At 69.6% G+C, this 44,679-nt stretch carries 38 protein-coding genes, 1 pseudogene and 1 riboswitch (1 of these 40 only partly in view); of the genes and pseudogenes, 24 read left to right on the forward strand and 15 right to left on the reverse strand.

Going from position 1 to position 44,679, the window contains the following annotated elements; translation table 11 throughout:
• The 7 genes from WA640_RS18780 to WA640_RS18810 form a co-directional block, all read right to left on the reverse strand.
• Window positions 1–1,238, reverse strand: partial view of a (Fe-S)-binding protein gene (locus WA640_RS18780; RefSeq protein WP_335989601.1) — the 5' portion only. 916 nt of this gene lie to the left of the window's left edge; only the first 1,238 of its 2,154 coding nucleotides appear in the window; the start codon lies at window positions 1,236–1,238; its stop codon lies off the left edge, out of view.
• Window positions 1,239–1,578: 340 nt separating this feature from the next.
• Window positions 1,579–2,736 carry a pentapeptide repeat-containing protein gene (locus tag WA640_RS18785; RefSeq protein ID WP_335989603.1) on the reverse strand — a complete coding sequence of 386 codons (1,158 nt, stop codon included), beginning with the start codon at window positions 2,734–2,736 and terminating at the stop codon, window positions 1,579–1,581.
• Between the two features lie 50 nt (window positions 2,737–2,786).
• Window positions 2,787–3,863: a LacI family DNA-binding transcriptional regulator gene (locus WA640_RS18790; protein WP_106364308.1), complete on the reverse strand. Its 1,077-nt coding sequence runs from the start codon at window positions 3,861–3,863 to the stop codon at window positions 2,787–2,789.
• A gap of 31 nt (window positions 3,864–3,894) precedes the next feature.
• Entirely contained in the window at window positions 3,895–5,319 is a 1,425-nt protein-coding gene (locus WA640_RS18795; protein ID WP_106364307.1) for a GH1 family beta-glucosidase, read from the reverse strand.
• 2 nt (window positions 5,320–5,321) lie between these two features.
• Complete coding sequence (locus WA640_RS18800) at window positions 5,322–6,254, reverse strand: carbohydrate ABC transporter permease (RefSeq protein ID WP_335989606.1); 933 nt, start codon at window positions 6,252–6,254, stop codon at window positions 5,322–5,324.
• A complete protein-coding gene (locus WA640_RS18805) occupies window positions 6,251–7,186 on the reverse strand; it encodes a carbohydrate ABC transporter permease (protein WP_106364305.1) in 936 nt (311 codons plus the stop codon). Before WA640_RS18805 ends, WA640_RS18800 begins: the two co-directional genes overlap by 4 nt.
• 282 nt (window positions 7,187–7,468) lie before the next feature.
• Window positions 7,469–8,812, reverse strand: coding sequence for an extracellular solute-binding protein (locus tag WA640_RS18810; protein ID WP_335989608.1), 1,344 nt, complete (start codon window positions 8,810–8,812; stop codon window positions 7,469–7,471).
• 522 nt (window positions 8,813–9,334) lie between these two features.
• Here WA640_RS18810 and WA640_RS18815 point away from each other — a divergent pair.
• Entirely contained in the window at window positions 9,335–11,950 is a 2,616-nt protein-coding gene (locus tag WA640_RS18815) for a glycoside hydrolase family 48 protein (protein WP_335989610.1), read from the forward strand.
• Between the two features lie 192 nt (window positions 11,951–12,142).
• Here the strand turns inward: WA640_RS18815 and WA640_RS18820 are convergent, their stop codons facing one another.
• Complete coding sequence (locus WA640_RS18820) at window positions 12,143–12,622, reverse strand: DUF1349 domain-containing protein (protein ID WP_335989613.1); 480 nt, start codon at window positions 12,620–12,622, stop codon at window positions 12,143–12,145.
• Window positions 12,623–13,164: 542 nt separating this feature from the next.
• On the opposite strand from WA640_RS18820, the gene WA640_RS18825 reads away from it, so the two are divergent.
• The 9 genes from WA640_RS18825 to WA640_RS18865 all read left to right on the forward strand — a co-directional run bounded on the left by WA640_RS18825 (window position 13,165) and on the right by WA640_RS18865 (window position 24,006).
• Entirely contained in the window at window positions 13,165–13,596 is a 432-nt protein-coding gene (locus WA640_RS18825) for a hypothetical protein (protein WP_335989615.1), read from the forward strand.
• A 189-nt stretch (window positions 13,597–13,785) separates the two neighbouring features.
• On the forward strand, window positions 13,786–15,624 hold the full coding sequence (dnaK, locus tag WA640_RS18830) for a molecular chaperone DnaK (protein ID WP_335989616.1): 1,839 nt from the start codon (window positions 13,786–13,788) through the stop codon (window positions 15,622–15,624).
• On the forward strand, window positions 15,624–16,415 hold the full coding sequence (gene grpE, locus WA640_RS18835; RefSeq protein WP_335989618.1) for a nucleotide exchange factor GrpE: 792 nt from the start codon (window positions 15,624–15,626) through the stop codon (window positions 16,413–16,415). The genes dnaK and grpE overlap by 1 nt, the downstream gene beginning before the upstream one ends.
• Before the next feature lie 34 nt (window positions 16,416–16,449).
• Window positions 16,450–17,577 (forward strand): molecular chaperone DnaJ, encoded by a 1,128-nt coding sequence (dnaJ, locus tag WA640_RS18840; protein WP_106364299.1) that lies wholly within the window; start codon window positions 16,450–16,452, stop codon window positions 17,575–17,577.
• Between the two features lie 274 nt (window positions 17,578–17,851).
• Entirely contained in the window at window positions 17,852–18,172 is a 321-nt protein-coding gene (locus WA640_RS18845; RefSeq protein ID WP_219926748.1) for a heat shock protein transcriptional repressor HspR, read from the forward strand.
• A 128-nt stretch (window positions 18,173–18,300) separates the two neighbouring features.
• Entirely contained in the window at window positions 18,301–19,683 is a 1,383-nt protein-coding gene (locus tag WA640_RS18850) for a hemolysin family protein (protein ID WP_335989621.1), read from the forward strand.
• On the forward strand, window positions 19,680–20,699 hold the full coding sequence (locus WA640_RS18855) for a hemolysin family protein (RefSeq protein WP_335989623.1): 1,020 nt from the start codon (window positions 19,680–19,682) through the stop codon (window positions 20,697–20,699). Before WA640_RS18850 ends, WA640_RS18855 begins: the two co-directional genes overlap by 4 nt.
• Before the next feature lie 164 nt (window positions 20,700–20,863).
• Window positions 20,864–22,153, forward strand: a complete 1,290-nt coding sequence (locus tag WA640_RS18860) for a hypothetical protein (protein WP_335989624.1) — start codon at window positions 20,864–20,866, stop codon at window positions 22,151–22,153.
• A 233-nt stretch (window positions 22,154–22,386) separates the two neighbouring features.
• Window positions 22,387–24,006 (forward strand): beta-N-acetylhexosaminidase, encoded by a 1,620-nt coding sequence (locus WA640_RS18865; protein WP_335989625.1) that lies wholly within the window; start codon window positions 22,387–22,389, stop codon window positions 24,004–24,006.
• Between the two features lie 193 nt (window positions 24,007–24,199).
• On the opposite strand, the gene WA640_RS18870 is transcribed toward WA640_RS18865, so the two are convergent.
• Complete coding sequence (locus tag WA640_RS18870; RefSeq protein WP_335989627.1) at window positions 24,200–25,138, reverse strand: C40 family peptidase; 939 nt, start codon at window positions 25,136–25,138, stop codon at window positions 24,200–24,202.
• A 9-nt stretch (window positions 25,139–25,147) separates the two neighbouring features.
• Window positions 25,148–25,293, reverse strand: a riboswitch (cyclic di-AMP (ydaO/yuaA leader).
• Between the two features lie 209 nt (window positions 25,294–25,502).
• Between WA640_RS18870 and WA640_RS18875 the strand changes: the two genes are divergently transcribed.
• The 8 genes from WA640_RS18875 (at window position 25,503) to WA640_RS18910 (ending at window position 30,231) form a co-directional block, all read left to right on the forward strand.
• Window positions 25,503–25,847: a metal-sensitive transcriptional regulator gene (locus tag WA640_RS18875; RefSeq protein WP_106364293.1), complete on the forward strand. Its 345-nt coding sequence runs from the start codon at window positions 25,503–25,505 to the stop codon at window positions 25,845–25,847.
• Window positions 25,848–25,859: 12 nt separating this feature from the next.
• Window positions 25,860–26,072: a heavy-metal-associated domain-containing protein gene (locus WA640_RS18880; protein WP_335989628.1), complete on the forward strand. Its 213-nt coding sequence runs from the start codon at window positions 25,860–25,862 to the stop codon at window positions 26,070–26,072.
• Between the two features lie 92 nt (window positions 26,073–26,164).
• Window positions 26,165–26,347 carry a hypothetical protein gene (locus WA640_RS18885; RefSeq protein ID WP_106364291.1) on the forward strand — a complete coding sequence of 61 codons (183 nt, stop codon included), beginning with the start codon at window positions 26,165–26,167 and terminating at the stop codon, window positions 26,345–26,347.
• Between the two features lie 14 nt (window positions 26,348–26,361).
• Window positions 26,362–26,757 carry a hypothetical protein gene (locus WA640_RS18890; protein WP_335989629.1) on the forward strand — a complete coding sequence of 132 codons (396 nt, stop codon included), beginning with the start codon at window positions 26,362–26,364 and terminating at the stop codon, window positions 26,755–26,757.
• Window positions 26,758–26,927: 170 nt separating this feature from the next.
• Window positions 26,928–27,302 carry a hypothetical protein gene (locus tag WA640_RS18895; RefSeq protein WP_335989631.1) on the forward strand — a complete coding sequence of 125 codons (375 nt, stop codon included), beginning with the start codon at window positions 26,928–26,930 and terminating at the stop codon, window positions 27,300–27,302.
• Window positions 27,303–27,317: 15 nt separating this feature from the next.
• A complete protein-coding gene (locus tag WA640_RS18900; protein WP_335989632.1) occupies window positions 27,318–29,111 on the forward strand; it encodes an alpha/beta hydrolase in 1,794 nt (597 codons plus the stop codon).
• Window positions 29,112–29,221: 110 nt separating this feature from the next.
• Window positions 29,222–29,833: a hypothetical protein gene (locus WA640_RS18905; RefSeq protein ID WP_335989633.1), complete on the forward strand. Its 612-nt coding sequence runs from the start codon at window positions 29,222–29,224 to the stop codon at window positions 29,831–29,833.
• A complete protein-coding gene (locus tag WA640_RS18910; RefSeq protein WP_335989635.1) occupies window positions 29,830–30,231 on the forward strand; it encodes a hypothetical protein in 402 nt (133 codons plus the stop codon). Before WA640_RS18905 ends, WA640_RS18910 begins: the two co-directional genes overlap by 4 nt.
• A gap of 85 nt (window positions 30,232–30,316) precedes the next feature.
• Here the strand turns inward: WA640_RS18910 and WA640_RS18915 are convergent, their stop codons facing one another.
• The 3 genes from WA640_RS18915 to WA640_RS18925 are packed head-to-tail and all read right to left on the reverse strand — an operon-like array spanning window position 30,317 to window position 34,010.
• Window positions 30,317–31,195, reverse strand: coding sequence for a sugar ABC transporter permease (locus WA640_RS18915; protein ID WP_106364289.1), 879 nt, complete (start codon window positions 31,193–31,195; stop codon window positions 30,317–30,319).
• Window positions 31,195–32,739, reverse strand: a complete 1,545-nt coding sequence (locus tag WA640_RS18920; protein ID WP_335989637.1) for an ABC transporter permease subunit — start codon at window positions 32,737–32,739, stop codon at window positions 31,195–31,197. Before WA640_RS18920 ends, WA640_RS18915 begins: the two co-directional genes overlap by 1 nt.
• A 38-nt stretch (window positions 32,740–32,777) precedes the next feature.
• Window positions 32,778–34,010 (reverse strand): sugar ABC transporter substrate-binding protein, encoded by a 1,233-nt coding sequence (locus WA640_RS18925; protein ID WP_335989639.1) that lies wholly within the window; start codon window positions 34,008–34,010, stop codon window positions 32,778–32,780.
• A gap of 153 nt (window positions 34,011–34,163) precedes the next feature.
• Between WA640_RS18925 and WA640_RS18930 the strand changes: the two genes are divergently transcribed.
• Entirely contained in the window at window positions 34,164–35,165 is a 1,002-nt protein-coding gene (locus WA640_RS18930; protein ID WP_106364286.1) for a LacI family DNA-binding transcriptional regulator, read from the forward strand.
• Window positions 35,166–35,180: 15 nt separating this feature from the next.
• The gene (locus WA640_RS18935) at window positions 35,181–36,728 is read left to right on the forward strand and encodes a glycoside hydrolase family 13 protein (protein ID WP_335989641.1); all 1,548 of its coding nucleotides are present in this window, start codon (window positions 35,181–35,183) and stop codon (window positions 36,726–36,728) included.
• A 101-nt stretch (window positions 36,729–36,829) separates the two neighbouring features.
• Here the strand turns inward: WA640_RS18935 and fbaA are convergent, their stop codons facing one another.
• Window positions 36,830–37,852 (reverse strand): class II fructose-bisphosphate aldolase, encoded by a 1,023-nt coding sequence (gene fbaA / locus WA640_RS18940; protein ID WP_335989642.1) that lies wholly within the window; start codon window positions 37,850–37,852, stop codon window positions 36,830–36,832.
• Between the two features lie 184 nt (window positions 37,853–38,036).
• Here fbaA and WA640_RS18945 point away from each other — a divergent pair, with 184 nt between their 5' ends.
• Entirely contained in the window at window positions 38,037–38,240 is a 204-nt protein-coding gene (locus WA640_RS18945; protein ID WP_106364282.1) for a hypothetical protein, read from the forward strand.
• A 64-nt stretch (window positions 38,241–38,304) separates the two neighbouring features.
• Here the strand turns inward: WA640_RS18945 and WA640_RS18950 are convergent, their stop codons facing one another.
• Window positions 38,305–40,383, reverse strand: coding sequence for a S9 family peptidase (locus WA640_RS18950; protein WP_335989643.1), 2,079 nt, complete (start codon window positions 40,381–40,383; stop codon window positions 38,305–38,307).
• Between the two features lie 150 nt (window positions 40,384–40,533).
• Between WA640_RS18950 and WA640_RS18955 the strand changes: the two genes are divergently transcribed.
• Together WA640_RS18955 and WA640_RS18960 are read left to right on the forward strand one after the other, a co-directional pair.
• A complete protein-coding gene (locus WA640_RS18955) occupies window positions 40,534–41,469 on the forward strand; it encodes an ABC transporter ATP-binding protein (RefSeq protein WP_335989645.1) in 936 nt (311 codons plus the stop codon).
• The gene (locus WA640_RS18960) at window positions 41,466–43,325 is read left to right on the forward strand and encodes a YhgE/Pip domain-containing protein (protein WP_335989647.1); all 1,860 of its coding nucleotides are present in this window, start codon (window positions 41,466–41,468) and stop codon (window positions 43,323–43,325) included. Before WA640_RS18955 ends, WA640_RS18960 begins: the two co-directional genes overlap by 4 nt.
• 52 nt (window positions 43,326–43,377) lie before the next feature.
• Here WA640_RS18960 and WA640_RS18965 read toward each other — a convergent pair whose 3' ends face one another.
• Window positions 43,378–44,124 carry a TetR/AcrR family transcriptional regulator C-terminal domain-containing protein gene (locus tag WA640_RS18965; protein ID WP_106364278.1) on the reverse strand — a complete coding sequence of 249 codons (747 nt, stop codon included), beginning with the start codon at window positions 44,122–44,124 and terminating at the stop codon, window positions 43,378–43,380.
• A gap of 102 nt (window positions 44,125–44,226) precedes the next feature.
• Between WA640_RS18965 and WA640_RS18970 the strand changes: the two are divergent.
• Window positions 44,227–44,598 (forward strand): annotated as a pseudogene (locus WA640_RS18970) (VOC family protein); the annotation flags it as partial.
• Between the last annotated feature and the right edge of the window lie 81 nt (window positions 44,599–44,679).

The following is a 44,679-nucleotide window of genomic DNA, read 5'->3' on the forward strand; positions in this document are numbered from 1 at the left end:
CGCAGGTCCAGGATGTGGTCGACGTGCTCGATGTCGACCGGGCACTGCTCGACGCACGCGCCGCAGGTCGTGCACGACCACAGCACGTCGGGGTCGATGACCGTCCCGATGATCGAGATCGGCTCGATCTCCACGGTGTCCGTGCCGCGCTCCTTCGCGATGGCCGCGGCCTTCAGGTACGGCGCCTGCTCGTACAGGTGGTCGCGCAGGTCCGTGATGAGCTTCTTCGGCGACAGCGGCTTCCCGGTGTTCCATGCGGGGCACTGGGACTGGCAGCGCCCGCACTCGGTGCACGTGGAGAAGTCCAGCAGGCCCTTCCACGAGAAGTCGGTGATCACGTTGACGCCGAACGGGTCCGTCTCCGGGTCGGCCTGCTCGAAGTCCGCCGGCTCGCCCTTGACGAGCATCGGCTTGGCCGCGCCCAGCGAGACCGCTTGAGGGTTCCGCTTGAAGTAGATGTTGAAGAACGCCGTCACCCGGTGCCAGCCGATGCCCATCGACGGGTGCAGCGCGAGCATCAGGAAGAACGTCCACGACACGAGGATGTCGAGCAGCGCCACCAGGGTGATCGCCGTCAGCAGGCCGTCCTCGGAGGCGCCGCTCCACACGCCCGCGATGAGCGAGGAGACCGGGGAGGTCCACTCGTGCTCGATATCCCCGAGCGCGAGTTTGAACGTGCGGATCGTCATGTGCGACAGGACGATCGTGAAGATCGTGGCCTCGATGTAGAAGGCCATCCACTGCCGGGAGCCCTCGAACCGCGACGAGGAGCGCCGCTGCCCGGCGTCCGAGGCGGTGCCCTGCGGCGGCACCTTGTTCGCACGCGGCTGCCGCACCATCCGGACCGCGAACAGGCCGAGGATCGCCAGGCCGGTGAGCACCGTGAGGATCTCGGAGAACAGCAGCCACGGGCCCCAGTGGCCCACGATCGGGAGGGCCCAGTGGGGGTTGAGGACCTCGAAGTACGACTGCGCGAGGGCCGGGAACAGCAGGAAGAACCCGAAGAACACGGCCCAGTGCGCCAGGCCGACCCAGTGCCATTGGAGCATCCTGGTGTGCCCCAGGGACTCCCGCAGCATCGTCTTCACCCGCGTCCCGCGCTCGCCCTTCCGCGTCAGGTCCGGCGCCCCGAGCCTGACGAGCGCGAGCATCCCCAGCCCGGCGCGGACGAACAGCCCGATGGCGAACGCGGTGTACGCGAACGCGATCACGGCGGTGACGATCTGGACGACTCCCATGGCGGCCTCTCGACTGGTGTGTTCACACGTACTGCCCACGACAGTGCGGTGCTGCCGATCACCCTACATGTTACTGACCAGTAGCCGTCATGTCGAACGGCACTCTCGAACGGCACTGCCGATCCATCCCGCACCTCCCGGCCCCCGCCTGATAGGCAGAGGGAGCCCGGTCCCGCAAGACCGGGCTCCCATCCGCGCGGAGCGAGGGAGGGCCGCCCTGGGCGAGGTGCCGTTCGGCGGGTGAGACGGCCGAGCTCTCCGGTGAAGAGGCGAACGACCTCTACTCCGCCGCGGAGAAAGCGCGAGGAGCTGGGCCCCGGCATCTCACCGACGCCCGGCCCTACGGCCGTTCGGGGTCAGGGTCGGCCGGACGGTCTGGAACGAATCGCCACATGAAGCGGTCGGTGAATCCGGGGTGCGTAACACGTCGCCACCCCTCAGGAGTCACGTCGAACTCCTGATCCCGATCGAAGGACGCTCCTTCGAAGGTCGGGTTCGTGGCGAAGGTTGCGTTCGTGAAACTCGCGCGGTAGAAGGCCGCGTTCCCGAATTCCGCCCCTGATGAGAAGGTCGTGCTCGTGAAGTTCGCCAACCCATCGATATTCGTCCTGTAGAAGTTTGCATCCGCTGAAAAGGTCGAGTCCGTGAAGTTCGCCAACCCGCCGACAACCGTCTTGACGAAGCTTGCCTCCTCTGTGAAGGCCGCCCTTGCAAAGTTGGCGCTACCGGTGAAGGTCACGCTTTCGAAGTTCGCGTTACCCGTGAAGGCTGCATCCTCGAACGTGATCCAGTCGAGGACGGAAAAGCTGAAACGGGCGTGCCCGCTGAAGGTCGCGCCGTTGAAATCCGCCTCGACCAGATGGCAGTCCGAGAAGTCGATGCCCGACAGATACGCGTTTCGAAGATTGAGCCGATGGTGCGCCCAGACCGGCTCCCTTGTCTTACCGTCTCGCTGCATCAGCTTGCGCTGCAAGACTTCCTGCGCGGTCAGTCGGACCTCCTGCTCGGGGTCGACGGCGTCCGCCTTTTGCTCGTACGGCATCCGCAGGTAGGCGCAGACCTCGTCGAGCACGATCTGCCGCAACTCTTCGTGCTCTTCCCCGAGACGTTCGAGGTTGTGCAGGCCGCCGATCCGGACCGTGGGACTCTCCGAACCCAGCTGTGCCACCGCTTGAATTCGCAGCTCGGTGATCCGCTGCTGGGTGCTGTGGTATTCGTCGTGCTGCTGCCTGCGGAAACTCAACACCAGGGCCGCCGCACCACCGAGGCCCGCCGCCACGGTGAGCGTGTTGCGGACCGTGTCCACCCGGAGCTGGGTGACCGCGATGTCGTGCTCCGCGGAGCCGTCGGCCTCGATGGAGTCGATCAAGCCGACCTGGACACGGTAGTAGAGCCAGCCGCCGGCCAGTACGACGGCAAAGGCCCAGAACAGGATCCAGTTGCTGATAGGGCGCGGTCGCCGCGGCCGCCGCGGCCTGCGCTGGAAGGGGAGGGGCATGTCGTTCATGGTAGGAGGCCCCGAGGGGATCCCGGGGCCTCCATTGCGCCCTAAGCGGACTCGCGGACCACGATCCTCGTGCCGAGGATCGTGACGAGGGGGCCGGCCTCTTCGCCGCGGATGCGGCCGCAGAGGAGGCGGGCCATCTCGCGGCCCATGGTCTCGGTGGGCTGGTGGACGGTGGTGAGGGGCGGCTCGGCGAATTCGGCGAGGGGGGAGTCGTCGAAGCCGACGAGGGCGAGGTCGTCGGGGACGGCGATGCCGCGCTCGCGGGCGACGCGGAGGGTCGCCATGGCGAGGGGGTCGGAGTTGGCGAAGACCGCGTCGAGGTCGCCGGCGGTGTCGAAGAGGTGGCGCGCGGCCTTGATGCCGCTGGCCTCGTCGAAGCCCTCGGCGACGGAGACGAGCCCCTCCTCGACGGGGAGGCGGTGGCCGCGGAGGCCGTCGCGGTAGCCGTTGAGGCGGTCGACGCCGACGGCCATGTCCTGCGGCCCGGCGATGATGCCGATCCGCTTGTGGCCGCGCTCGGCGAGGTACTCGACGGCCTGGCGGGCGCCCGAGCGGTTGTCGCAGTCGACGTACGCGACGGGGCGGAAGCCGACGGGCGTGCCGCACAGGACGATCGGGATGCCGGCGTCTTCGAGGCGCTCGGGGAGCGGGTCGCCGGAGTGGCTGGAGACCATCATGACGCCGTCGACGTGCTGGCCCATGAGGTAGGACTCCAGGTCGGTGCGGTTGCCGTCGCGGGGCGCGAAGGTGAGCATGAGCCGCATGTTCTCCTCGGCGAGCTGCTCGGTGATCCCGCGCAGCACCCCCGCGAAGAACGGCTCCGACCACAGCCACTCCTGCGACTCGGTGACGACGAGCGCCACCGTGTCGGTCCGCTGCGTCACGAGGGTCCTGGCCGCCTGGTTGGGGACGTACCCCAGCTCCTTGATCGCGGCCAGGACCGCCGCGCGCGTGTCCTCGGCGACCTTCGGGGAGCCGTTGATGACGCGCGAGACCGTGCCCCGGCCGACGCCCGCGTGGCGGGCGACCGTGTCGAGCGTGGGGCGGCCGCCGCTGCGCCTGCGGCCGGTGCGCTCGGCAGGCGCGCCGCCGGGCGCCTCAAGTCGGGTCTCGGTCATCGTGCATCACCTCGGGCTCTGTCGCGTGGAACTATTCTGCCTCACGGTTCGTACGGGCGCGTCGCACCAGGTCGCCGTACCAGCGTCCGGAGTCCTTGACGATGCGCTCGCCGGTCTCGAAATCGACGTACACGAGACCGAACCGCTTGGTGTAGCCCCAGGCCCACTCGAAGTTGTCGGCCAGCGACCAGGCGAAATACCCGACGAGCGGGACGCCCGCGTCGAGCGCGTCGGCGCAGGCCGCGAGGTGGCGCTCCACGTAGTCGAGCCGCTCGGCGTCCCGCACGCGCCCGTCGTCGAGCTTGTCGGGGAACGCGGCGCCGTTCTCGGTGACCGCGAGCCGCACCTCCGGGTAGGAGGCGTGGAGGCGGGTGAGGACGTCGGTGAGCCCCGACGGCTCGATCTCCCAGCCCATGTCGGTGACGGGGAGCCCCGCGGGCACGAACCCGATGTGATCGTTCGCAGGCCACGCGGAGCCCGCGCCGGTCGGCGCCGCGGAGGCGGAGGCGGAGCCGCCGTTGCCGGTGACGGTGAAGCGGCTGTAGTAGTTCACGGAGAGGACGTCGACGGGGGCGTTGATGAGCTCCATGTCGCCGTCGAGGAGGAACTCGAAGTCGGTGATCGCCTTGAAGTCCTCCACGACGTCCTCGGGGTAGGCCCCGCGCAGGGCCGCGTCGGTGAACCAGCGGTTCTGGACGCCGTCGACGCGGCGGGCCGCGTCGAGGTCGCCGGGCGCGTCGCTGGCGGCGTGCACCGGGTAGAAGTTGATGCCGATGCTCACCGTCGCCTCGGGGTCGGCGGCCTTGACGGCGCGCGCGGCGAGGCCGTGGGCGAGCATGAGGTGGTGGGCCGCGGCGATCGACTCGGCCGGCTCGCGGCGCCCGGGGGCGTGCTCGCCGGAAGCGTAGCCGAGGAACGCGGCGCACCACGGCTCGTTGACGGTGATCCAGTGCTTGACGCGGTCGCCGAGGGCGGTGTGCGCGATCAGGGCGAAGTCGGCGAACCGGAGCGCGGTGTCGCGCACGGGCCAGCCGCCCTTGTCTTCGAGGGCCTGCGGGAGGTCCCAGTGGTAGAGGGTGATCCAGGGGGTGATGCCCTCGGCGAGCAGGGCGTCGACGAGGTCGGAGTAGTAGCGCAGGCCGGCCGGGTTGACCCGTCCGTCCCCGTCGGGGCAGATCCGGGGCCACGACAGGGAGAACCGGTAGCTGTTGAGGCCGAGGGCCTTGACGGCGGCGACGTCGCCCGCGATGTTGCGGTAGGAGTCGATCGCGGTGTCGCCGTTGGAGCCGTCCACGACGCGGCCGGGCTCGTTCACGAACGAGTCCCAGATGGACTTCCCGCGCCCGTCGGCGCCGGTGGCGCCCTCCACCTGGTAGGAGGAGGTCGCCGCGCCCCACGTGAACCCGGCTGGGAACCGGGCCGCAAGCGCTGCGGCCCTTTCGATTTCGGTGCTCATAGTTACTTCGATGAACCTTCCATGATGCCGCTCACGATCTGCCGTCCGAACACGACGAACAGGATCGCGATGGGAATGATCGAGATCAGCGTGCCGGTGAAGATCATCGACAGGTCCGCTGACCACGTTGCGGTCGACAGCTGCCGGATGGCGAGCTGGATGGTGGGGTTCTCGCCGCTCAGCACCATGAACGGCCACAGGAACTCGTTCCAGTTGAGCATGAACGTGAGCAGTCCGAGGACGACCATCGCCGGGCGCAGGGCCGGGAGGACGATCCGCCACCAGATGCCGATCGTGGAGGCCCCGTCGATGCGCGCGGCCTCGATGATCTCGTCGGGCACGGCCTGCTCGACGTACTGGCGCATCATGAAGATCCCGAACCCGTTGATGAGGAACGGCAGGATGACCGCCTGGAGCGTGTCGAGCCATTCGAGCTCGACCATGACGATGTACAGCGGGACGATCCCCAGCTGCTGGAGCGGCACCATCATCGAGAACAGGACCGTGCCCATGAGGACCTTGGAGCCGCGGAACTTCAGCTTGGCGAACGCGAAGCCGCCGAGGGTCGAGATGAGCACGACCGAGAAGGTGACCGTGCCGGTGATGATCATCGAGTTCCGCAGGCCCAGCAGCAGGTTCGCCTCGGGGTCCGACAGGGCCTCGCCCAGGTGCTCCAGCAGGTTGGGGCCCGGCAGCAGCGCGGGCGGGAAGCCGGCGGCGTTCGCGGTGGAGGTCGAGGCGATGACGATCATCCAGTACAGCGGGAAGATCGACAGGGCCGCGACGGCGAGCAGGCCGAGCCGCGTCAGCACCGTGGGGGCGTAGACGCCCTCGCCGGACTCGACGGGGCGCCGCTTCTTCGGGCGGCGCGGGGGCTTGGGAGGCTGCGCCGGTGCGGCGTCGGCGGTGGGGCGGGGCGCGGTGGCGGTGCTCATTTGTTCCCCTGGATGCGGTTGACGATGAGGAAGTTGATCGCCGCGACGATCCCGATGACCAGGAACAGCAGCCATCCGGCGGCGGCCGAGACGCCGTAGTTGCCGTGCGTTCGGAGGATGTCGACCAGGACCATCGCCGTGGTCTGGTACTGCCCGTCGGTGCCGCCGAGGAGCCTGCCGGAGTCGAACATCATCGGCTCGACGAACATGGTCATGCCGCCGACGGACGACACGAAGACGGTGAAGATGAGGACCGGCTTGAGCTGCGGGATCGTGATCTGCCAGAACTGCTGCCGGGGCGAGGCGCCGTCGACGGTGGCGGCCTCGTAGAGGTTGCGCGGGATGGTCTGCATGGCGGCCAGGAAGATGAGCGAGTTGTAGCCCATCCACCGCCAGTCCACCATGGACGAGATGGCGATCCAGGAGCTCCACCGCTCGGCCTGCCAGTCGACCTTGCCGATGCCGACCAGCTCCAGGAAGCCGTTCACCATGCCGTACTCCTGGCCCCAGATGCGGGCGAAGATGACGCCGACGGCGACGACGGAGGTGACGATCGGCGCGAGGATGAGCATGCGCCACAGCATGGGCCGGCGCAGCCGCTTGTTCAGGGCGTTCGCGACCATGAGCGCGACCACGAGCTGCGGGACGGTGGCGAGGACGAACATGCCCAGCGTGTTGAAGACCGACCAGTTGAAGCGGTCGTAGTCGAACAGCAGGAACTTGTAGTTGTCCAGGCCCACGAACACCGGGTCGGCGCCGCCGAGCTTCCAGGCGTGGAGCGAGGCGTAGAGCGTGTAGCCCATCGGGAAGACGCCGAAGACGGCGAAGAGGATGAAGTACGGCGAGACGAGCGCGTACGGGGTGGCCTTGATGTCGGCCTTGGAGGCCCAGAGGCGCCACTTGGGCGATCGGGCCGCGGTTTCGGTGGTCATCGTGTTCCTTGCGGTCGCGAGCGGGTGAGGCTCATCGGCTGGCGCGGGCCGCCTCCGGAGGAAGCCGGCCCGCCGCGGGTTGGGGCGCGGCGGGCCGACACGGTGCCGCCGGGAGGGGGTGGAGACCGGGTCCTGGGGTGGTGCGTCGGGCCCGTGCCGGGCACGGCCCGCCGCGCGGTCTCGCCCCGGCGGCACGGGGCTCAGCGGAATCGGCATGAGACCGCTGGACCCGGGGCCGGTCCGGCGGCGGCAGGGTGCCGCCGGACCGGCCCGCGGGGGCGGCTAGAGGCCGCCGCCGGCGAGCTGGATCGCCTCTTCGGCCGCCGACTGGATCTCGTCGAAGGCGTCTTCAGGGGCGAACGTGCCGTCGACGACGCCGTTGAGCACCGTCTCGACCGCGCCCTTGACCGGCGGGTGGTAGTACGAGTAGGTCAGCGGCGGGAAGTTCTGGACCGACGCGGCCAGGATCTGGCCGGTCGGGGCGTCGCTGAAGTACGCGTTGGTGGAGTCGGCGACCTTCGGGTCCGCCTGCGCCTCAGGCGAGGACGGGAAGTTGCCGACGGCCTCGAAGACCTTGACCTGCTGCTCGGGGGCGCTCAGCCACGCGGCCAGCTCGGCGGCCTCCTCGGGGTGCGCGGACTGGGCGGGGACCGCCAGCCACGAGCCGCCCCAGTTCCCGCCGATCCCGGGGGCGGCGGCCATGTCCCACTTGCCGGCGTTGTCCGGGCCGGAGTTCGGCTCGATGACGCCCGAGGGCATCCAGCCCGGGCACGGCATGACGGCGAAGCCGCCCTCGGCCTGGGCCGCGATCCACTCCTCGCTCCAGGAGACGAAGTTGCCGATCGCGCCGATCTCGTTGAGCTCCAGGATGGTGTTGATCGAGCCCTGCGCGGCCGCGGAGTCGAGCGTCAGGTTGCCGTCGGCGTCGACGTACATCTCGCCGTCGCCGTTGCCGGCGAGCTGGCCCAGCAGCATGTTCTGGAGCTGGGTCGGGCCGTCGAGGAAGGCCACGCCGGTGTCGGCGTCGACGTACTGCTGGGCGAGGGCCTTGAAGCCGTCCCAGGTGGACCAGGCCGCCGCGAGCTCCTCGCGGTCGGTGGGCAGGCCCGCCGCCTCGAAGAGGTCCTTGCGGTAGCACATGCCCATGCCGCCGACGTCGGTGCCGAAGCCGACCTGGGTGCCGTCGGGGCTCTGGCCGAGCTCCCACTTCCAGTCGACGTAGTCGGACGCGCGGTCCGAGTAGTCCTTCAGGTCGTACCAGTGCGAGGAGTCGGAGAAGAGCTGGACGACGCCCTGCTCCTCGATCCCGACGACGTCGCCGGCGCCGGAGCCGGTCTCCAGGGCGGTCTCCAGGGTGGGGCGGAACTCGGCGTCCCAGTTGACGCCGTCGCCTTCGATGACCACGTCGATGTCGTCGTGGGCCGCCTCGTACTCGGCCTCCAGTCCGGCCTCGGTGTAGCCGAAGGTGCCGAACAGGGAGACGGTGAGCTGGATCTTGCCGTCCTCGGTCAGGCCGTCATCGTCGCCGTCGTCGCCGCCGCTGCACGCGGCTGCGGAGAGCGCCAGCGCGCCCGCGGCCGCGGCCGCGAGGGCGGCCCGGCCGTGCTGTCGGTTGAGGAGATGCATCTTTGCGGTTTCCTTCCAGGCGCTCGGGGCGCCGTGCTGTTGTCGAGGGGTTTGAGGGACTCGTTCCGGTTGGTGCACACGGCGGCGGTGGCGCGGGCCGCCATGAGTGCGCGGCGGCCCGCGGACTGAAACCGCCGAGGCGATCGCCCTTGGGAGCGATACCAGGATCGTACGGGAGCGTGTTCCATGACGCAAGCCCGGGTGTGAGGGTCATTACCGGATCGTTGCCTTCGTGATCATCTCGAACAGATCGAAGGTCGCGAATCCATAACTATGAATCTGGATCAACGACTCAATTAGCTGGGAAAATACCTGGCAAACGGCAACGGTTTGCCTCGTTGAAGGAGAAATTTAGGGATGTCAATGTATTGACATCCAGGGCTCCTGCTTGGGAGCATGGCCTGGGAGCGCTTCCGCATCCTGGTCCGATTCGTTCCACTCGTGCGATTCAACGACCGCGAACCCGGCATGAGCGCTCCCATGGAAACGGACATATCCACCCCATGCCTAGGAGTAGCCATAATGGAAACCGACAACCTGGCCCCGCCGCGCCGGCGGGGCCGTCGATGGCGCCGGACGGCGGCGGTGGCGCTGCCGCTCGCGCTCGTCGGCGCCTTCACCGCGGTGGCCGCGCCGTCGGCCTTCGCCGCCCAGTACTGCGGCGGCGTCCAGTACAACGTCGTCTCGTCCTGGGGCTCGGGCTTCCAGGCCAACGTGGTCCTCACCGCGGGCACGGCGGGCCTCAACGGCTGGGACCTCGAATGGGAGTTCCCGGCGGGCACCACCGTCTCCAGCGCGTGGAACGTCGACTGGCACCAGAGCGGCCGCACCTTCACCGGCGGCGACGTCGGCTGGAACGGCTCGATCGCCGCGGGCCAGAACAAAGAGGTCTTCGGCTTCATCGGGGCGGGCCCCTCCACCGCGCCGACGGGGATCAAGGTCAACGGCGAGTCCTGCGACGGCGCCGAGGAGCCCGTCGAGCCCGAGCTCGAAGTGAACCGCGCGAACGTCGTCGTCGACGCCGGGTCGACCGCCTCCGTCGAGGTCGGCTTCTCCGCCGCGACCGAGGCCGCCGCCACGGTCACCACGACCCGCACCTCCGGCTCCACCGACCTCTCGGTGTCCTCGGGCGGATCGCTCTCCTTCGCCGCGGGCGACGTGAACCCGAAGCCGATCGTGTTCAGCGCGGCCGCGGGCGCCGAGCCCGGCGAGTCCGCGGTGTTCACCGTGGCCTCCCCCGGCTACGCGTCCAAGACGGTGACGGTCACCGTCGCCGACATCGGCGAGGTCACGCAGAACGAGGAGCGCTTCCTCGCGATGTACGACCAGCTCACCGGGGCCGACTCGCCGTACCTGCACGAGACGGGCGTCCCCTACCACTCGGTGGAGGAGCTCATCGTCGAGGCGCCGGACTACGGCCACGAGACGACTTCCGAGGCCCTGAGCTACCTCCAGTGGCTGGAGGCCGCGTACGGCCAGGTCACCGGCGACTGGTCGGGCTACAACGAGTCGTGGGACATCACCGAGCAGTACGCGATCCCGGACCTGAACCCGACCGCGTACAACCCGTCCTCCCCGGCCTCGTACGCCCCGGAGTCCGACAGCGTCGAGGACTACCCGACGCAGCTGGACTTCAACGCGTCCGTCGGCACCGACCCGCTGGGCCAGGAGCTGCGGAACACCTACGGGAGCAACCAGGTGTACGGCATGCACTGGATCCTGGACGTGGACAACGCCTACGGCTTCGGCGAGTGCGGCGACGGGACCACCGAGCCCGCGTACATGAACACGTTCCAGCGCGGCTCGCAGGAGTCGACGTGGGAGACCGTCGCGCACCCCTCGTGCGAGACGTTCGACTTCGGCGGCCCCAACGGCTACCTGGACCTGTTCGTGGGCGACTCGCAGTACTCGCAGCAGCAGCGGTACACCGACGCCCCCGACGCCGACGCGCGCGCCATCCAAGTCGCGTGGATGGCCCAGCAGTGGGCGGCCGAGCAGGGCCAGTCGTCGACGATCTCCGGGTCGCTCGACAACGCCTCCAAGATGGGCGACTTCCTGCGGTACGCGTTCGCGGACAAGTACTTCAAGCAGATCGCGGGCGACTGCATCGGGATCAACAACTGCCCCGACGGCAGCGGCAAGAACTCGTTCCACTACCTGCTCTCCTGGTACTACTCGTGGGGCGCGGGCGCGAACGGCGACTGGTCGTTCCGCATCGGCGGCTCGGGCGTCCACCAGGGCTACCAGAACGTCATGGCGGCGTACGCGCTCTCCGAGGGCGGCCTGGAGCCGGCCTCGCCGACCGCGGCGAGCGACTGGGCGGCCAGCCTCGACCAGCAGCTGGAGTTCCTGGAGTGGCTCCAGGTCCCGCAGGGCTCGCCGGGCGCGGGCGCCATCGCGGGCGGCGCGACCAACAACTGGGGCGGCAACTACGGCAACCCGACCACGAGCGCCGAGTTCGAGGGCCTGTACTACGACGAGCAGCCCGTGTGGCACGACCCGCCGTCGAACCGCTGGTTCGGCTTCCAGGTCTGGGGCATGGACCGCGTCGCGCAGTACTGCCTGGAGACCGACGACGCGCGGGCGTGCGACCTGCTCGACCAGTGGGTGGCGTGGGCGCTGTCGGAGTCCGACATCTCCGCGACCGACTACAGCATCCCGGGCGACCTGGACTGGAGCGGCGAGCCGGGGGCGGGCCTGTCCGCCTCGGTGACCTCCATGTCCAAGGACCCGGGCGTGGCCGGGGCGTTCGCGAAGATCCTGTCCTACCACGCCGCGGCCACCGGTGACACCGCCTCGCAGACCGCGGCGAAGAACCTCCTGGACGCGCTGTGGGCCGCGAACGACGGCGTCGGCGTGACCCAGACCGAGTCCCGGGCGGACTACTGCCGCTTCGGCGACGAGGTCTACATCCCCGAGGGCTGGACCGGCACCATGCCGAACGGCGACGTCCTGGAGAACGGCGTCACCTTCATCGAGACCCGTTCCTTCATGAAGGACTTCGAGGGCTGGGACCAGGTCCAGGCGTACATCGACGGCGGCTGCACCGGCCCCGCGCCGGAGTTCAGCTACCACCGGTACTGGCACCAGGTCGAGGTCGCCACGGCGTTCCAGACCTACGCCGCGCTCTTCGAGTAAGGAGACCGAATGAGCGGAGCGGCCGGTCGCCGATGCGACCGGCCGCTCCATTCGCCTCCCGTGCGCCGCTCGGGCTGAGCACACAGGTCGGATCCGCCCGGATTCTCCGGCCCGGCGGGCCCGACCTCTATGCTCAGCGGCGTCCGGCACCCCTCTGCCGGACCGCTGGGCTCACTTGCGCTGCACGGTGTCTCAGTCGACGTCGATGTCGAGGTCCAGCCCGGCGTCCCAGAAGGTCTCGGCGACCGGGCGGGTGCTAGCGATCCCGGCCGTGGCGGGGACGCCGCCGGGCAGGTACGTCGAGGCGATGGTGGTGTAGTCGACGCCGTCGTCGGCGTGGGCGACGGTCACGGTGTCGCCGGTCCTGATGAGCCGCAGCCAGATCTCGTCCGACTCGGTGTCCACGGGGAACAGGGACCAGTCGGTGCGGCCGCGGGTGGCGACGGTGCTGATGAGGTGCTGCCCGCCCAGGTACTCCGCGCCGGTGCGGACCCAGTTGGACTCGTCGACGCGGATGGCGAGCGACGCCTCCGCGTGCTGGTGGCGGTGCTCGGGGCGCAGGCGCAGCGCGATCTCGCCGTCGCCTTCGAGCTCGATGCCGTAGATGTAGACGTGGTCGCGCTGGGGCTCGTCCCCGGCGCTGCGGACGAGCACGGTCTTGATCTCGGACAAGGGAGTGATCAATCCACCGTCAACCGTCCATTGTACTTCTTCTGAAGGAGACTGCATCGTTCAATGATGCCATACATGAAAAGGTCATTTTCAGACATAACGGGCGCGGTAACCCAAAGTTAATCCCGCGTTCGACTCGGTTACAAGGCTGAAATACCAGCTCAACGGGCATATGCCTACGCTGAATGCGGTTTGCGTTACGCCCCCTGGAGAACGCTGGCCGAGTCCCGGGAATGCCATCGCGAATCCCTTGTCCCGCAAGCATATCCAATGCGCAGGAATCGCGGTCCGCCCCATGTGTGTCGCGGTTTCGACGCGACCGGTCCAGGCTACCCTCCCGCCGCAAAACATGCCTCCGGCAATGCGAGTGGAATTCCCGTTCCATGTGATGTGCGAGCGATCGCGAGTTCTGCTCCGCATTCTGCGGACGGGCGCGGACTAGAGTGCCGAGTGCTCATACCCGTGTCCTCTCGGGCTACTCGACCGTTAATCCGGATAGAGGAGTACGCAGGCACGGAAGCGAAGGCGAATGAGGAGATAGCGTGAGTATGCAGCATTCAGCGAGGCAGGGGGCGCCCGAACCGGAGGCCCCCGAGCACGGCCGCGGACTCCCGCGCCAGGACCGCACCGCACCGCCTCGCCGCTCGCGCCACACCGCCGAACCCGCGGCCCCCGCCCAGGGCTCGATGGTCGTCCCCATCCCGGCGCGCTCGCGCCGCTCCCGCCGCGAGGAGCCCTCGAAGCTGTTCTCCCTGGAAGAGCCGCCGCCCGTGGAGGCGCCCGCGGGGATCACCGAGATCACCGGCTGGAACCTCGCCGCCCTCATGTGGCGCGACCACCTGCCCGAGCAGCTCCTCGGCATCGACTGCGCCTCATGCAAGCAGGCGTGGCCCTGCGACACCTGGAAGATCGCGGACGACCTGCTCACCGAGTGCTGCGAGGCCGCCGGAGGCGCGCCCGCCGCGGCCCGCTAGCCCCACCCGACGCGAAGTTGAGTCGACCCGACTCAACTTTAGTGCATTTGATCACATTTCCTGTGACCGGCTTGACAGTCGATACCGACCGGATGAACATTGAGTCTATCCGGCTCAACTTGGTTCGGGGTTCCCGCCCGGCCGCTTGAGACAGAGGCATCATCTGTTCGACTACATCAGGAGATCAACATGGCACGTGCGGTCGGCATCGACCTCGGCACGACGAACTCCGTGGTCAGCGTCCTCGAAGGCGGGGAGGCCACGGTCATCACGAACGCCGAGGGGGCGAGGACCACGCCGTCGATCGTGGCGTTCGCCAAGAACGGCGAAGTGCTCGTCGGCGAGGTGGCCAAGCGCCAGGCGGTCACCAACCCGGACCGCACCATCCGCTCCGTCAAGCGCCACATGGGCACCGACTGGACCGTCGACATCGACGGCAAGTCGTACACGTCCCAGGAGATCAGCGCGCGCATCCTCATGAAGCTCAAGCGCGACGCCGAGGCATACCTGGGCGAGAACGTCACCGACGCGGTCGTCACCGTCCCGGCGTACTTCTCCGACGCCCAGCGCACCGCCACGAAGGAGGCGGGCGAGATCGCCGGCCTCAACGTGCTGCGCATCATCAACGAGCCGACCTCCGCGGCCCTGGCCTACGGCCTCGACAAGGGCGAGGAGGAGCAGACCATCCTCGTCTTCGACCTCGGCGGCGGCACCTTCGACGTCTCGCTGCTGGAGATCGCCGACGGCGTCATCCAGGTGAAGGCCACCTCCGGCGACAACCACCTCGGCGGCGACGACTGGGACGACCGGGTCATCCAGCACCTGGTGAAGACCTTCAACGGCCAGTACGGCGTGGACCTGTCCAAGGACAAGATGGCCATGCAGCGCCTCAAGGAGGCCGCCGAGAAGGCCAAGATCGAGCTGTCGTCGGCGACGCAGACCTCGATCAACCTGCCGTACATCACCGCGGGCCCCGACGGGCCGCTGCACCTCGACGTGTCGCTCTCGCGCGCCGAGTTCGAGCAGATGACCTCCGACCTCCTCGACCGCTGCAAGAAGCCGTTCGAGCAGGCCGTGAAGGACGCGGGGATCAACGTCTCCGAGATCGACCACGTCATCCTCGTGGGCGGCTCGACCCGCATGCCCGCCGTCTCCGAGCTCGTCAAGCGCCTCATCGGCCGCGACGCGCACAAGGGCGTCAACCCCGACGAGGTCGTCGCGATCGGCGCGACCCTCCAGGCCGGCGTCCTCAAGGGCGAGGTCAAGGACGTGCTGCTCCTCGACGTCACCCCGCTGTCGCTGGGCATCGAGACCAAGGGCGGCATCTTCACCAAGCTCATCGAGCGCAACACCACGATCCCGACGAAGCGCTCGGAGGTCTTCACGACCGCCGACGACAACCAGCCGTCGGTGCTCATCCAGGTCTTCCAGGGCGAGCGTGAGATCGCGGCGTACAACAAGAAGCTCGGCACGTTCGAGCTGACCGGCCTGCCGCCGGCCCCGCGCGGGGTCCCGCAGATCGAGGTCACCTTCGACATCGACGCCAACGGCATCGTGAACGTGTCCGCGAAGGACTCCGCCACGGGCAAGGCCCAGTCGATGACGATCTCCGGCGGCTCCAGCCTGGCCCAGGACGACATCCAGCGGATGATGGCCGAGGCCCAGGAGCACGCCGAGGAGGACCGCCAGCGCAAGGAGGAGGCCGAGGCCCGCAACATGGGCGAGTCCCTGGTCTACCAGACCGAGAAGCTCCTGGCCGAGTCCGGCGACAAGATCCCCGAGGACCTCAAGGGCAAGATCAACGACGCCACGTCGTCGCTGAAGGCGGCCCTGGGCGGCACCGACATCGAGGCGATCAAGCGCGGCACCGAGGAGCTGTCGAAGGTCTCGCAGGAGGCCGGGCAGGCGATGTACGCGGCGGCCCAGGCCGACCAGGCGGGCGCCCCGCAGCAGAGCGCCGGCGACGCGGGCGGCGCCGACGACGTCGTGGACGCCGAGATCGTCGACGACGACAAGGACCAGAAGTAGTGGCGGACGACAAGCACGACGCCGACGACGCGCGGCCGCCCGAGGACGGCGCGGCCGCCGAGGGCGGGGCCGAGGAGGAGCTGACGGTCGAGGACATCCTCGCCGCCGCCTCCGACGACGGCCAGGCCGCCGACGACGCGGTCCTGGTGCTCCAGGCGACGCTGGAGGAGCGCACCCGCGACCTCCAGCGGATCACCGCGGAGTTCCAGAACTACCGCAAGCGCGTCGAGCGCGACAAGGCCCGCTCGGGGGAGCTCGCGACCGCGGGGGTGCTCCAGAGCCTCCTGCCGGTCCTCGACGACCTCGACCGGGCCCGGGAGCACGGGGACCTCAACGGCCCCTTCGGCTCTGTCGCGGACCAGCTCGTCAACGCGCTCACCAAGCAGGGCCTGGAGGCCTTCGGGGTGAAGGGCGACCCGTTCGACCCGCAGATCCACGAAGCGGTCGCGCACATGCAGATGCCCGGTGTGGACGGTCCGACGTGCATCGACGTGATGCGCTCGGGCTACCGCCTCGGCGACAAGCTGCTGCGCCCGGCCCTGGTCGCGGTCGCGGAGCCGTCCGACGAGCCGGAGCCCGAAGCGCCGGCCGAGGCCGAAGCGGAGCCGGACGAGGCGCCCGAGGCCGTCGAGGCCGAGGCCGTGGAAGCCGACGAGGCGGAGGCGGCGACCGAGGAGGAGGCCGAGTCCGACGACACCGAGACCGTCGAGGCCGAAGCCGAGGAGGCCCCGGCCGAGGACGTCGAGGAACCCAAGGGCAAGAAGAAGAAGGACAAGGGCAACAAGGACTGACTGTCCGCCCCAGAACTGAAGGAGGAGGCGTCCGGTGGCATCGCAGGAGTGGCTTGAGAAGGACTTCTACGCCGTGCTCGGCGTGCCGCAGGACGCCTCCAAGAAGGACATCGAGAAGGCCTACCGCAAGCTCGCGCGCGAATGGCACCCCGACCACAACCCGGCGGCCGACGCCGAGGAGCGGTTCAAGGGGATCTCGGAGGCGTACTCGGTGCTGCACGACGACAAGTCGCGCGGCGAGTACGACCAGATCCAGCTCATGAAGTCCGGCCGAGGAGGATTCGGGGGCGCGCACGCCGCGCCCGGCGGGATCAACCTCGAAGACCTGTTCGGGAACGCCGGAGGCGGCTCGGGCGGGTTCTCCGACCTGTTCGGGGGCCTGTTCGGCGGCGGCTCGGGCACGCGGCGCCGCTCGGGCGCCGTGCGCGGCAACGACCTGCGCACCAACGTCACCCTCGACTTCGCCGACGCCGTGAAAGGCTCCACCACGGAGCTGCGGATGCGCGCGCCCGGCGAGTGCGAGACCTGCCACGGGTCGGGCGCCAAGCCCGGCACGTCCCCCACCACGTGCCCGAGGTGCAACGGGCGCGGCCTGGTCACCGAGAACCAGGGCGCGTTCAGCTTCGCGCAGCCGTGCCCCGAGTGCGAGGGCACCGGCACCGTCGTCACCGACCCGTGCCCCGACTGCGGCGGCACCGGCGCGACCACGAAGGACCGCGTCATCACCGTGCGGGTGCCCGCCGGGATCGGCGACGGCCAGACCATCCGGCTCGCCGGGCGCGGCGCCCCGGGCGAGCGCGGCGGACCCGCCGGGGACCTCCTCGTGCGCGTCACCGTGCGCTCGCACCCGCTGTTCGCGCGCGACGGCGACAACGTCACCGTGCGCCTGCCGGTCTCGTTCCCCGAGGCCGCCCTGGGCGCCAAGGTGAAGGTCCCGACGCTCGACGGCCCCGTGACCCTGAAGGTCCCCGAGGGGACCCCGACCGGGCGGGTGCTGCGCGTCAAGGGCCGCGGCGTCCCCGGCAAGGGCGACCTGCTCGTCACCGTCGACGTCGACGTCCCGACGGCCCTCACTGCCGAGGCCCGCGAGGCCCTGGAGAAGTACGCGGCGGCCGCCCCCGCGGCCGACCGCTCGAAACTGGAAGAGCTGACGGGCCAGTGACGCCCGCGGCTCCGGAAGGACGGCGGACCCCGATGCGGGCCCGCCGGAACAACCGGTGCGCCCTCCGGCGTTGCAATGGACGCGCGGCGCCGAACGGCGCCCCGGGCACCGGAGAGAGGAGTGAACCGTGAACGCCGCCGACCGCACCGGACCGTCCGATGCGAACCACCCGCGCGTGCGCATCGAGATCTCCTACGGCCGGCGCGGACCGGACGAGGACATCGACTTCGACGCGAAGATCCTCGCGATCTCCGCCGCCGCCGAACTCGCGGGCATGCACCCGCAGACCCTCCGCCAGTACGACCGGCTCGGCCTCGTCGAGCCCGCCCGCACCCCCGGCGGGGGCCGCCGCTACTCCGCGCGCGACGTCTCGCGCCTGCGGGAGATCCAGCGGCTCAGCCAGGACGAGGGCGTCAACCTCGCCGGGATCAAGCGGATCATGGACCTCGAACGGGAAGTCCACGCGATCCGCGCCGAGGCCCAGGCGGTCCTCGAAGAGCTCCAGCGGGCCCGCGCGCAGCTCGCCGAACTGCGCGCCGTCGCAGGTCCGTTCGGCCGCTCGACCGACATCGTCCTGTGGCGGGGCGAACAATGATCGGCGCTTGCCTCCCCTGCGGCCACCGTTAAGATCGGGCCCATGCGACGCAGAAGACGACGATCCCGAAGTCCGCGGCCCGGCGGCCGCCCGCTCCGCGCATCGGAGCCTCCCAGCGGGCGTGAGCAGTGCTCATAGCCGTCGGACTGGTCATCATCCTGGCCGTCACCGCCGCCACGGGCTTCTTCGTGGCGCTCGAATTCGCCTACACCGCCGTCGACAGGTCCAAACTGGAGGACCTCGCCGCCGGCCCCGACGCGAAGCGCGCGTCCCGGGCCCGCCGGGCCCTCAAGGTCTCCTCGCAGCTGTCGTTCGCCCTCTCCGGCGCGCAGCTCGGCATCACCGTCACCGCCCTGTTCGTCGGCTTCTTCGCCGAGCCGTACCTCGGCGAGGGCCTCGCGGACCTCCTCGGCACCGCCGGGATCCCCGCGGCCGTGTCGATCACCCTCGGCACCGTGGTCGCGTTCGTCATCGCCAACGTCGTGCAGATGATCCTCGGCGAGCTCGGCCCCAAGAACCTCGCGATCGCCCGCACCGAGGCGCTCGCCCTCGCGCTCGCCGTCCCCACCAGCACGTACCTCACCGTGTGCGGGCCGATCATCCGCTTCTTCGACGCGGCCTCCACGAAGCTCCTCAAGCTCCTCGGCATCCAGCCGGTCGAAGAGCTGGAGCACAACGCCACGCCCGAGGACCTCCACCGGATCATCGACGTCTCCCGCGACGAGGGCGCGCTCGACGAGGAGCTGTCGGTCCTCCTCGACCGCGGCCTCGACTTCTCCGACACCGTCGCCGAGCAGGCCATGACCCCGCGCGTCGGCGTCCAGACCCTCCCCGCCGCGGCCACCGTCGCCGACGCGGTCGCCGCGCTCGCCGACGGCCACTCCCGCTTCCCGGTCGTCGGCGACGACGTCGACGACCTCATCGGCGTCGTCGGCATCGGCCAGATCATCGCCGTCCCGCGCGAGGCCCGCGAGGTCGTCACCGTGGCCGAGATCGCCGACCCCGCGATGCTCGTGCCCGCCTCGCTCCCGCTGCCGCAGCTGCTCGACCAGATGCGCGGGCGCCACCGCCAGCTCGCGTGCGTCGTCGACGAGTTCGGCGGCTTCGCCGGGATCGTCACGCTCGAAGACCTCGCCGAGGAGCTCGTGGGGGAGATCCGCGACGAGCAGGACCGCTTCGAGGCCGTCCCGGTCTCGCTCGCGGGCGGCGGCTGGCTCATCCCCGGGCGCTGGCGCGTCGACGAGGTCGCCGACGCCACCGGCATCCAGCTCCCCGAAGGCGAGCACTACGAGACCATCGCCGGGCTCGTCATGGCCGAGCTGGGCCGCGTCGCCCACCCCGGCGACACGGTCGAGGTCCCGACCGCGGCCGCGGGCGAGTTCTACGACGAGGACGGCGACGGCCTGGCCGACCCGGCCCCGCGCAGCGTCAAGCTCGTCGTCGTCTCCTCCGCCCGCCATGTGCCGCAGGCGATCGAGCTGCGGCCGCTCCCGGGGGAGGACGCGAAGTGAGCACCGGCCCCGCCCTCCTCGTCTCGCTGATCCTCCTGGCGGCCAACGCGTTCTTCGTGGCCGCGGAGTTCGCGCTCGTCGCCTCCCGGCAGCACCGCCTCGAACAGGACGGCTCCGCCGCGGCCCGCGCGGCCCTGCGCGGCACCAGGAACCTGTCGCTCATGCTCGCGGGCGCCCAGCTCGGCATCACCGCGTGCACCGTCGGCCTCGGCGCGCTCGCCGAGCCCGCGCTCGCGCACACCATCGAGATCCCGTTGCAGGCCATCGGCCTCGAAGCGGCCGCGCACCCGATCGCGTTCGCCATCGCGCTCGTGATCGTCGTGTTCCTCCACATGGTCGTCGGCGAGATGATGCCGAAGTCGTGGGCGATCACCCACCCCGAGGCGTCCGCGATGGCGCTCATCTGGCCGTTCACCGGCTACGTGTGGGTCACCAAGCCGATCCTCCTGGGCCTCAACCACGGCGCCAACGCGATGCTGAAGCTGTTCAGAGTGGAGCCCGCCGACGAGAAGGCGCAGGCGCACTCCCCCGAGGAGCTGCGCTACCTGCTGCGGTCCTCCGCCGCCGCGGGCGTCCTCGGCGAGGAGGAGCACCAGATGCTCGCCCACGCCATCGCCGTGCAGCGCCAAGGGGTCGGCGAGGTCCAGATCCCGTGGGCCGAGGTCGTCACCATCCCGGCCGCCGCCACGGCCGTCGACGCCGAGGAGCGCAGCCGCGCCACCGGCCGCTCCCGCCTCGTGGTCGTCGACGCCGACGAGAAACCGGTGGGCCTCGTCCACGTCCGCGAAGCCGTCCAGGCCGCACCGGACGCCTCGGTCGCCGACCTCTCGGCGGCCCCGCTGCTGGTCGCCGCCGACACCACCGTCGCCGGGGCCGTGACCCTCATGCGCCGCCAGCGCGCCCAGCTCGCCCTCGTGACGGGCGCGGGCCGCGAGGTCACCGGCCTGGTCGCTATGGAGGACCTCCTCGAAGAGATCATGGGCGACTTCTACGACGAGACCGACAAGACCGCGTAACGGCGCACCGAAACAGAAAGGGCCTCGGCTTCGGCTGGGGCCCTTCGCCTTGCCGCCTGGACGTTTTCACCGCGACACGCGCACTCGGGCGTGTTCGTCGCCGGTTTCGGGCCCTTCAGGCGTGATCATGATTCATCAACCGTTTCCTGTGACTCTGGAAGACCATGTCGAAATTCTTCGAGGAAACCGGGCCCGAATTCGCCGTCTCCATGCGCGGCTACGACCGCCACCAGGTCGACGAGTTCACCTCCCGGCTGTATCAGAACATCAAGACCCACGAGCAGCACCGCGACGAGGCGGTGCGGGCACTGGACACCGCCGAGCAGCAGCTGCGCCGCGCGGAGGAGCGCATCACCGCGCTGGAGCGGCGCGTCTCCGAGCGGGCCACGCAGATCGCCGAGGCCGAGCAGCCGACCCTCGCGGGGCTCGGCGCCCGCGTCGAGAAGATCCTGCGCGCCGCCGAGCAGGACGCGGGCGTCCAGAAGGCCGACGCGAAGCGCCAGGCCGCATCCCTGATCCAGGAGGCCCGCAGCGAGGCCGACGCGATGATGCGCGCCGCCCACTCCGAGGCCGCCGAGATCACCGCGACCACCGACCAGGACGTCACCGAGATCCGCGCCCGCGCGGTCAACGAGACCACCGAGCTGCGCGAGAACGCCCGCCGCAGCCACGACCTCGCGCTCGCCGACGTCCACCGCGAAGTCCAGACCTTGCAGAGCCAGTCCCGTTCGGAGGCAGAGAAGACCAGGTCGGCCGCCGAACGCGAGATCGCCGTCATGCGCGCGACCTCCGAGCGCGAGATGACCGAGCTGCGGGCCCTCGCGGCCCGCGAGTCCGACCAGCAGCGCAGCGCCGCGCACCAGCTGCTGGCGGAGGCCGCGGAGTTCCGCAAGAAGAAGACCCAGGAGCTGACCCTCGCCGAGGCCGACCGCCGCGAGCGGGCGCAGAAGGAGGAGGCCGACCGGCACCAGCAGGCCATCGCCACCGCGCAGCGGATCGTCTCGGAGGCCGAGGACCGGCTCGCGCTCGCCGAGGAGCGGGCCCGCTCGTCCGAGAACCGGGCGATCGAGCGCCGCGAAGAGGCCGACCAGCAGGCGAAGGACGCCGTGCAGCGCGCCACCGAGCAGGTCAAGTCCATCAAGGCGGAGTCCGAGACCGAGGCGGCCCGGCTCAGGCGCAGCGCGGCCGAGCGCGCGGCCGAGCGCGTGCAGCCGCTCGCCGAGGAGGTCGCGGCCCTGGAGCGCCAGCGCGACTCCGCGGGCTCGAACCTCACCGACCTGCGCCGCCAGCTCGGCCTGGTGTCGGGCGAGGAGGAGAAGACCTCGCCGTCGCTGTCTGCGCTGTCGTCCTCCTCGGGGGTGTTCGAGTCGGAGTCGGCGCCGCTGCCGATCAACCGGCAGCGCGAGTCGCCCGAGGACCTGGACGCGACCCAGCACCTCCCGAAGGTGCACTAGGGGTTTCACCGAGAACGTTCCACCGCGCGCCGCGGTCGCCGGTGCCGGGCGGGTTTCCCCGCTCGATGCACTGGCCGACCGCGGCGCGGTCCTATATTATAAATAAACTGAACTAATTCGTGGGAGCGTCGCCGTACCGACCGGCCCGCCCCCGCGGAAACCGGTTCCCGCCGCCGAACCCCCGGCGGCGCCGGACCGGACAACTGCACCTCGACCACAGGAGCCCCCGAACCATGCAGCGCCGCATCTCGCTGATCCCGCAACCGCAGCACCTCGTCCTCGCCGACGGCGACCTCGACCTGAGCACGCTCGACGCCATCGCCGCCGACCCCGAGCTGCACCCGCTCGCCTGGCTCCTGTCCGACCTCCTCAACCGCGGCACCGGCCTGCGGCTCGCGGTCGCCGACCCCGCCTCCGAAGGCCGCGTCCTGCGCCTGCGCCTCGACGGCGAACGCCCCGACGACCTCACCACCGCCGCCGAGGCCTACCGCCTCGACGTCACCGCCGACGGCGTCGACCTCGCCGCGGCCCACCCTGCTGGCATCGCCCGCGGCATCGCCACCCTCCGCCAGCTCCTGCCCCCCGACGCGCTCCGCGAGGCCCCCGCCGCCGACCCGGTCGTCCCGCTCGTCGCCGTCGACGACGAGCCGCGCCTGCGCTGGAGAGGCGTCATGATCGACGTGGTCCGGCACTTCCAGCCCAAGGACTTCGTGCTCAAGATGATCGACCGGGCCTGGCTGCACCGGATGAACGTCGTCCACCTCCACCTCACCGACGACCAGGGCTGGCGCTTCGACGTCCCCTCCCGCCCGAAGCTCGCCGAGATCGCCTCGTGGCGCGCCGAGACCAAGATCGGCCACGCCCGCGACGAGGCCGCCGGATACGAGCCGACCCCCCACGGCGGCATCTTCTCCGTCCCCGACCTGCGCGAGATCGCCTCCTACGCGCGCGAGCGCCACATCATGATCGTCCCCGAGGTGAACCTCCCCGGGCACGCCCGCGCCGTCCTCGCCGCCTACCCCGAACTCGGTGCGGGACAGGACAAGCCCGTCTCCCCGACGTTCGGCGTCTTCGAAGAGGTCCTGGAGCCGACCCAGGCGGCCCTCGACTTCGCCCTGGAGGCGTACACCGCGATCGGCGAGGTCTTCGAGGGCCCGTTCGTCCACATCGGCGGCGACGAGGTCCCGATGACCCAGTGGGAGTCCTCCCCGATCGCCCGCGAGCTCATGGAGCGCGAGGGCATGGAGGACGTGCGCGGCGTCCAGGCCTGGTTCACCAAGGCGTTCTGCGACCACCTCGCCGGCATGGGCAAGCGGGTCATCGGCTGGGACGAGATCCTCGACGGCGGCGCCCCCGCCGAAGCCGTGGTCCACGTGTGGCGCAACGAGGCCTACGTCAAGAAGGCCATCGCCGCGGGCCACCTCGTGGTCGCCTCCCCCGAGCCGTACGCGTACTACGACCACTACGAGAGCGACGACCCGGCCGAGCCCCTGCGCATCCACGGCCTGACCACCGTGGACAAGGTCGCCGGCTGGGACCCCGTCCCGGCGGGCGTCGACGGCGAGCGGGTCCTCGGCATCCAGTGCCAGCTGTGGTCGGAGTACCTGCCGACCCCCCGCGACGTCGAGTACTCGGCGTTCCCGCGCCTGTCCGTCCTCGCCGAGGTCGGCTGGACCGGCATGGCCGTGCGCGAGGCCAACCCCGTGCAGGACCGCCTCGCCGACCACCTGGAGCGCCTGCACGCCATGGGCATCGACTACCGGCCGCCCACCGGCCCCGAGCGCTGGCAGCGCGGCGGCACGGGCCGCCGGGCCCGCTACGACTGGACGTTCGAGGAGCACCAGGTCGACTGACCTCGCCCCCGACTGGAATGTGAGAAGCCCTTGCGGGCCGCCGGAGCGGTTCGCAAGGGCTTCTTTACGATGGGGTGGTCCCCGGCGGCGGTGGGGCTATTGCGGGTCAGCAGCAGGGTCAGCAATCGGGAGCGCCCGCGCCGCCGCCGGGGAGTTCGGCGCCCGGCCTCGCGGCCGGTGACGGACGCGGCCGCTAGGGGCGGCCGTACCCGTCGATCGACATGACGTCCATGTCGGCGATCTTGACCACGGTGGTCGAGTTGGGGGCGTGGATGATCTGCCCGTCCCCGATGTAGATCGCCACGTGGCCGAGGTCGTTGTAGAAGATGAGGTCGCCCGGCTGGAGCTCGTCCCGGGAGATGCGCGCCGTCTCGTCCCACTGCATCGCGGTGTTGTGCGAGAGGCTCACGCCGGCGGCGCCCCACGCGCCCTGCGTCAGGCCCGAGCAGTCCCACTCGTCCGGACCCGAAGCGCCGTAGACGTAGTCGTCGCCGAGCTGGTCGTACGCGAACGCGACGACCGCCGAGTCGCCCGAGTAGTCGCCCCAGTCGGGCTCGGGGTTCTCCTCGGCGTACGCGTCGGCGTACTCGTCTTCGAGGGAGTCGATCTCGTCCTCGATCTCCTGCTGCTGCTCCTCGATCTCGCCGAGGATCTCGTCGGCGCTCTCCTGGAGCGCCTCCAGCTCCGCCTGGCGGGTCTCCAGCTCCTCGATCTGCGCGAGGGAGTCCTGGAGCGCCTGGTTCTCGGCGTCGGAGAGGTTCGACAGGTACATGAGCCGGTCGGCGAAGTCCGACGGGTCGCCCGCCAGCACCGAGTTGACCATCGCGAAGTCGCCGCCGGTGTAGGCGGTCGAGGCGATCTCGGCCATCCGGTCCTGCGCGGCGAGGCCCGCGGTCTCCAGCGCCGGGAGCTGCTCCTGGATCTCGGCGATGAGCGCGTTGGCGTCGTCGAGCTCCTCGCGCTTGGCGTTGTAGTCCTCGATGACCTTCTCCAGGTCCGCGTGGCGCGCGTCGATCTCGGCCTGGATCTCCTCGCTCGTCTGCGCGGACGCCTGCGAGGACGTGAACAGGGCCGCCGTCGCGGGGACCAGTGCCGCGGCCACGACGGCGGCGGCGATACGCCGGGTACGCACCAAGGGATGCGCTCCTTCCTCTGGCCGCCTACCGGGTTAGCTGTCGGGTTCGGGCGGAAGGAAGGGTCGCCCTACGCGTGCATGCGATTCACCCCGTCGACCCCTGCACGCGGCCGACTGCTGGTTCCCCGGCTCGAACCCGGCGGGATCCGGGCCGACTCGGCGGTGCCGCGCGGCGGGTGCGGGGTGCCCCCGAGTTTCCGACGCGACGGGTTCACGTTAGAGGCCGATATGAGTCCAGACAAGGCCGGGGGGAGAATTTCTCGCACAATGGCACGGAATACTACGGGCCGCTGCTCAAGGCTGACGAGCAGTTGCCGCAATACCCCGCAGGGGTATACACTGACGACTGGAGGGAAGCGACATGGCTAGCGACGACACCGCGCACGCCCCTGAGGCCGACGACAGCGGAAGCGGGCACGAGCACTACTGGTACCACGGCGACAAGGCCGCGCTCACGCGCCGCCTCAAGCGCATCGAAGGCCAGATCCGCGGCATCCAGCGGATGGTCGACGACGACCAGTACTGCATCGACATCCTGACCCAGATCTCCGCGTCCACCAAGGGGCTCCAGGCCGTCGCCATCAACCTCCTCGAAGGCCACCTGGCCCACTGCGTCGCCGAGGCGCAGACCTCCGGTGACCCGACCGCCGCCGAAGCCAAGGTGAAGGAAGCCTCGGACGCGGTGGCCCGCCTGCTCAGAACCTGACAAGGAGTCCACATGGAAACCGTCTACGTCGTCAAGGGCATGACCTGCGGCCACTGCGCCGGCAGCGTCACGTCCGAACTCACCGCCCTCCCCGGCGTCTCCGGCGTCGACGTCGCCCTCGACACCGGCAAGGTCACCGTCACCAGCGAGGCCGCCCTCGCCGAGGACCAGGTCCGCGAAGCGGTCGACGAGGCCGACTACGAGCTCGTCGGCGTCGCCGAATAAGGACCCGCGCCATAGGCCCTGACCACCCGTTCACCGGGTGTTCAGGGCCTCGCCGTTGCACCCGGCGGGACCCCCTGACGTACAGTCGGTGCATGGCAGTCTCCGATGACGACCGTTCCGTCGAACTCGACGAGGACTTCTCGGTGCTCCCGGACCAGACTTCCGACGACACCGACCGCGGCTGGGGCGAGGCCCCCGCCCCCCGTCGCACCCGGCGCGAACTCTCCGCCCGCGACCTCGACCTCCTCGCCGAGCGCCCCCCGCACTGGTCCTGAGCGGCGGTCCCCGAATGGCCGCCGCCTTCCCGCCCGGCGAACGAGTCGAACTCGTCGCCCGCGCCGTCCTGCTCCGCGCCGGACTCGCCCGCTTCCACGAGGAGCGCCGCGCCAACTGGGACCGCCTCACCGGCGACCGCCGCCCCGCCGTCGACGACCCCGACGCCGTCACCCTCAACACCCAGCCCGGCGCCCGCACCCAGAACGCCGACGACCTCCGCACGCTCGGCGACGCCCTCCGACTCATGGACCGCGTCATCGACCTCCTCGAATCCCCCGCCGAGGACATCGCCGTCGTCGCCTTCGGCCTCGAACAGCTCCAGTCCCGCGTCATCGAACTGGAGGAGTACGCCGACCTCAAAGAACCCGTCGGCCTCCTCCGAGAACTCATCGAAAGCCGCGACGTCTGACCCCTTGGGGCACTGGAGAACTCGCCCACCGCAAACCGCCCGTCTCCCCCACGAGCCGGGCATGCACCCACGAATCAGCACAGAGCGAGTAACCTGTCACTGACCGAACCCCACGGCCAGAACGGACCCGTACAACATGCCCTATACCTCCGACGCCCCGAGGCCCGCCCGTGCCCGGCGCTGACGTCTTCAGCATCGCCCCCGACGAAGTCCACAAATCCGTGGAGATCCTCTTCGACATCGAAGCCGAAGTCGACCGGCAGACCGCCGACCTCGTCGACGACACCGCCGAGACCGCGCAGTCGCTCGCCGACGCCGACCTGGCGATCGGCACCGCGCTCGCCGAGGCCGCCGCATGGTGGAAGTCCGACCGCGCCGGAGGCTTCACCGCCCTGTGCGGCAACACCGGCGAATACCTCGCCGTCTGCGCCGAATCCGCCGTCGAAGTCGACGACTACAACGCGGGCGACTTCGCCTCCCTCGCCGACCACGACCGCTACCCGGGGCGCGCCAACGAGCACGCCTCGTCCCGACCAGACTGGTAGCCGCCGATGAGCGACATGTCCTGGAAAGACCTCCGCGACCTCGAATGCGCGAACCTCCGATACGTCGGCAACCTGTGGACGACCTACGCCACCGCCATGGTCGAGCAGACCGAACGGCTCCGCACCGACGTCGTCGACGGGCACCTCAGCACCGACCATTACGAGTCCGACACCGCGGACCTGGTCCGCGAGCAGATCGGGCTCATCGGCGGCCGCTTCGAGGACGACCTGTCCGACTACGCGACCATCCGCATCGCCACCACCATGCTCGAAGCCGCCGACGCGCTCGCGGCCGAGCAGCTGGAGCTCCGCGAACTCGCCTCCCTCATCGAGGACCACGACTTCGAGATCGAAGGCGGCCCGCACGAATACGAGGTCAACCCGAGCGCCGGCCTCCACCAGGCCATCTGGGTGCAGCTCGACCCGCCCCAGTGGCTGTGCGACCGCATCGGCATGGAGAAGTCCTCCGGCTGGTACGACCTTCTCAGCCAGGCCGAAGCGCTCGGCAGGGTCAAAGACCTGTACGACTCCGCGAACGAGCTGTGCGCGCAGTACCAGGACTGGCTGCGCGCCATCATGTCCCGCGCCCACGACGCCGACGACGACGCGGCCGCCGCGCTTTCCACCATGCGCGAGAACCCGCCCGAACTGCCGCCCCACTTCGGCGCCACCTACGACGACCTCATCGACGACTACAAGACCGCCCTTACCGAGGAGACCGCCGCCGAGATGGAGGCGATCGCCAACGGCCACACCGACATGTCACCGGAACAGGTCAACCAGTGGTGGGAGGACCTCACCGACGCCGAGCGCGAAGCGCTCATCGCCGAACACCCCGAATGGGTCGGCCCCACCGACGGCATCCCCACCGACGCCCGCGACACCGCCAACCGCACCAACCTCGACAACGAGATCGACAGCCTCGACGACCAGATCGCCGCCATCGAAGCCCAGCTCGCCGGAGCCCGCGGCTACGACGAAGGCGAGTCGGTGGACTACAACGCGCTCCAAGCAGAACTCGCCGAACTGCAGCGGGACCGCGACGACCTTGCCTCCCTGCATGACAGGATCACCGACGACGAAGGGAATCCCGCCTCGTACTACGAGACCGGGCAGCCCTACTACCTCCTCGGATTCGGCACGGAAGGCAGCGGCCAGGCCATCGTGTCCATCGGCAACCCCGACACCGCTGACAATGTCAACGCCTACGTACCGGGCACGACCGCAGATCTCGGCGGCGCGTCAGGCGGTCTCATGGGCCGCACCGAGACTATGGCCTACGACGCCTGGCGAATGGCACCGGAAGAAGCGACCGCGACAGTCCTCTGGCTTGGGTACGACGCACCCGACTCGGTCATGCCGGAAGCGACGCAGAGCGAATGGGCCGAAGGCGCCGCCGAGGACTTGGAGTCCTTCACCCAGGGCATCCGCGCCACTGCCGAGGATGAACCCTCGAATCTCACCCTGACAGGTCACTCCTACGGAACCACCGTCATCGGAACGGCGGCGGCCAGTGAAGGCGTGGAAGCCGACAACCTGGTCCTCGTAGCCTCCCCAGGGGTCAGCGTCGACACCGCTGACGCCCTCGGCGTAGGGGCGGGCAACGTCTACGCGACCACGAACACCCTCGATGTAATCAATTGGGGTGCGGTACACGGCATGGATCCGAACGACGAGGCATTCGGAGCGAACAGCTTCCACAGCGACTTCGGAAGGGCCACCGACAACAACCACAGCACCTACTGGAACGACACCAACCAGACCGGCCGCACCACGATGGCGGAGATCATCACTGGATCCGGGAGCTGACATCCATGACGACGACAGAACGCGGGATCGTGCATCCCGCACTGCGAGCGGCTGCAACGGCGGCGACCGCCGTGCTGGCGCTCGCCGCATGTTCCGATCCAGGAGACGATGTGAATCAACCCCCGCAAAGCGAGTACACCCAGGCCGAGGCGTACGCCCCGATGGAAACCGCCGCTTCGGAAGCCGCCGCGGCCCTTCCGGGTTTCCCCGGATTCCACCGCAGAAGTTGGGCCGAACTCCCGTGCAGCCACGACGGCATCGACGACCCCGAACACACGACCGTCGAAATCCGCTACGAGTTCTCCATCGAGGATTCCGGAACCGACAGTGTCCGCAGTGAGTACGTCGACGTCCTGCGCGACCTCTGGACCGGGCAGGGAAACGAAGTCACCGAGGACTCCCAGACGACCCGAGGAGAACGCCTCGACCGCGAACTCGTGGCCGTCCGCGACGACGGGATCAACCTCTGGTACTCCGTCACCGGCATCGTTGTGCTGTTTATCCAGTCCGGCTGCGTTCCGGTCAGCGATCCGAGCGAGATCGAATACATCCCTCCGGTCGGCGGGATCGAGCCCGGGAGCGAGAACGACCTCGTCGGCGACTACTTCCCCGACGGCATCCCCACGGACCAGGCGGCCGCCGTCGACCCGTTCGCGGACGCCCAGGCGATCGGCGCGCTCGTCCCCTTCACGCCGCCGGAATCGTACGAAGACCTGCTGTGAGCGCCGACCGTCGCCCGTGGAAGGTCGTGGTCGCGGCCGTGATCCTTCAGATCCCCTGGCCGGTCACGATCATCGGCGGATACAACCAGACCCGGTGCGGACCGGACGCGGAAGTGGAATGCATGGCGTTCCAGCCCCCGTTCGCCCTGTTCGCGTTCCTGACGGTCTTGTGGCTCGCGGCCGTCCTATGGCCTTCGGCCGCACTGTGGACGGGAAGCAACACCGCCCGCAGATTCCTGGTCGTGTTCAACGGCGCGGGCCTCGTCGTATTCGGCGGACTCCTGCTGAAGGCCCTCCCGTTCTTCGCGATCTGGCTCGCGCTCTGGGGACTCCCGCTGCTCGTCGCGATCGCGCTGCTCCTGCATCCCGCCTCTAAAGCCTGGTGCGAGCGGCCCTGAACGCGAACAGGCCCGGACCCTGGGGAGGGAGGCTCCCCCTGGTCCGGGCCCGGTGCGCCCCGGAGGGCGCGTGTCGAGCAGGGTCTTAGCCCTTGACGGCGCCGCCGGTGAGGCCCGAGACGATGTAGCGCTGCAGGCTCATGAAGACCGCGACCGTGAGGATCGAGGTCAGGAGCGTGCCCGCCGCGAAGATGCCGAAGTACGAGGCGGGCGAGTTGTCGGCCGTCAAGGTCTTGAGGCCCACCGCGAGGGTCATCTCCGGGCGGTCGGTGAGGAACAGCGACGCCAGGATGAAGTCGTTCATCGTGCCCACGAACGCGAGGATCCCCGAGATCGCGATGATCGGCGCCGCGAGCGGCAGGATCATCCCGAAGAAGATCTGCGCGTGCGAAGCGCCGTCGATCGTCGCCGCCTCGTCGAGCTCCTTCGGGATCGTGTCGAAGAAGCCCTTCATGAGCCACGTCGAGACGCCGAGCGCGCCGCCCATGTACACGAGCATCAGCCCGAGCTTCGTGTTCAGGCCCGCCACCGGGTAGAACTCCCCGATCGCGCCGAAGATCAGGTACAGCGCCACCACCGACAGGAACGCCGGGAACATCTGGATCAGCAGCAGGAACAGCAGCATCGGCCGCCGCCCCCGGAACCGGAACCGGCTGAACGCGTACGCCGCAAGGGAGGAGATGAGGATCGAGATGAACGCCGCCGGGACGGCGATCATCAGCGAGTTCGCGAACCACGACGCGAACGGGATGTTCGGGTCCGAGAACAAGCGGTCGAAGGACACCAGCGAGAAGTCCGTGGGAAGCAGGCTCGTCGCCGACAGCGTCCCCTTCGGGTTGAACGCCGCCGACACCACGTACAGGATCGGCACGAGCCCGAACACCAGGACCGCCACGGCCACGAGGTGCCGCCATCCGAACTCGGCGATCCAGCCCGGCCGCTTGCGCCGCTTCACAGTCGCCATCAGTACACGTCCTCCTGGCTGCGGGTGGTCCGGAACATGACCGCCGAGATCGTGGCGACGATCAGGAAGATGAACACGCTGACCGCGCTGGCGAAGCCGTAGTCGGCGGTGGTGGCGCCGAACGCCTGCCGGAACGCGTACGTGATGAGCAGGTCGGTGCCGCCGACCGACTCGCCGGCGGGGAACGGGTTGCCGCCGCTGAGCAGCTGGATCGCGTTGAAGTTGTTGAAGTTGAACGCGAACGACGAGATCAGCAGCGGCGTGAGCGCGATGAGCAGCAGCGGCAGCGTGATCTTGCGGAACGCCGTCACGCCCGTCGCGCCGTCGATCTTCGCGGCCTCAAGGGAGTCGGTCGGGAGCGCCTGGAGCGCGCCGAGGGAGATGAGGAACATGTACGGCCAGCCGAGCCACGTGTTCGCGATGAGGACCATCGCGCGGGCGGCCCACGTCTCGCCGTACCAGTTGACGCTCAGCCCGAACAGCTCGTTGACGAGCCCGTAGTCGCGGTTGAACATCTGCGCCCACACCAGCAGCATCGCGAACGACGGCATGGCGTACGGCAGGATCATGAGCGTCCGGTACACCTTGGTGCCGCGCATCGACGGCTTGTTCAGGGCCATGGCGGTGCCGAGGCCGATCACGAAGGTGAACAGGACGGACCCGGCCGCGAACATGACGTTCCAGGCGAAGACGCCGAGGAACGGCCCGCGGATGTCCGGGTCGGTGATGACGGACAGGTAGTTGTCGAAGCCGATGTTGACGCGCCAGCCGACGAGCGCGGCCTGACCGTCCTCGGTGAGGAAGCTGCCCTCCTCGTTGTCGGCGTACCAGACGGTGCCCGTGGCCGAGTCGGTGATGCAGTCGCAGCCCTCGTCGTACGAGCGCGTCGAGGTGCCCTCGAACGCCGACAGGCCCTGCACCTTGATGCCGGTCTCGGGCCCGGTGGGGACGGCCAGCTCGGCGAGCTCGGCCTGCCGCTCGTTGAGTTCGGCGAGGTCCCACACGGTGTAGCCGGGGGCGGCGGTGATCGCGCCGGAGGCGTCGACCGTCGCGCCGTCGAGCTCGGTGAGGCCCTCTTCCGTTCCCGCCCAGGTGGACCCGTCGGCGGTGTCCGTGAGCAGGAGGGTGAGCTCCCCGGAGGCGGACTCGCCGACGGCGAGCCGGTAGTTCGCGCCGCCGGGGGTCTGCTGGACGCCCGCGGCGATGATCGCCTCGATCGCGCCGTCCTTGTCGGTCCGGTGCCCGTCCCCGTAGTTGGAGAACGAGGTCCCGGCGGTCATGACGACCGGCGCGATCTGGAACGCGATGAGCAGGAGCGTCCCGGGGACGAGGTACTTGAGGGGGATGGACCGGCGCTGGAGGTAGGTGTAGAAGACGATCGCGACGACGGCCGCCTCGACGGCCAGGCCCCACCAGGCCCGGGCGCCGATGAGCGGCAGCGCCGCCCAGACGGCCAGCGCGGCCACCGCCGCGAGCACCGCGATCTTGGTGATCTGGCCTGCGGCGGTGGTGGATCCGGCCGTCTGGGCACGTTGGTCGAGCACTGCTGCGCGTTCCTTCGCTCGGGGACTGGCCGGGGCCGCTACGCGCCGACGGCGTCGCGGATGGTCTGCGCGGCGGTCGCGGCCGCGTCGGCGCCCGGCGTGGTGCCGTCGATGGCGTCGGCCTCGGCGCGGCCGAAGGGCTCCCAGACGGAGTCCATGGCGGGGATGTTCGGCATGGGGACGGCGTTCTCGCCCGCGGCGGCGAAGCCCTGCGCGTCGGCGTTGCCCTCGGCGTAGGACTCGGCGGCGGCGGTGAGCGCGGGGAGGCGGCCGCCCGCTTCGGCGAGTTTGAGCTGGAGGTCCTCGGTGAGGACGTAGTTGGTGACGAACTCCTGCGCGAACACGGCGTTCTTGGCGCCGGAGGCGACGTAGAAGCCCTGGACGCCGAGGAACGGCGAGGCGGGGCCCTGGCCTTCGAAGCCGGGGATGGCGGTGACCTCGTATTCGAGGCCCGCGCCCTGGACGTCGGTGAGGGCCCAGGGGCCGGAGATCATGAACGCGGTCTTGCCGTCGACGAAGAACGGGATGACGTTGGAGGCGTCGAAGGTGGTCTTGAGGACGCCCGAGGCGCCGAGCTCGGCGAACTTCTCGAACGCGGCGACGCCGCCGGGGGAGTCGACGCCGACGTCGCTCGGGTCGAGGTTGCCCGCGCCGTCGTCCTTGAACAGGTAGCCGCCCATGGAGGCGAACAGCGGGTAGGCGCTGTAGGCGTTGCCGTCGACGCCGACCTCCATGGTGAGGACCTCGTCGGTGCCCGCGGCCTGGCCGGCGGTGACGAGCTCCTCGAAGGTGGCGGGCGCTTCGGGGGCGAGCGCGGTGTTGCGGATGAGGCCCAGGTTCTCCAGGGCGTAGGCGACGCCGTAGAGGTTGCCGTCGACGGTGAATGCCTTGACGGCGGTCTCGTTGAGGGCGGACTGCTGGTCGGCGGTGAGGGTGATGGGGGCGACGGCGCCGGCGGCGGCGTACTGCCCGGCCCAGTCGTGGGCGCCCACGACGATGTCGGGGCCCTGGCCCTGCTCGGCGGCGGTGAGGAAGTCCTGCCGGAGGGTGTCGACGTGCTCTTCGACGGTGACCTTCACGCCGACGGTGGTCTCGAAGTCCTTGACGAACTCCTTGAGCACGGGGGTGCGGGTCTCGTCGGCCCAGATGACGAGCTCGCCGGAGAACTCCGTGCCGGTGGCCGAGCCGCTGTCGGAGTCGTCGCCGCAGGCGGCGGCCGCACCGAGGGCGGCGGCGGAGACGGCGGTGATACCCAGGGTCCTTCTGCGCATGTCTTCTTTTCTCCTCATTGAGGGGCCCCGGGGCGGGGGCCGCTGGTGCGGGACTCGCGTCCCGGCGTCCTACGACATTAGCAAGATGTTTCAGAATCAGGAAAGCCTTGCAACCAAACTGTTGCCAACTTTCAGATAGGCTAGTCTGTCATCATGCGGCTTCGACTCTCTGACATCGCCCGGCAGGCCGGGGTCAGTGAGGCAACGGTGTCCCGGGTGCTCAACGACAAGCCCGGGGTCGGTCAGCAGACCCGACAGTCCGTCCTCACTGCCCTCGACGTGCTCGGCTATGAACGCCCCCAGGCCCTGCGCAAGCACGCCATCGGCCTGATCGGCCTGGTCGTGCCCGAACTGGAGAACCCGATCTTCCCGCTCTACGCGCAGACGATCTCCAACGTCCTGGCCGGTTCGGGGTACACCCCGGTGCTGTGCACGCAGACCCCCGGCGGGGTCTCGGAGGACGAGTTCGTGGAGATGCTCCGCGAGCGGGCCGTCGCCGGGATCATCTTCGTCTCAGGCTTGCACGCGGACACGGCCGCGAGCACCGAACGCTACCAAGAGCTCAAGGACAAGCGGCTCCCGGTGGCCTTCGTCACCGGCCACCCCGAGGGCGTGGAGGCCGCCTCGTTCTCCTGCGACGACACCGTCGCGGCCCGCATCGCGGTCGAGCACCTGGCCGGCCTGGGCCACAAGCGGATCGGCCTGGTCTCGGGCCCGGACCGGTACTGGCCGGTGCGCCGCAAGATCTCCGGCTATCGCGCCGCCATGCAGCACGTCGGCCCCGAGCTCATCGAGCTGACCCTCTTCGGCGAGCAGGGCGGGCACGCCGCCGCGTCGCGCCTCATCGACCGCGGCGCGACCGCCGTGGTCTGCGGCTCGGACATGATGGCGCTCGGCGCGATCCGCGCCGCCGAGGAGCGCGGCCTCAACGTCCCGCAAGACTTTTCAGTCGTGGGCTACGACGACTCGCCGCTCATCGCCCACACCAACCCCCCGCTCACGACCGTGCGGCAGCCGGTGCGCGACATCGCCACCGCCGCCGCGCGGGCCCTGCTCGACGAGATCGCCGGGCAGCCCACCCCGTCGTCGGAATACCTGTTCCGGCCCGAACTGGTCGTACGCGGGTCCACCGGTGCGGCACCCCGAGAAGACTGAAAGGGAATCCCCCCGATGAGTGAACACTGGTGGCGCGACGCGGTCATCTACCAGGTGTACCCGCGCTCCTTCGCCGACGCGGACGGCGACGGCATGGGCGATCTGGAGGGCATCCGCTCCCGGATCCCCTACCTCGCGGCGCTCGGCGTCGACGCCGTGTGGCTGTCGCCGTGCTTCGCCTCGCCCCAGAAGGACGCGGGCTACGACGTGTCCGACTACCGCCGCATCGACCCGCGCTTCGGCGACCTCGACGACTTCGACCGGATGCTCGCCGACGCGCACGCCGCGGGCATCCGCCTCATCGTGGACCTCGTCCCCAACCACACCTCCTCGGAGCACGCGTGGTTCCAGGCCGCGCTCGCTGCGGCACCCGGCTCGCCGGAGCGAGAGCGCTACCACTTCCGCGACGTCGTCGATCCCGAGGTGCCGCCGAACAACTGGCAGTCGATCTTCGGCGGCCCGGCGTGGACGAAGACCGCTGACGGCAAGCAGTGGTACCTGCACCTGTTCGACGCCTCGCAGCCGGACCTGAACTGGGACAACCCGGAGGTCCACGCCGAGTTCCAGTCGGTGCTGCGGTTCTGGCTCGACCGGGGCGTGGACGGCTTCCGCATCGACGTCGCGCACGGCATGGTCAAGGCCGCGGGCCTCCCGGACACCGGCGGCGACGGCACGATCGAGATGATCGGCACGACGCAGGCCCCGTTCTTCGACCAGGACGGCGTGCACGACATCTACCGCTCGTGGCGCCCGATCATCGAGGAGTACGACGGGGACCGGATCTTCGTCGCGGAGGCGTGGACCGACTCGGCCGAGCGCCGCTCCCTGTACCTGCGGCCCGACGAGCTGCACCAGGCGTTCAACTTCGACCTCGTGCTCGCGCCGTTCAGCGCCGCGGACTTCCGGAAGGCCATCGACTCCGAGATCGCGAACAACGCGGGCGTAGGCGCACCGTGCACCTGGGTGCTGTCGAACCACGACGTGCAGCGCCACGTCACCCGCTACGGCGGCGGCGAGCTCGGCCTGGCCCGCGCGAAGGCCGCGACGCAGCTGCTGCTGTCGCTTCCGGGCGTCGTGTACGTCTACCAGGGCGAGGAGCTGGGCCTGAACGAGGTCCTCGACCTGCCCGCGGAGGTCCGCGAGGACCCGACGTTCTTCCGCACGGGCGGCGCCCAGATCGGCCGCGACGGCTGCCGCGTGCCGCTGCCGTGGACCCGCGAGGGCTCCTCGTTCGGCTTCGGCTCGGGCGGCTCCTGGCTCCCGCAGCCCGCGGACTGGGGCGCGCTCTCGGCCGAGGCCGAGGACGGCGTGCCCGGCTCGACCCTGGAGTTCTACCGCTCGGCCATCGCGCTCCGCAAGGCGCACAAGGCCACCGGCCTGACCTGGCTGGCCGACCCGGGCGAGGACGCGTTCGCGTTCGACAACGGCGCGCTCGTCGCGGTCGTCAACTTCGGCGCCGAGCCCGTCCCGGTCGCCGGGTACGGCACGGAGGTCCTCCTCGCGAGCACCGACCTCGTCGACGGTCGGCTGCCGGGCGGCGCGGCCGTCTGGTTCGCGAAGTAGCACCGGATCGTGCATCCTATTTCCTATAGGATCTACGATCCGCACGAGTAAGGGCCCCGGGCGAACGCCCGGGGCCCTTATTTTCGCCTTGCGGCGCCTGCCTACTTGATCTTGGTGCCCGCGGAGCGGAGCTGCTGGCAGGCCTCGATGATGCGGGCGGCCATGCCGGCCTCGGCGAGCTTGCCGTAGGCGCGCGGGTCGTACGCCTTCTTGTTGCCGACCTCGCCTTCGACCTTGAGCACGCCGTCGTAGTTCTTGAAGATGTGGTCGACGATCGGGCGGGTGAACGCGTACTGCGTGTCCGTGTCGATGTTCATCTTGATGACGCCGTAGTCGACGGCGTCGGAGATCTCCTGCGCGGTGGAGCCGGAGCCGCCGTGGAAGACCAGGTCGAACGGCTTGTCCTTGCCGGTCTCCTTGCCGATCTCGTCCTGGATCTCCTTGAGGATCTCCGGGCGCAGGTGCACGTTGCCGGGCTTGTACACGCCGTGGACGTTGCCGAAGGTCAGCGCGGTCATGTAGCGGCCGTTCTCGCCGGCGCCGAGGGCGGCGACGGTGGCGCGGGCGTCCTCGACGGTGGTGTACAGCTGCTCGTTGATCTCGGCCTCGACGCCGTCCTCCTCGCCGCCGACGACGCCGATCTCGACTTCGAGGACGACCTTCGCCTTGGAGGTGCGGGCCAGCAGGTCCTGCGCGATCTCCAGGTTCTCGGCGAGCGGCACGGCCGAGCCGTCCCACATGTGCGACTGGAACAGGGGCTCCTCGCCGCGGGCCACGCGCTCCTCGGAGATGGCGAGGAGGGGGCGGACGAAGCCGTCGAGGTGGTTCTTCGGGCAGTGGTCGGTGTGCAGGGCGACCTTGACCGGGTAGTTCTTGGCGATCTCGTGCGCGGCGGCGGCGAGCGCGGCGGCGCCGGTGACCTTGTCCTTGACGGTGGGGCCGGAGAGGTACTCGGCGCCGCCGGTGGAGACCTGGACGATGCCGTCGGACTCGGCCTCGGCGAACGCGGCGAGCGCGGCGTTGAGGGTCTGGGTCGAGGTGACGTTGATGGCCGGGTAGGCGAAGGAGCCGGCCTTCGCCCGGTCGAGCATCTCGTTGTATTCCTCGGGTGTTGCGATGGGCATGCTGCCTGCTCCTTTTACAAGTCGATAAGTGCTCCCCGACCGGGGGCCAGACCCAGACGCCGCTGTCTGATGGCCTCGAACTGTTGCGTCGAGGTGAAGTATCGCCCACGAACATGTGAAGGCACGTCCCAGGCTACCTGGTGGTTCACTGGCCGGACGCGGCCCTCGGCACTACGGTTGGTTTATGAATTATCACCAGGAATGGGCGGAAGAAAACGACGAGCTGTCCGAGTTCGACCTCGCCGACTCCTCCGAACCTCCCGGGGACGACGACCCCGAGGCGCCGGTGACGGACCCGGACCCGCCGGACGAGGCCGACCGGGCGGACGCGGCCGACCAGCTCATCGAGATCCAGTTCGGCGAAGAGGAGAACGAGGCGCCCGAGTAGCGCCGACGGACAGGGCCCGGTCCCGCAGCGAGCTGCGGAACCGGGCCCCTGTGCATTCCGGTCGTTAAGCGGTACCCAGCCGGTCGAGGATCCATGCGAGGTTGAACGCCTCCTCCTCCCAGGCGTCGTAGCGCCCGGACCGGCCGCCGTGCCCGGCCTCCATCTCGGTCTTGAGGAGCACGTCCGACTCGGGGCTCTCCTTGCGCAGCTTCGCGATCCACTTGGCGGGCTCGTGGAAGCCCACGCGGGTGTCGTTGAGGCTGGTGACCGCGAGGATCGCCGGGTACTTCACGTCCGTGACGTTCTCGTACGGCGAGTACGACTTCATGTAGGCGTACACCTCGGGGGATTCGAGGGGGTTGCCCCACTCCTCCCATTCGATGACGGTGAGCGGCATCGTCGGGTCGAGGATCGTGTTGAGCGCGTCGACGAACGGGACGTCGGCGAGGATGCCCGCGAACCGCTCGGGCGCGAGGTTCGCGACCGCGCCCATGAGCAGGCCGCCGGCGGACCCGCCGCGGGCGACGATCCGGTCGGGGGCGGCCCATCCGACGTTCGCGAGGTGCTCGGCGCAGTCCACGAAGTCGGTGAAGGTGTGCTTCTTCTGCAGGAGCTTGCCCTGCTCGTACCACTGGCGGCCCATCTCGCCGCCGCCGCGCACGTGCGCGATGGCGAAGACGACGCCGCGGTCGAGCAGGCTCAGGCGCGCGATCGAGAAGTACGGGTCGATGGAGTGCTCGTAGGAGCCGTACCCGTACAGCAGGCACGGCGCGGTCCCGTCGGGCTCGACCCCGGCCTTCGCGACGATGGAGATCGGGACCTTCGTGCCGTCCTGGGCGGTCGCCCACTCGCGGTACTGCACGTAGTCGGCGGGGTCGAAGTCGCCGAGCACGGGCGTCCGCTTGCGCAGGTGGAGCTCGGCGGTGTCGATGTCGTAGTCGTACACCGAGGACGGCGTCACGAGCGAGGTGTACCCGAGGCGGATCTGCCGCGACTCGTAGTCGGGGTTGTCGCCCAGGCCCACGGCGTAGATGGGCTCGTCGAACGCGATCTCGGTCAGGTCGCCGTCCGCGTTGAGGATGCCGACCTGGGAGAGCCCGGCGCGGCGCATCGAGACGACGACGTGGTCGTTGAACGCGTCGGCCGACTCCAGCCGCACCGCCTCGTCGTGCGCGATGACCTCGTGGAACTGCGTCGTGTCGTCCACCGGGGTCCAGCCGAGCGTGAAGTTCTCGGCGTTCCGGTTGTGCAGCACCCAGAACCGGTCGCCCTGGTGGTCCACGGAGACCTCGACGCCCTGCTCGCGGCCGTTCCCGAACACGGTGAACTCGCCGGTGGGGTCGGCGGCGTCGAGGTAGCGGACCTCGGTGGTGATCTTCGAGCCGGACACGATGAACAGGTACCGCTCGGAGCGGGTGAGGTCGATGCCGGTCCAGAAGCGCTCGTCGTCCTCCTGGTGGACCAGGACGTCCTTGTCCTCGTGCTCGCCGAGGACGTGCCGCCACACCTGGTAGGGGCGCCACGCGTCGTCCACCTTGGTGTAGAAGAAGACCGAGCCGTCCAACGACCACGACCCGCCGTAGAACACGTTCGGGATGTCGTCGGGGAAGTCGTCCCCGGTGCGCAGGTCCCTGAACCGCAGCGTGTACCGCTCGTCCCCGGTGTAGTTCACCGCGTAGGCGAGCAGGTTCCCGTCGGGGGAGACGTCGAAGGTGCCCAGGGAGAAGAAGTCGTGGCCCTCGGCGAGCTCGTTGCCGTCGACGAGGATCTCCTCGCCTTCGACCGCGGTCCCGGCCTCCACCTGGGGCGGCGTGTCCCCGGCGGCCTTGACGCGGCACTGGATGCCGTACTGCTTCCCCTCCTCGGTGCGCCCGTAGTACCACCAGCCGCGCTTGCGAACGGGGACGGAGAGGTCGGTCTCCTGGGTGCGGCCCTTGATCTCGCCGAAGATCGCCTTGCGGAGCGCGGCGAGGTGGCCCGTCCGCGATTCGGTGTAGGCGTTCTCGGCCCGCAGGTAGTCGAGCGTCTCGGGGTCCTCGGGGTCCTTCAGCCAGGCGTACGGGTCGTCGACGGTGTCGCCGTGGTGGGTTCGCGCGTGTGCGCGGCGGGGCGCCGCGGGTTTCGCGGGTTGCGTTTCCGACATGCCTCAACAATAAGGGCCCGGCGCGGGACGCGCCGGTCACAGCGCGCTCGCCCGCAATCGATCATAAGTTACTCGTGAGTAATATCCGTGCGGTTGGAATACCGCGAAAACGCCCGAACCAGGGCGCACCGGCCTGTGAGGATAGTGCCCATGAGCGACAGGAGCGACGACGAGGGGCCCGTGCCCGGAACGTCCGCGAGCGAACCCGCCGAAACCGAGGCCGCGCGCCCCGAAAACGAAACGCCCCCAACGGAGCCCATCGGCGCCGCCGTCGCCCCGCCGCCCGCCGGCCATGCCCCCGTTGACCATGCGACCGCCGAACATGCGACCACCGCCCTCGACCGAACCGCGCTCCTCGACCATGCCGCTCTTCTCGACCACGACGCCCTCCTCGAACACCCGAACGGCGACCCGTTCCTCGACGCCCGCGGCCTCACCGCCGCGGGCCGCCAGGGCGCCATCTTCACCGACGTCACGATCACCGCCCGCCTCGGCCAAGTCGTCGCCGTCTGCGGCGACGGCGGCGACGGCCGCTCCTCCCTCCTCCTCGCCCTCGCCGGGCGCTTCCGCACCACCGGCGGCACGCTCACCGTCGACCGCCAGACCCGCCCCGCCCAGATCCGCCGCCGCTTCACCGTCGCCCAGGCCGGACCCCCGATCCGCTTCGCGCAGTACCACACCGTCGCCTCCTGCATCAAAGAGACGACCACCGTCTCCGGCGGCGCCGCCACCCCCGCGAACATCCACGCCTGGCTTGACCGCCTCGCCGTCGGCGTCGACACCGGCGACACCTTCGGGTTCCTGCCCCGCATCGACCAGATCCGCTTCGCGATCGCCTGCGCCGCAGCGAGCCGCACCCCCGCCGTCGTCGTCGACGACGCCGACACCGGCCTCGACACCTCCGGCGGCGAACGCGTCTTCGAAGCCCTCCGCACCGTCGCCGACGCCGGCCAGCTCGTCATCGCCGCCTGCACCCGCACCGACCCGCCCGCCGACACCGTCGTCGACCTCCGCGACCAAGACCACGCCCGGCACCCCCGCCGACGCCGGGGCCACCACGAGCGCAACGGAGGCCACCAGTCATGAGCCCGTTCAAACTCGCCGCCGCCGAACTCCGGCGCTTCCGCGGCCACCCGATCCGCACCCTCGCGCTCGTCGCGATCATGCTCATCCCGCTCGTCTACGGCGGCCTCTACCTGTGGTTCGCCTGGAACCCGTACGGCAAGCTCGACCAGATGCCCGTCGCGGTCGTCAACGAGGACACCGGAGCGTCCGTCGACGTGAACGGCGAAACGCAGCAGATCAACGGAGGCGACCAACTCGTCGACCAGCTCAAAGAAGACCGCATCTTCGACTGGCAGTTCGTCAGCGCGAACAAAGCCGCCCAAGGCCTCAAGGACGGCGACTACTACATGGTCATCACCGTCCCCGAGGACTTCTCCACCCACCTCGCGAGCCTCTCCGGCACCGACCCCGAGCAGGCCACCGTCGAGTTCGACCTCAACGACGCCAACGGCTACGTCGCGGGCATCATGGCCTCCACCGTCGAGGCCGAACTGCGCAACCAGATCAACACCGCCGTCTACGTCACCTTCGCCACCACCATCTTCGGCGACCTCGCCCAGCTCAACCAGGGCCTCAACGACGCCGCCGACGGCGCCGCCGAACTCGCCGACGGCGCCGCCACCGCCCAGACCGGCGCCGGCGACCTCGAATCCGGCCTCGGCGACCTCACCGCCGGCGCCCAGCAGGTCGCCGACGGCGCCTCCCAAGTGAGCGACGGCGTCGACCAGGCCGTCGACGTCGCCCAGCCCGTCGTCCAGACCCTCGCCGACAACTGGACCCAGATCCAGACCGGCGCCTCCAGCGCCGCCGACCTCGCCGACCGCGCCGACACCGACCTCGACACCGTCTACGCCACCCTCTGCACCGACAACCCCGACGCGGACGCCGACGCCTGCACGCGCCTCCAGACCTTCATCACCGACGCCGACGGCGCCAACACCGACATCCAGAACGCCAACGACCAGATCCAGTCCACCTCCACCGACACCCTCGACCAGGCCTCCGAGGACCTCACCACCCTCCAGACCGGCGCCGCCGACGTCGCCGACGGCGCCTCCCAGGTCGCCACGGCCGCCGCCACCGCCGAATCCGGCGCGGGCGACCTCGCCGACGGTCTCACCGACCTCCACGACGGCGCGGCCACCCTCGCCTCCAAACTCGCCACCGCCGCCGAATCCGTGCCCAGCACCAACCCCGCCGACGACGCCGACAACGCCGAGGCCTACGGCAGCCCGGTCGCCGTCAGCGAGCAAAACCTCAACCCGGCGGAGACCTACGGGCGCGGCCTCGCCCCGTTCTTCATCGCGATCGCCTTGTGGGTCTTCGGCCTCATGGCCTACCTCGTCCTCTCCACAGTGAACCAGCGCGCCCTGGCCGGCCCGCTCCGCTCCGTCCCGATCGCCGTCGGCGGCTGGCTCCCGGGCGCGTTCCTGGGGGTCCTGTCGGCGATCGTCCTCTACCTCGCGGTCGAACTCGGCCTGGGCCTGAACCCGAAGGACGCGCTCGACACGGTCGGTCTGTCGATCCTGGTGATCCTGACGTTCACGGCGATGGCGCACCTGTTCAAACTGGCATTCGGCACGGCAGGAAGCCTGCTGCTAGTAGTCCTGCTGATGCTCCAACTGACAAGCGCAGGCGGTCTGTATCCCGTGGAGACGACGCCGAGGTTCTTCCAGGCACTGCACCCGCTGCTGCCGATGAGCTATGTGGTCGACGCGCTGCGGGTGACGATCAGCGGCGGCGAGACGTCCCACGTGGTCAAGGCCCTGGTGATCCTGGCGGTCTATCTCGTCGGCGCGCTGGCGCTTTCGTCCCTTGTGGTGGCGGCGAGGCGGCGCTGGAAGCCCGACAGTCTGAACGAGCCGCTGCAAGTCTGAGCGAGGAGGCCCGGCCCGGAGCGCGATCCGGACCGGGCCTCCCTGGTCGTGGTCACTCGACGAGGAAGCTCAACCCGTCAAGCAGGCGGGCAAGCCCGAACTCAAACGCATGCTCAGCGTCGTACGCCGCGCCATGCGCCTCCCCGGCGGCCTGTCCGACCCGGACGGCAGTGGGAAACCGCTCCGGGTCAAGCACCCTTTCAAGGAGCGGCCCGTTGACGGCCCACCACTCCTGGTCGCTCATCGAACTCGAAGCCCGCTCGGCATCGGCAAGGGCGGCATCCCGAGCCGCGGTCCTGACGAACCCGAGCAAGTAGGCGAGCACGTCATCCATGCCGACGGGATCGAGCCCAAGCCCTTCCAGCGCCCGAAGCTCATGCTCGTATTTCGCGCACTGGCCGGGCCCGAGCGGAGGCCGACTGGGCGAAACCGAAGCGGCCCAAGGATGCTCCCGGTACAACAGGTAGTTCTCCCGAGCGACGACCTCAAGCCGGGAGCGCCAATCCAACCCGTCCAGCCGCTGCCTCTGCATCCCCCCGAACAAGAAATCAAGCATCAAAGCGGTGAGCTCGCTCTTGCCGGGAACATACGTATACAAGGTCATAGGAGCCTTCCCGAGCTCCTGGGCCAATCGCCGCACGGTCACGGCCTCCAGCCCCTCGGCATCGGCCAGTGCAATGGCGGCCGCGACCACCTCGTCAACGGTCAGCCCCTTCCGGGGCCCGCGGCTCGCTTCGGGTCCGGCTCTCCAGAGCAGCTCAAGCAGGTTCGGCTTCGGCGTCTCAGTGGCAGCACTCACGCGAAAAACCTTACCTGAAAAGTTGTACGCCGTACGACGTACTAAGTACAATATACAACGTACGAAGAAACGGTCCACCGAAACACCCGTCAAGGAGCGCCCATGCGAATCACCTCGTCCGCCGTCTCGCTCAACGTCACCGACCCGACCGCTTCCGCGGACTTCCTCAAGCGCCACTACGGCTTCACCGAGGACATGGCCGCCGACGGCTTCGTCTCCCTCTCCCGCCCCGACGCCGGGTTCAACGTCATCTTCTTGAAGACCGGCCTGCCCACCTTCAAGCCCGACAGCGCCAAGGGCCATGCCGACGGCCTCCTCCTCGCCTTCGTCGTCGGCGACATCGACGCCGAATACGAGCGCATCCAGGCCGAAGGCGTCCCGATCACCACCCCGATCGAGACCGAGGAATGGGGCGAACGCTACTTCCAGACCGCCGACCCCAACGGCGTCATCATCCAGCTCGTCCAGTGGATGACCGACCCCGAAACCCCCGCCGAGTTATCCACACCCACCCCACCAGGCGAAATGCCAAACACTCACATAGTTATCCACAGG

Source organism: Glycomyces sp. MUSA5-2, from assembly GCF_037034145.1.
GTDB classification, from domain to species: Bacteria; Actinomycetota; Actinomycetes; order Mycobacteriales; family Micromonosporaceae; genus Glycomyces; species Glycomyces artemisiae.

Bases quoted from the DNA above. Each gene is read 5' to 3' on its own strand.
- WA640_RS18865 (WP_335989625.1), top strand. From the start codon at position 22,387: ATGCAGCGCCGCATCTCGCTGATCCCGCAACCGCAGCACCTCGTCCTC.
- WA640_RS18915 (WP_106364289.1), bottom strand. From the start codon at position 31,195: ATGGCGACTGTGAAGCGGCGCAAGCGGCCGGGCTGGATCGCCGAGTTC.
- WA640_RS18945 (WP_106364282.1), top strand. From the start codon at position 38,037: ATGAATTATCACCAGGAATGGGCGGAAGAAAACGACGAGCTGTCCGAG.
- WA640_RS18795 (WP_106364307.1), bottom strand. From the start codon at position 5,319: ATGAGCACCGAAATCGAAAGGGCCGCAGCGCTTGCGGCCCGGTTCCCA.
- WA640_RS18925 (WP_335989639.1), bottom strand. From the start codon at position 34,010: ATGCGCAGAAGGACCCTGGGTATCACCGCCGTCTCCGCCGCCGCCCTC.
- WA640_RS18935 (WP_335989641.1), top strand. From the start codon at position 35,181: ATGAGTGAACACTGGTGGCGCGACGCGGTCATCTACCAGGTGTACCCG.
- WA640_RS18900 (WP_335989632.1), top strand. From the start codon at position 27,318: ATGTCCTGGAAAGACCTCCGCGACCTCGAATGCGCGAACCTCCGATAC.
- WA640_RS18950 (WP_335989643.1), bottom strand. From the start codon at position 40,383: ATGTCGGAAACGCAACCCGCGAAACCCGCGGCGCCCCGCCGCGCACAC.
- dnaK (WP_335989616.1), top strand. From the start codon at position 13,786: ATGGCACGTGCGGTCGGCATCGACCTCGGCACGACGAACTCCGTGGTC.
- WA640_RS18880 (WP_335989628.1), top strand. From the start codon at position 25,860: ATGGAAACCGTCTACGTCGTCAAGGGCATGACCTGCGGCCACTGCGCC.
- WA640_RS18955 (WP_335989645.1), top strand. From the start codon at position 40,534: ATGAGCGACAGGAGCGACGACGAGGGGCCCGTGCCCGGAACGTCCGCG.
- WA640_RS18960 (WP_335989647.1), top strand. From the start codon at position 41,466: ATGAGCCCGTTCAAACTCGCCGCCGCCGAACTCCGGCGCTTCCGCGGC.
- WA640_RS18790 (WP_106364308.1), bottom strand. From the start codon at position 3,863: ATGACCGAGACCCGACTTGAGGCGCCCGGCGGCGCGCCTGCCGAGCGC.
- WA640_RS18875 (WP_106364293.1), top strand. From the start codon at position 25,503: ATGGCTAGCGACGACACCGCGCACGCCCCTGAGGCCGACGACAGCGGA.
- WA640_RS18815 (WP_335989610.1), top strand. From the start codon at position 9,335: ATGGAAACCGACAACCTGGCCCCGCCGCGCCGGCGGGGCCGTCGATGG.
- WA640_RS18860 (WP_335989624.1), top strand. From the start codon at position 20,864: ATGTCGAAATTCTTCGAGGAAACCGGGCCCGAATTCGCCGTCTCCATG.
- fbaA (WP_335989642.1), bottom strand. From the start codon at position 37,852: ATGCCCATCGCAACACCCGAGGAATACAACGAGATGCTCGACCGGGCG.
- WA640_RS18785 (WP_335989603.1), bottom strand. From the start codon at position 2,736: ATGCCCCTCCCCTTCCAGCGCAGGCCGCGGCGGCCGCGGCGACCGCGC.
- WA640_RS18810 (WP_335989608.1), bottom strand. From the start codon at position 8,812: ATGCATCTCCTCAACCGACAGCACGGCCGGGCCGCCCTCGCGGCCGCG.
- WA640_RS18845 (WP_219926748.1), top strand. From the start codon at position 17,852: ATGCACCCGCAGACCCTCCGCCAGTACGACCGGCTCGGCCTCGTCGAG.
- WA640_RS18890 (WP_335989629.1), top strand. From the start codon at position 26,362: ATGGCCGCCGCCTTCCCGCCCGGCGAACGAGTCGAACTCGTCGCCCGC.
- WA640_RS18930 (WP_106364286.1), top strand. From the start codon at position 34,164: ATGCGGCTTCGACTCTCTGACATCGCCCGGCAGGCCGGGGTCAGTGAG.
- WA640_RS18805 (WP_106364305.1), bottom strand. From the start codon at position 7,186: ATGACCACCGAAACCGCGGCCCGATCGCCCAAGTGGCGCCTCTGGGCC.
- WA640_RS18800 (WP_335989606.1), bottom strand. From the start codon at position 6,254: ATGAGCACCGCCACCGCGCCCCGCCCCACCGCCGACGCCGCACCGGCG.
- WA640_RS18885 (WP_106364291.1), top strand. From the start codon at position 26,165: ATGGCAGTCTCCGATGACGACCGTTCCGTCGAACTCGACGAGGACTTC.